54 protein-coding genes (2 of these 54 only partly in view) are annotated in these 55,092 nt (G+C 66.7%); 25 read left to right on the top strand and 29 right to left on the bottom strand.

Annotation, left to right across the window (positions count from 1 at the left end; translation table 11 throughout):
* Positions 1-974: the 5' portion of a biotin synthase BioB gene (bioB, locus tag LE197_RS31600; RefSeq protein WP_004346507.1), read on the bottom strand. Its footprint begins 85 nt before the window's first position; the window shows 974 of its 1,059 coding nt (coding positions 1-974); it begins with the start codon at positions 972-974; its stop codon lies off the left edge, out of view.
* Between the two features lie 565 nt (positions 975-1,539).
* Here bioB and LE197_RS31595 point away from each other — a divergent pair.
* The 3 genes from LE197_RS31595 (at position 1,540) to LE197_RS31585 (ending at position 4,343) form a co-directional block, all read left to right on the top strand.
* Entirely contained in the window at positions 1,540-2,241 is a 702-nt protein-coding gene (locus tag LE197_RS31595) for a molecular chaperone (RefSeq protein WP_003118852.1), read from the top strand.
* Between the two features lie 15 nt (positions 2,242-2,256).
* Complete coding sequence (locus LE197_RS31590) at positions 2,257-3,264, top strand: fimbrial protein (RefSeq protein ID WP_003118851.1); 1,008 nt, start codon at positions 2,257-2,259, stop codon at positions 3,262-3,264.
* 77 nt (positions 3,265-3,341) lie between these two features.
* Positions 3,342-4,343, top strand: coding sequence for a fimbrial protein (locus LE197_RS31585; protein ID WP_003113251.1), 1,002 nt, complete (start codon positions 3,342-3,344; stop codon positions 4,341-4,343).
* 46 nt (positions 4,344-4,389) lie between these two features.
* Here the strand turns inward: LE197_RS31585 and LE197_RS31580 are convergent, their stop codons facing one another.
* The 5 genes from LE197_RS31580 to LE197_RS31560 form a co-directional block, all read right to left on the bottom strand.
* On the bottom strand, positions 4,390-5,367 hold the full coding sequence (locus LE197_RS31580) for a biotin-dependent carboxyltransferase family protein (RefSeq protein ID WP_003142717.1): 978 nt from the start codon (positions 5,365-5,367) through the stop codon (positions 4,390-4,392).
* A complete protein-coding gene (locus tag LE197_RS31575) occupies positions 5,357-6,235 on the bottom strand; it encodes a 5-oxoprolinase subunit B family protein (protein WP_003103323.1) in 879 nt (292 codons plus the stop codon). The genes LE197_RS31580 and LE197_RS31575 overlap by 11 nt, the downstream gene beginning before the upstream one ends.
* A gap of 1 nt (position 6,236) precedes the next feature.
* Positions 6,237-7,613, bottom strand: coding sequence for an acetyl-CoA carboxylase biotin carboxylase subunit (locus LE197_RS31570; RefSeq protein WP_003113254.1), 1,377 nt, complete (start codon positions 7,611-7,613; stop codon positions 6,237-6,239).
* Between the two features lie 10 nt (positions 7,614-7,623).
* Positions 7,624-7,872 (bottom strand): acetyl-CoA carboxylase, encoded by a 249-nt coding sequence (locus tag LE197_RS31565; protein ID WP_003084813.1) that lies wholly within the window; start codon positions 7,870-7,872, stop codon positions 7,624-7,626.
* Between the two features lie 76 nt (positions 7,873-7,948).
* Positions 7,949-8,707, bottom strand: a complete 759-nt coding sequence (locus LE197_RS31560) for a 5-oxoprolinase subunit PxpA (RefSeq protein WP_003103315.1) — start codon at positions 8,705-8,707, stop codon at positions 7,949-7,951.
* 117 nt (positions 8,708-8,824) lie between these two features.
* Here LE197_RS31560 and LE197_RS31555 point away from each other — a divergent pair, with 117 nt between their 5' ends.
* The 7 genes from LE197_RS31555 (at position 8,825) to rarD (ending at position 14,285) form a co-directional block, all read left to right on the top strand.
* Positions 8,825-9,751: a LysR family transcriptional regulator gene (locus LE197_RS31555; protein WP_003118849.1), complete on the top strand. Its 927-nt coding sequence runs from the start codon at positions 8,825-8,827 to the stop codon at positions 9,749-9,751.
* Between the two features lie 53 nt (positions 9,752-9,804).
* Entirely contained in the window at positions 9,805-10,098 is a 294-nt protein-coding gene (locus LE197_RS31550) for a hypothetical protein (RefSeq protein WP_003113255.1), read from the top strand.
* A gap of 138 nt (positions 10,099-10,236) precedes the next feature.
* Entirely contained in the window at positions 10,237-10,962 is a 726-nt protein-coding gene (locus LE197_RS31545; protein WP_003103309.1) for a ComF family protein, read from the top strand.
* Positions 10,963-11,003: 41 nt separating this feature from the next.
* On the top strand, positions 11,004-11,324 hold the full coding sequence (locus LE197_RS31540; RefSeq protein ID WP_003103307.1) for a YfiM family lipoprotein: 321 nt from the start codon (positions 11,004-11,006) through the stop codon (positions 11,322-11,324).
* 67 nt (positions 11,325-11,391) lie between these two features.
* Complete coding sequence (locus LE197_RS31535; protein ID WP_003084796.1) at positions 11,392-12,150, top strand: TOBE domain-containing protein; 759 nt, start codon at positions 11,392-11,394, stop codon at positions 12,148-12,150.
* A 61-nt stretch (positions 12,151-12,211) separates the two neighbouring features.
* A complete protein-coding gene (locus tag LE197_RS31530) occupies positions 12,212-13,186 on the top strand; it encodes a serine/threonine protein kinase (RefSeq protein WP_003084794.1) in 975 nt (324 codons plus the stop codon).
* Between the two features lie 202 nt (positions 13,187-13,388).
* The gene (gene rarD / locus LE197_RS31525) at positions 13,389-14,285 is read left to right on the top strand and encodes an EamA family transporter RarD (protein WP_003103301.1); all 897 of its coding nucleotides are present in this window, start codon (positions 13,389-13,391) and stop codon (positions 14,283-14,285) included.
* Between the two features lie 689 nt (positions 14,286-14,974).
* Here the strand turns inward: rarD and LE197_RS31520 are convergent.
* Both LE197_RS31520 and LE197_RS31515 read right to left on the bottom strand, forming a co-directional pair.
* Positions 14,975-15,490: a glycine cleavage system protein R gene (locus tag LE197_RS31520; RefSeq protein ID WP_003084789.1), complete on the bottom strand. Its 516-nt coding sequence runs from the start codon at positions 15,488-15,490 to the stop codon at positions 14,975-14,977.
* A 31-nt stretch (positions 15,491-15,521) separates the two neighbouring features.
* Positions 15,522-15,965, bottom strand: coding sequence for a GNAT family N-acetyltransferase (locus tag LE197_RS31515; RefSeq protein WP_003105215.1), 444 nt, complete (start codon positions 15,963-15,965; stop codon positions 15,522-15,524).
* 306 nt (positions 15,966-16,271) lie between these two features.
* Here LE197_RS31515 and LE197_RS31510 point away from each other — a divergent pair, with 306 nt between their 5' ends.
* Positions 16,272-18,449 (top strand): malate synthase G, encoded by a 2,178-nt coding sequence (locus LE197_RS31510; protein WP_003105217.1) that lies wholly within the window; start codon positions 16,272-16,274, stop codon positions 18,447-18,449.
* Positions 18,450-18,496: 47 nt separating this feature from the next.
* Here LE197_RS31510 and LE197_RS31505 read toward each other — a convergent pair whose 3' ends face one another.
* Both LE197_RS31505 and pcaD read right to left on the bottom strand, forming a co-directional pair.
* Positions 18,497-18,940, bottom strand: a complete 444-nt coding sequence (locus LE197_RS31505) for a hypothetical protein (RefSeq protein ID WP_003105223.1) — start codon at positions 18,938-18,940, stop codon at positions 18,497-18,499.
* 42 nt (positions 18,941-18,982) lie between these two features.
* The gene (pcaD, locus tag LE197_RS31500; protein ID WP_003105224.1) at positions 18,983-19,780 is read right to left on the bottom strand and encodes a 3-oxoadipate enol-lactonase; all 798 of its coding nucleotides are present in this window, start codon (positions 19,778-19,780) and stop codon (positions 18,983-18,985) included.
* Positions 19,781-19,883: 103 nt separating this feature from the next.
* Here pcaD and LE197_RS31495 point away from each other — a divergent pair, with 103 nt between their 5' ends.
* The gene (locus LE197_RS31495) at positions 19,884-20,834 is read left to right on the top strand and encodes a LysR family transcriptional regulator (protein WP_003160882.1); all 951 of its coding nucleotides are present in this window, start codon (positions 19,884-19,886) and stop codon (positions 20,832-20,834) included.
* A gap of 78 nt (positions 20,835-20,912) precedes the next feature.
* Here the strand turns inward: LE197_RS31495 and LE197_RS31490 are convergent, their stop codons facing one another.
* Positions 20,913-21,389 (bottom strand): GNAT family N-acetyltransferase, encoded by a 477-nt coding sequence (locus tag LE197_RS31490; protein WP_003084777.1) that lies wholly within the window; start codon positions 21,387-21,389, stop codon positions 20,913-20,915.
* A gap of 87 nt (positions 21,390-21,476) precedes the next feature.
* On the opposite strand from LE197_RS31490, the gene LE197_RS31485 reads away from it, so the two are divergent.
* Positions 21,477-22,403 (top strand): LysR substrate-binding domain-containing protein, encoded by a 927-nt coding sequence (locus LE197_RS31485; RefSeq protein WP_016263905.1) that lies wholly within the window; start codon positions 21,477-21,479, stop codon positions 22,401-22,403.
* A gap of 347 nt (positions 22,404-22,750) precedes the next feature.
* A complete protein-coding gene (locus tag LE197_RS31480; protein ID WP_003084774.1) occupies positions 22,751-24,478 on the top strand; it encodes an NCS1 family nucleobase:cation symporter-1 in 1,728 nt (575 codons plus the stop codon).
* A gap of 33 nt (positions 24,479-24,511) precedes the next feature.
* Here LE197_RS31480 and LE197_RS31475 read toward each other — a convergent pair whose 3' ends face one another.
* From LE197_RS31475 to LE197_RS31465, 3 genes are all read right to left on the bottom strand, one after another.
* Positions 24,512-25,081 (bottom strand): TetR/AcrR family transcriptional regulator, encoded by a 570-nt coding sequence (locus LE197_RS31475; protein ID WP_025270834.1) that lies wholly within the window; start codon positions 25,079-25,081, stop codon positions 24,512-24,514.
* 49 nt (positions 25,082-25,130) lie between these two features.
* Complete coding sequence (locus LE197_RS31470; protein ID WP_003118845.1) at positions 25,131-25,535, bottom strand: PaaI family thioesterase; 405 nt, start codon at positions 25,533-25,535, stop codon at positions 25,131-25,133.
* Between the two features lie 139 nt (positions 25,536-25,674).
* Positions 25,675-26,424 carry a glutathione S-transferase family protein gene (locus LE197_RS31465; protein WP_003121781.1) on the bottom strand — a complete coding sequence of 250 codons (750 nt, stop codon included), beginning with the start codon at positions 26,422-26,424 and terminating at the stop codon, positions 25,675-25,677.
* A gap of 168 nt (positions 26,425-26,592) precedes the next feature.
* On the opposite strand from LE197_RS31465, the gene LE197_RS31460 reads away from it, so the two are divergent.
* The 3 genes from LE197_RS31460 (at position 26,593) to LE197_RS31450 (ending at position 30,597) form a co-directional block, all read left to right on the top strand.
* Positions 26,593-27,111 carry an RNA polymerase sigma factor gene (locus LE197_RS31460; protein ID WP_003084762.1) on the top strand — a complete coding sequence of 173 codons (519 nt, stop codon included), beginning with the start codon at positions 26,593-26,595 and terminating at the stop codon, positions 27,109-27,111.
* Positions 27,108-28,079 (top strand): FecR domain-containing protein, encoded by a 972-nt coding sequence (locus LE197_RS31455; RefSeq protein ID WP_023097153.1) that lies wholly within the window; start codon positions 27,108-27,110, stop codon positions 28,077-28,079. The genes LE197_RS31460 and LE197_RS31455 overlap by 4 nt, the downstream gene beginning before the upstream one ends.
* A 103-nt stretch (positions 28,080-28,182) precedes the next feature.
* Positions 28,183-30,597, top strand: a complete 2,415-nt coding sequence (locus tag LE197_RS31450) for a TonB-dependent siderophore receptor (RefSeq protein ID WP_003142701.1) — start codon at positions 28,183-28,185, stop codon at positions 30,595-30,597.
* 172 nt (positions 30,598-30,769) lie between these two features.
* Here LE197_RS31450 and LE197_RS31445 read toward each other — a convergent pair whose 3' ends face one another.
* Positions 30,770-31,627, bottom strand: coding sequence for a PP2C family serine/threonine-protein phosphatase (locus LE197_RS31445; RefSeq protein ID WP_003099950.1), 858 nt, complete (start codon positions 31,625-31,627; stop codon positions 30,770-30,772).
* Positions 31,628-31,712: 85 nt separating this feature from the next.
* Between LE197_RS31445 and LE197_RS31440 the strand changes: the two genes are divergently transcribed.
* On the top strand, positions 31,713-32,663 hold the full coding sequence (locus LE197_RS31440; protein WP_003099948.1) for a hypothetical protein: 951 nt from the start codon (positions 31,713-31,715) through the stop codon (positions 32,661-32,663).
* An 18-nt stretch (positions 32,664-32,681) separates the two neighbouring features.
* Positions 32,682-33,302: a glutathione S-transferase gene (locus LE197_RS31435; RefSeq protein WP_003113265.1), complete on the top strand. Its 621-nt coding sequence runs from the start codon at positions 32,682-32,684 to the stop codon at positions 33,300-33,302.
* Here the strand turns inward: LE197_RS31435 and LE197_RS31430 are convergent.
* The 6 genes from LE197_RS31430 to LE197_RS31405 form a co-directional block, all read right to left on the bottom strand.
* Positions 33,265-33,450, bottom strand: a complete 186-nt coding sequence (locus tag LE197_RS31430) for a hypothetical protein (RefSeq protein WP_003084739.1) — start codon at positions 33,448-33,450, stop codon at positions 33,265-33,267. The two genes, LE197_RS31435 and LE197_RS31430, sit on opposite strands and share 38 nt — an antisense overlap.
* Positions 33,447-33,749 carry a hypothetical protein gene (locus LE197_RS31425; protein WP_003084737.1) on the bottom strand — a complete coding sequence of 101 codons (303 nt, stop codon included), beginning with the start codon at positions 33,747-33,749 and terminating at the stop codon, positions 33,447-33,449. Before LE197_RS31425 ends, LE197_RS31430 begins: the two co-directional genes overlap by 4 nt.
* Positions 33,750-33,798: 49 nt before the next feature.
* A complete protein-coding gene (gene creD, locus LE197_RS31420) occupies positions 33,799-35,157 on the bottom strand; it encodes a cell envelope integrity protein CreD (RefSeq protein ID WP_023109575.1) in 1,359 nt (452 codons plus the stop codon).
* Between the two features lie 101 nt (positions 35,158-35,258).
* Positions 35,259-36,683: a two-component system sensor histidine kinase CreC gene (creC, locus tag LE197_RS31415; RefSeq protein WP_003084735.1), complete on the bottom strand. Its 1,425-nt coding sequence runs from the start codon at positions 36,681-36,683 to the stop codon at positions 35,259-35,261.
* Positions 36,683-37,372: a two-component system response regulator CreB gene (creB, locus tag LE197_RS31410; RefSeq protein ID WP_003084734.1), complete on the bottom strand. Its 690-nt coding sequence runs from the start codon at positions 37,370-37,372 to the stop codon at positions 36,683-36,685. The genes creC and creB overlap by 1 nt, the downstream gene beginning before the upstream one ends.
* An 84-nt stretch (positions 37,373-37,456) precedes the next feature.
* Positions 37,457-37,966, bottom strand: coding sequence for an ATP-dependent zinc protease (locus tag LE197_RS31405; RefSeq protein WP_003084733.1), 510 nt, complete (start codon positions 37,964-37,966; stop codon positions 37,457-37,459).
* 142 nt (positions 37,967-38,108) lie between these two features.
* Here LE197_RS31405 and LE197_RS31400 point away from each other — a divergent pair, with 142 nt between their 5' ends.
* Entirely contained in the window at positions 38,109-38,996 is an 888-nt protein-coding gene (locus tag LE197_RS31400; protein ID WP_003113270.1) for an acyltransferase, read from the top strand.
* Positions 38,997-39,193: 197 nt separating this feature from the next.
* Here LE197_RS31400 and LE197_RS31395 read toward each other — a convergent pair whose 3' ends face one another.
* A complete protein-coding gene (locus LE197_RS31395; RefSeq protein ID WP_003084725.1) occupies positions 39,194-39,772 on the bottom strand; it encodes a DUF2780 domain-containing protein in 579 nt (192 codons plus the stop codon).
* 101 nt (positions 39,773-39,873) lie between these two features.
* Complete coding sequence (gene clpG / locus LE197_RS31390; RefSeq protein ID WP_003113271.1) at positions 39,874-42,672, bottom strand: AAA family protein disaggregase ClpG; 2,799 nt, start codon at positions 42,670-42,672, stop codon at positions 39,874-39,876.
* Positions 42,673-43,046: 374 nt separating this feature from the next.
* On the opposite strand from clpG, the gene mdtD reads away from it, so the two are divergent.
* Positions 43,047-44,480, top strand: a complete 1,434-nt coding sequence (gene mdtD / locus LE197_RS31385) for a multidrug transporter subunit MdtD (RefSeq protein WP_003084717.1) — start codon at positions 43,047-43,049, stop codon at positions 44,478-44,480.
* Position 44,481: 1 nt separating this feature from the next.
* Positions 44,482-44,856 (top strand): YkvA family protein, encoded by a 375-nt coding sequence (locus tag LE197_RS31380; protein WP_003099935.1) that lies wholly within the window; start codon positions 44,482-44,484, stop codon positions 44,854-44,856.
* On the opposite strand, the gene LE197_RS31375 is transcribed toward LE197_RS31380, so the two are convergent.
* Positions 44,850-45,374, bottom strand: coding sequence for an ATP-dependent zinc protease (locus LE197_RS31375; RefSeq protein WP_003113272.1), 525 nt, complete (start codon positions 45,372-45,374; stop codon positions 44,850-44,852). The genes LE197_RS31380 and LE197_RS31375 overlap by 7 nt on opposite strands.
* A gap of 150 nt (positions 45,375-45,524) precedes the next feature.
* The gene (locus LE197_RS31370; protein ID WP_003084710.1) at positions 45,525-45,734 is read right to left on the bottom strand and encodes a cold-shock protein; all 210 of its coding nucleotides are present in this window, start codon (positions 45,732-45,734) and stop codon (positions 45,525-45,527) included.
* A 347-nt stretch (positions 45,735-46,081) separates the two neighbouring features.
* On the opposite strand from LE197_RS31370, the gene dbpA reads away from it, so the two are divergent.
* Both dbpA and yccS read left to right on the top strand, forming a co-directional pair.
* A complete protein-coding gene (gene dbpA, locus LE197_RS31365) occupies positions 46,082-47,458 on the top strand; it encodes an ATP-dependent RNA helicase DbpA (RefSeq protein ID WP_003113273.1) in 1,377 nt (458 codons plus the stop codon).
* Between the two features lie 260 nt (positions 47,459-47,718).
* Complete coding sequence (yccS, locus tag LE197_RS31360; RefSeq protein WP_019371386.1) at positions 47,719-49,920, top strand: YccS family putative transporter; 2,202 nt, start codon at positions 47,719-47,721, stop codon at positions 49,918-49,920.
* Here yccS and LE197_RS31355 read toward each other — a convergent pair.
* The 3 genes from LE197_RS31355 to LE197_RS31345 all read right to left on the bottom strand — a co-directional run bounded on the left by LE197_RS31355 (position 49,917) and on the right by LE197_RS31345 (position 52,878).
* On the bottom strand, positions 49,917-50,648 hold the full coding sequence (locus tag LE197_RS31355) for a substrate-binding periplasmic protein (protein ID WP_003099929.1): 732 nt from the start codon (positions 50,646-50,648) through the stop codon (positions 49,917-49,919). The genes yccS and LE197_RS31355 overlap by 4 nt on opposite strands.
* A 107-nt stretch (positions 50,649-50,755) precedes the next feature.
* A complete protein-coding gene (locus tag LE197_RS31350; RefSeq protein ID WP_034039444.1) occupies positions 50,756-51,550 on the bottom strand; it encodes a slipin family protein in 795 nt (264 codons plus the stop codon).
* Positions 51,547-52,878: an NfeD family protein gene (locus LE197_RS31345; protein ID WP_042929852.1), complete on the bottom strand. Its 1,332-nt coding sequence runs from the start codon at positions 52,876-52,878 to the stop codon at positions 51,547-51,549. Before LE197_RS31345 ends, LE197_RS31350 begins: the two co-directional genes overlap by 4 nt.
* Before the next feature lie 379 nt (positions 52,879-53,257).
* Here LE197_RS31345 and LE197_RS31340 point away from each other — a divergent pair, with 379 nt between their 5' ends.
* A complete protein-coding gene (locus LE197_RS31340) occupies positions 53,258-54,880 on the top strand; it encodes an inorganic phosphate transporter (protein ID WP_015649752.1) in 1,623 nt (540 codons plus the stop codon).
* A gap of 42 nt (positions 54,881-54,922) precedes the next feature.
* Here the strand turns inward: LE197_RS31340 and LE197_RS31335 are convergent, their stop codons facing one another.
* Positions 54,923-55,092, bottom strand: the end of a protein-coding gene (locus LE197_RS31335) for an acyl-CoA thioesterase (RefSeq protein ID WP_003084686.1). 235 nt of this gene lie beyond the right edge of the window; 170 of the gene's 405 nt are visible here — the last part of the coding sequence; the start codon falls outside the window, past its right edge; its stop codon occupies positions 54,923-54,925.

Genomic DNA, 55,092 nt, shown 5'->3' with positions numbered 1-55,092 from the left:
GCGTGCTCTTCGCGCTCTTCCGGCTTGATGCCGAGACGGGCGAACAACTGCATGTCCTTTTCGGCCTGCGGGTTCTTCGTGGTCAGCAGCTTTTCGCCGTAGAAGATCGAGTTGGCCCCGGCCATGAAGGCCAGCGCCTGCATCTGCTCGTTCATCTGCTCGCGGCCGGCGGACAGGCGCACGTGGGACTTCGGCATCATGATCCGGGCCACCGCCAGGGTGCGGATGAAGTCGAAGGGATCGACGTCCTTCTCTTCCGCCAGGGGCGTGCCCTTGACCTTCACCAGCATGTTGATCGGCACCGACTCCGGGTGCTCCGGCAGGTTCGCCAGTTGGATCAGCAGGCCGGCGCGGTCGTCCACCGACTCGCCCATGCCGAGGATGCCGCCGGAGCAGATCTTCATCCCCGCCTCGCGCACGTAGGCCAGGGTCTGCAGGCGCTCGCTATAGGTGCGGGTGGTGATGATGTTGCCGTAGAACTCCGGCGAGGTATCCAGGTTGTGGTTGTAGTAGTCGAGGCCGGCGTCCGCCAGCGCCTGGGTCTGTTCCTGGGTCAAGCGACCGAGGGTCATGCAGGTCTCCAGGCCGAGCTTCTTCACGCCCTTGACCATCTCCAAGACGTAGGGCATGTCCTTGGCCGACGGGTGCTTCCAGGCAGCGCCCATGCAGAAGCGGGTCGAACCGATGGCCTTGGCCTCGGCCGCCGCCTCGAGGACCTTCTGCACCTCCAACAGCTTCTCCTTGTCCAGGCCGGTGTTGTAGTGGCCGGACTGCGGGCAGTACTTGCAGTCCTCGGGGCAGGCGCCGGTCTTGATCGACAGCAGCGTCGAGACCTGCACGCGGTTCGGGTCGAAGTGCGCGCGATGCACCGTCTGCGCCTGGAACAGCAGGTCGTTGAACGGTTGCTCGAACAGGGCACGGACTTCGGCGAGGGACCAGTCGTGACGGGTGGCGACGGAAGCGGTTGCACTCATGGGGAAGATTCCTTCGACGCTTGTATGGCGCCTTTTGTCGGGGAGCCCCGGCACGCCGGGGGTCAGGCTCAAGGGCATCATAAGTGGCTGTATGACGCTGTCAACCCAACCCAGGACACAGGGCTACATCTGATCAATATTTGATCACCCATATAGAAGCCAGCAGTCATCGACTGCTCCAATCGGCCTCGTCCTCTATGTGGCACTCGGCTCCCTAGAAGAAACGGCGCAACTACCTCGGAAAACTACAAGTAATGCTTAGGATATTTCCTACAAGAAATAGGAAATATCTTATTTATATATTCCCTGGCAGGTTTCTAACATGGAGAAACATTGAATCTCTTGCCACCCTAGCGGTGCGCAACGAAAACAAGTTATCCAGACTTGAACCATGAACGCAACCAACCACCCTAAATATAGCCATTCAAAGCGCAGCGGAAGTATAACGAAAAATATATTCGATCCTTCCGACCAACCACTTTCCAAAACACGATACGGGTTTCATTCGGGCACATTCAGGAATATGAATGGAAAGCGCCTCTTCCAGGTCCGAAGTTGGCTTCGGATGGTTCTTGCATCGATATTCGCCTGGCTGTGCATGTCCGCCCATGCCGATCTCTCGTTCGACGGCCAGAACCGTTTCGTGATGAAAGGCAAGCGCCTGCCGATCACGCTGGTCAACGAGGGCAAGGAGCCGGCCCTGGCGGAAATCTCCCTGGATTGGGGTACCGACGGCAAGGGGCAGGCGCTGCCCTTCGCCGTGTCCAGGCCGCTGCTCCGCCTGGGCGCCGGCCAGCGGGCCAAGGTGGAGGTGCTCTACCAGGGCCAGGGCCTGCCCACCGACCGCGAGACCTACCTGCTGTTGAGCGTGCTGGACGTGCCGCACGCGCCCAGTACTCCCGAGACCCTGCAGATCGCCCTACGCCATCGCTTCAAGCTGTTCTATCGGCCGCCCCTGGAAGCCACCGTCGAGCAGGCGAACGAGGGCGTGACGTGGACGCTCGGCACCAGCGGCAATCCGAAGGCACACAATCCTTCGCCCTACCACATCACCTTCAGCCAGTTGGAGTTCCTCGACGCATCGGAGCGGAGCTGCGGCGAAGCCATCGAACACCTGATGCTGGCGCCCTTCTCCAATCATCAGTTCGACATCGCCGCCTGCCATCCCGACAAAGTGCGTTACGCGATCGTCAGCGACGGAGGGAACCTCCACCCTTATCACGGCGCATTGAAATCAGGCGTAGAGACCAACGCCAAACACCCATGAGGCCCGGAATACACCATGAATGCAATTACCCGAACACTACTTGTGGGAATGCTGGTTGCGTTGGCGCAGAAAGGTTATGCGCTGACCTGCGAAAGAGCGGACAACAAGGCAACGATCGACTATGTCAACATCGACACGAGCATCGCCGTGCCTTCGGCTCTGCCCAAGGACACCGTGCTCTGGCGCTCTCCAACCTACGATTTCTCCGTCAGGTGTTACCAGGAGCGCGAAAACACCGGACCTGAGGACGTCTATTTCTATCTCAGTCCGGACGGCCAGGGCGCATTGGGCTCGGACCTGGAGGTGGGCATCAACCTGAACGGCGAGGACCTCCGTTGTTCCTCGCTCCCCGGCTGCCGGCAGAAGATAGGCATGCATTTCGATGGTTGCTGGACAGGAGGACGAGGGGGATGCGAAGGCATGGCTCAGACCAAGCAGGTCCGTTTCCAGATCTTCCTCTCCAAACTCGCCGCCCCCACTCCCGGCAAGGAAGGTCCCATCACGGGCGTAAACTCCTACGCACTGTTCCAGTTCGATGGAGTGGGAGGCATCAACAACCTGGGGGGCCGGAACCTACGTATGTATGCCCTTGGCATGAACAACCTCCGCTACGTCGCCTGCACCTCCACGCTAAGCATTTCTCCAAAGACCCTCAACTTCCAGATACTGCAATCGCAATTTGCCGCACAGAATCTGGTCATCAAAGAACTTCCCTTCAGCATCACCGCCAATAAGAGCTGCAACAGCGCCTATGGCCTGAACGCTATGTTCATTCCCGCCAGCAATACCACCCTGTCGAGCACGGATACGTTGCTGGCCAAGGACAATCCAACAGTGGGCATCAGGCTCCTCAATGAGGATCGCAGCGTCATCAGTATCGGTAAGGAGTTCGAGTTCATTCCCTACGCCCCAACCCAGACGACGGTGACGAAGAACTTTCTCGCCCAACTGAGGTGGATGACGAGCAGACCCATTCTAGGCCCGTTCAACGCCACCGCCGCGATAGAGGTCTATTACAAGTGACCGCTAGGCCGCACCTGCAACAGGCGCGGCATGCTCTGCAAAAACAAGAATCGATTAACAACCTGCAGAAGAACCCCATGAATGCCTTCATCCGTTACATGCTTGTCGCAATGCTGCTCGTCCTGTCGCAGAAAAGCTTCGCCTTGATGTGCTGGAAATCGGACAACAAGCAAACCGAAGATTATGTCTACATCGATACGAGCATCGCTGTTCCATCGGTCCTCCCCAAGGACACCGTACTCTGGCGGTCTCCGAACTACTCCATATCGATCACTTGCTTCCAGGATCGCGACTGGGGGCCAGAGCAGGTCTATTTCTACCTGAGTCCAACCGGTCAGGGCGCGCTGGGTTCGGACCTGGAGGTGGGCATCAACCTGAACGGCGAAGACCTGCGCTGCTCGACACTCGACAAGTGCCGAAAGGAGATCGGCATGCACTTCGATGGTTGCTGGACGGGACGAGGTTGCGAAGGCAGGGCGAAGAAGATGACCGTCAACTTCAACTTCTTTCTCTCCAAGCGGGCAGGTCCCAGTACCGGTAAGGAAGGTCCTATCACAGGGGTAAACGCCTACCCGATTTTCCAGTTCGATGGCGAGAGCGCTATCAATAACATAGGGGGGTACAACTTCCGCATGACCCTCCACGGCTTGAATAACCTTCGCTACGTCGCCTGCGCGTCCACAATCAGCCTTTCTCCGAAAACCGTCGACTTCCAAAGCCTGCAGGCCTATTTCGCCAGCCGGGACCAGATCCTCAAGGAACTTCCGTTCAGCGTCACCGCCAATAAGAACTGCAGCAGCGCCTATGGCCTGAACGCGATGTTCCTCCCCTCCGGCAGCACCTCCCTGTGGGGTTCGGACACTCTTTTGGATAACAACAACAAGTCCGTGGGAATCCGACTTCTCAAGCAGGAAGACCGCAGCATCATCGATATCGGCAAGGAGTTCGTACTGGTGCCCAATAGCCAGAACCAATTGGTGGTCATAAGAAACTTCCTCGCCCAGGTGAGGTGGATGACGGGCACTCCAACGCCAGGCCCCTTCAACGCCACCGCCGCGATAGAGGTCTACTACAAGTGACCGCCCGGGGCCGCTTCGCAGACCGAAGCGGACCGGTATCGACGACTCAGCGCAGGAAGAAGTGCTGGAGTCGTTGCACTTGCCAGTTGTAACGGCGACGCGCCTCGAGACCTTCCTCCAGGCTGACGGCGACGAAACGCGCCTTCTGGTTCGGTTGCATCTGCGCCAGCCGGTTCAGGTCGGGGCTGATCACCGTGCCCAGCGTGGCATATCCCCCACCGGACACCGCATCGCGATGCAGGACGATGGGTTCGAGCCCGCCCGGTACCTGGATCGAGCCGATGGGATAGCAGGCGTCGACGATGTTGGACGGGTCCGAGCCTGCGCCGAATGGCTGTTCGCGCGGCTCGAACCGGAGCGCCGTGCCGCCCTTGAAGCGGTAGCCGGTGCGGTCCGCCTCCGAGCCGACGGTCCAGGTCTCGGCGAAGAAACGCTCGACCGCGCCGGGGGTCAGGCGATGGACGTAGAGTCCGGGAACCACCCGCAAGCTCACCTCGCCGCCGACCTCCACCTGCAGCGAACGCGGCAGCGCCAAGCCCTCCACGGCAGAGGGCGAGGCAGGCCCCAGGGGCAGCAGGTCGCCCTCCGCCAGCCGTCGTCCCTGCAAGCCACCGATCGCCCCCAGACCGTAGGTCGAACGACTGCCCAGCACCTCGGGTACCGCGATGCCGCCGTCGATGGCGAGATAGCCACGGGCGCCGGCACGGATGAAATCGAACCCCAGGACCTGGCCGGCGCGAACCCGGAAGGAAGTATCCAGCGGCATCTCCGCGCCCTCCAGGCGAGGCGTCATGCGCGCCCCGCACACGGCCACCAGGGCGTCGCGCTGGAACTCCAGCTGCGGCCCCAGCAGCGCGCACTCCAGCACGGCGGCGGTCGGTGCGTTGCCCACCAGCAGGTTGGCAGCGCGCAGGGCATACTGGTCGAGCGCGCCGGACGGCGGGATGCCCAGGTGATAGTGGCCTTCGCGGCCGGCGTCCTGCACCGAGGTGGCGAGGCCGGGCTTGAGCACCTTAATCGACATACAGCACCTCCTGCAGATGTTGCGTGCAGCCTCGCGGATCGGCGAGGAACGCGTCGAGATCGAAACTCACCGGGCGGATGCGCAGGTCGAATGTGCCCGCTTCGACTTCGGCCGCCATGCGCTCGTATTCGGTCCGCTCGATGGGGCGGAACTGGACGATGTCGCCAGCGCGGAAGAACACCATCGATTCCTCGAGATAGGGCAGGCCCTGGCGGGGATCGAAGATCGGCGCCGGAGTCACGCCGAACATCTGATAGCCGCCGGCACCGCGCACCGAATAGATGCAGCCGAAGCAACCGCCGTGGCCGAGGGTCAGCTTCGGCGTGTCGATGCGCGGACGCAGGTACTTGGGCACCTGCAACTGCCGTTCGCGCTCGACCATCTGGTACATGAACGGCAGGCCGGCGACGAAACCGACCATCGAGACGAACCACGGCGTGCCGCTGTGCGCCTGGATGAACGCCTGCACGTCGGCGTAGCCGTTGATCCGCGCGGCGTACTCGAGGTCGGTGGAGTCCGGGTCCTGGTGCCGGTCGCGGAAGCGCATCAGGGTCTCGTGGGTCCAGGGATCGTTGTACAACACCGGCACTTCGACGATACGCGTCTCGATGCTGCGCGCGGCGACCGCCTCGACCTCCAGGCCGCGTACGGTCTCCAGCAGCGCCTGCGGGGCCAGCCGGTCGGGGTCGAAGCGGACCTGGAACGAGGCGTTGGCCAGGCATACGTCGAGCACCCCGGGCAATTGCAGGGTCTCGATGGCGCGGGTGATCGCCATGCCGCGGAAGAAGGCTTCCAGCGACATGGACTCGGCGACCTCGGCGAACAGGTGCTCGTCTCCGCCGAAGCTGTAGCGGATGTTGGCATGCATCTCAAACCTCCTGCGCGGCGGCGGTCCGCTCGGCGAGCCAGGTTTCCAGGGTAGCGGTATCGAACTGCGCGGCCTGTACCCGCGCATCGGCGAGCAGCCAGCGGTGCAGCGGCAGGGTAGTGGCCATGCCGGCCAGCACGGTGCGCTCCAGCGCCTGGCGCGCGCGGGCGAACGCTTCGTCGCGGTCGCGACCATGGACGATCAGCTTGGCCAGCAACGAATCGTAGTACGGCGGCACCCGGTAGCCGGGATACAGGTGGCTGTCCACTCGCACGCCCTCGCCCTGCGGCCATTCCAGGCGCTCCACGGTGCCGGGGCTGGGGAAGAAATTGCGCGCCGGGTCTTCGGCGTTGATCCGCATCTCCAGCGCCGCGCCGTTCAGGCGAATGTCCTCCTGGCGCCAGGGCAGCGCCTCGCCGGCGGCGATGCGCAGCATGGCCTGGACCAGGTCGATGCCGGTGACCATCTCGCTGACCGGATGCTCGACCTGGATACGGGTGTTCATCTCGATGAAGAAGAACTCGCCGCTGTGCGCGTCGAACAGGTATTCCAGGGTGCCCGCGCCACGATAGCCGAGACTCTGCGCCAGGCGCACCGCGCTCTCGCAGAGGGCCTGGCGCTGCGCGCCGTCCAGCGCCGCCGAAGGTGCCTCCTCGAAGACCTTCTGGCGCCGCCGCTGCAGCGAGCATTCGCGTTCGAACAGATGCACCGCGCGCTCGCCATCGCCGAGGATCTGCACTTCGATGTGCCGTGCCTGGCGGATGAAGCGCTCCAGGTACACCGCCGGCGAACCGAAGGCGGCCTGCGCCTCGCGCTGGGCGATGGGGAATTCCCGACGCAGTTCGTCGGCGTCGTGGGCGATACGGATGCCACGCCCGCCGCCGCCGGCGGAGGCCTTGACCAGCAGCGGATAGCCGACCTCTTCGGCGCAAGCCAGCGCCGCGTCGAGGTCGCCCAGCTCGCCGGGCGAGCCCGGCACCACCGGCACCCCGGCGGCCATCGCGGTACGCCGCGCCTCGGCCTTGTCGCCCATGCGGCGGATGGTCTGCGCCTCCGGACCGACGAAGACCAGGCCGGCCGCCTGCACCGCTTCGGCGAAGGCGGGGTTCTCGGAGAGGAAACCGTAGCCGGGATGGATCGAGTCGGCACCGGTTTCCCGCGCCGCCATGAGAATCGCCTCGATATCCAGGTAGCTCCGGTCGGCCCGCGCAGGGCCGATCAGGCGTACCTCATCGGCCAGCCGCGCGGCCAGCGAATCGCGATCCGCCTCGCTGCACACCGCTACCGTGGGAATGCCCAGTGCCTGCGCGGCGCGGATGATGCGCACGGCGATCTCGCCGCGATTGGCCACCAGCAGCTTGTTCAGTCGCTTGTGCATGGCATCCTCCTCAGGTAGCGCTGGCGATCACCGCCAGCACCTGGCCCGGCTCGATGGCCTCGCCATCTTCCACGTGGAACGCCTGGAGTATGCCGGCCTGCCCGGCCTGCACTTCGGAAAACTGCTTCATCACCTCGATCAGCCCGATCACGCTGCCGGCCTCGACCGCCTGCCCGACCTCCGCGTAGGGCGGCGCGTCGGGGCTGGCCTTGCGATAGAAGGTGCCGGGCAAGGGGGACTGCACGTTATGTTCGGCCATGACGAATCCTCATTATTCGAACGTTGTAGGAAATGGCAGAAAAGCTTATCGCGAGGCTCGCCGAGGCGAGCGGCGCTCAACGCGGCGCCTTGATGCGGATGCCGGCGCCCTCCAGGCGCGCACGGGTGCTGGCGACCAGCTCCAGGGCACCGGGGGTATCGCTGTGGATGCACACCGAGTCGAAGGCGATGTCGAGGTCCTCGCCCTCGACGGTGCGCACCTTGCCCTCGCGGCAGGCGCGCAGGACCTTGTCGGCGACCTGCTGCGGATCGAGGGCGGCGACCCGCCGGGTGAAGACGATGGAGCCGCTGCGGTCGTAGTCGCGGTCGGCGTAGAACTCGCGCACCAGCGGCTGGCCCAGTTCCCGGCCGATGCGCCAGGTGGCCGAACCGGGCATGCAATAGAGCAGCAGTTCCGGTTCCAGGCGTTGCAGGGTCTCGACGAACAGGCGCGCGGCGACCTCGTCCCGCGCCAGGTGCATGTAGAGCGCGCCGTGGGGCTTGACGTGTTGCAGCGACAGGCCCTGCAGCCGGGCGAATTCGCGCAGTGCGCCAAGCTGGTAGAGCATGTCGTTGACCAGCTCGATGGCCGGCGCGGCGATGTGCCGACGCCCGAAGCCGACCAGGTCGCGGAAGCCCGGATGGGCGCCGATGGCCACGCCATGCTCGGCGGCCATCTCCACGGTGCGGCGCATGCTGCTCGGGTCGCCGGCATGGAAACCGGTGGCGATGTTGGCGCTGCTGATCAGCGGCATGATCGCCGCGTCCACGCCATCGCCGATGGTCCATGGGCCGAAGCCTTCGCCCATGTCGGAATTGAGGTCGACTTCAGTCATTGCCCGCAGGCCTCATCTGTCTTGTTGTTGGATGGAGCCACGGTAAAAGCCGGAAAAGGTATTGGGTAGATTTATTATTCGATAGACTGGTTTCTGAAAAACAGATACCTCCTCCGGATGCTCCCCATGGCCCTGACCCTCCGCCAGGTTCGCTACTTCATCGCCACCGCCGAGTTCGGCCAGATATCCCAGGCCGCCATCCACCTGAACATCTCGCAGTCGGCGGTGACCAGCGCGATCCAGGAACTGGAGGGCATGCTCGGCGTCGCCCTGTTCACCCGCACGGCCCAGGGCATGAACCTGACCGACAGCGGCCGGCACTTCCTCAACCACGCCTATTCGATCCAGCGCAGCGTCGACGACGCGCTCAACAGCCCGCAACCGGACACCCGGGTCGAAGGCACCCTGAAGGTCGCCGCCAGCTATACCGTGATGGGCTATTTCCTCCCCCACCACCTGCAACGCCTGGCGCAGTGGTACCCGGAACTGGAGCTGCAACTGTTCGAGGACGAGCGCGCCAGCATCGAGCGCGGCCTCCTCGACGGTCGCTACGACATCGCCGTGCTGCTCACCGGCAATCTCACCGAGCCCGGGATCGCCGCCGAAACCCTGTTCAACTCCGAGCGCCGGTTGTGGCTGCCCAGCCGCCATCCGCTGGGCGAGAAGGCCGACCTGGGCCTTGCCGACGTGGCCGGCGAGCCCTACATCATGCTCACCGTCGACGAGGCCGGGCAGAGCGCGCTGCGCTACTGGCAACAGAGCGGCCACCGGCCACAGGTGATCCTCCATACCAGTTCGGTGGAAGCGGTGCGCAGCATGGTCGCCAACGGCTCCGGCGTGGCCATCCTCTCCGACCTGGTGTACCGGCCCTGGTCGCTGGAAGGCAAACGCATCGAGACGCTATCGCTGGTCGACCCGGTGCCGTCGATGAGCGTCGGCCTGGCCTGGCGCCGCGACACCGAAGCGAGCGCCGGGATGCGCGCGTTCCGCGAATACTTCCGCCAGTCGTTCCTCGCTCCGCAGCAAAGCAGCAGCCGGCGCTGAACCCGGCGGCTAATCTCTGATCCAACGCTGGGAACACTCAGGACAGGACACTCATGGGTACAGAAGGCTTTTTCGACGGACTGGGCGAGATGCTGGGCAGGGCGATCCGCTTCGTGGTGGACCTGCTCTCCGGCCTGCTGGGCGGCATCTGGGACGCCATGGACGACTTCCTCCACGGCCTGGCCAGGGCCATCGGCATGGACGCATCGCTGTTCAGCTTCGTCTTCCTGGTGCTCGGCCTGTTGCTGCTCTACAGCGGTATACGCGCCTTCATGCGCCGCTCGATAGTCGGCGGGGTGATCTGGACGGTGCTCGGCCTGATCGTCATGAGCTGGCTCATCCACTGATCCACGCGTCGGCCGTTTCCGCAAGGAGCGAAGGAAGGTTTCGGTTATCCACAGGCGAGTTCCGAACCCGCTGGCAACGGCTGGTCGGCGGCGCGCGCCTGCGGTTGCATGGTGCGACATCCGCCAGGAAGTCCCGCCATGTCGTTCCCGCTTCGTCCTCTCACTCGCTGGCTTTTGCCGCCGCCGGCCTGCCTGCTCTGCGCCGCCCGCAGCGACCAGCCGCCCCGCCCACTGTGCCGCGCCTGTGCCGCCGACCTGCCCTGGTCGCGCCAGCAGTGCCGGCGCTGCGCCCTGCCCCTGCCGCTGGACGGCCAGGTGTGCGGCGAGTGCCTGCGCCGCCCGCCGGCCTATGAACAGGCGATCGCGCCCTGGCGCTACGCCTTTCCGCTCGACAGCCTGATCAACCGCTTCAAGCACCAGGCGGCCTGGCCGCTGGGGCGGCTGCTCGGCGAGTTGCTGGCGGAACACCTGCGGCAACGCTACGCCGAAGGCCTGCCGCGCCCGGCACGCCTGCTGCCGGTCCCGCTGGCGCCACGGCGCGAACGTCGTCGCGGCTTCAACCAGGCGCAACAGCTCGCCGAGCGACTGGCTGGCGAGCTGGACCTGCGCTGCGATCCGCACAGCCTGCGGCGAGTGCTGGATACTCCGGCCCAGCAGGGACTGGACGCGACGGTGCGGCGGCGCAACCTGCGCCACGCCTTCGCCCTGGCGCCCGCCAGCGATGTTCGCGGGCTGCACCTGGCACTGGTGGACGACGTGCTCACCACCGGGGCCACCGCCGAGCGCCTTTCCCGCCTGTTGCGCCGGGCGGGCGCCGCGCGGGTCGACGTCTACTGCCTGGCGCGCACGCCGAAGCCCGGCTGAGCTGGGCTAAACTGCCGCGCAACCGATACGGGAGAGGATCCATGCGCGCACTGCTGGTCGCGGCCTGCCTGTTGCTCGGCGGTTGCAGCCATTTCGCCGAAGACGACTGGCTGGGCGAAGACAAAGCCCTGCATTTCGCCAGTTCCGCGGCCCTTGCCGCGGCGGGCATGCAGATGGCCCACGACCGCGGCCTGCGCGGCGCTCGCCAGGCACGCTTCGGCCTGAGCTTCTCGCTCGCCTTCGGCGTCGGCAAGGAGTTCTACGACAGCCGTTCCGCCGGCAGCGGCTGGAGCTGGAAGGACCTCGCCTGGGACCTGGCCGGCGCCGCCGCCGGCTACGGTCTCTACCAGGCCGCCGAGTGACGCCCTTGCGTTTTGCCCATGGCTGTTGGAGCCTTCGCCGTATACGTCCGCTCATAGCGAAGCCTCCATGTCCGCACTCTCCACTCTCGCCCAGCACGTCACCCGTCGCCCGCAACGCATCGCCCTGCTCGCGCAGATCGCCGAACTGGGCTCCATCACCCGTGCGGCGAAGGCCGTGGGCATCAGCTACAAGGGCGCCTGGGACGCCATCGACGAACTGAACAACCTGGCCGAGCGTCCTCTGGTCGAGCGTAGCGTCGGCGGCAAGGGCGGCGGCGGCGCCCGGCTGACCGCCGAGGGCGAACGCCTGCTGGCTCTCTACCGGCGCCTGGAAGCCTTGCAAGCGCAGGTGTTGCAGGCCGCGGAAGACGCCGAGGACCTCAACCTGATCGGCCGCCTGATGCTCCGCACCAGCGCACGCAACCAATTGCACGGGCGGGTCCTGTCGATCCATGGCGAAGGCTTCCACGACCGCATCGCCATCGAGCTGCCAGGCCAGCAACGCATCGAGGCGCTGATCACCCGCGCCAGCACCGAGCAACTCGAACTCGGTCGCGGCCGCCCGGTACTGGCGCTGATCAAGGCCGGCTGGCTGGACGTCGGGCTGGAACCGCGCGAGGACCAGCCGAACCAGTTGCACGGCACCCTGGAGGAAATCCTCGCGGCCAAGGCCGGTCCCAGCGAGGTGCGCATCGCCCTGGGCAGCGGTCTTACCCTCTGCGCGCTGCTGTCCGGCGAACGCCTGGCCAGCCTGGGGCTGAAGAAGGGCCAGAAGGTGATCGCCTCCTTCGATCCAGCCCAGGTCCTGCTCGGCACGCCGCTGTGAACCTGCCGGCCCGCGCCGGCTTGCGTACACTAGGGGTCTTTCGAGCCTTGGATGCCCCGTCATGTCCCATCCCTTCGACCAACTGACCCCCGACCTCGTCCTGGATGCCGTGGAAAGCCTCGGCTATCTCAGCGACGCACGGGTGCTGGCGCTCAACAGCTACGAAAACCGCGTGTACCAGGTCGGCATCGAGGACGGCGAGCCGCTGATCGCCAAGTTCTACCGACCGGACCGCTGGAGCGACGCGGCGATCCGCGAGGAGCACGCCTTCTCCGCCGAGCTGGCGGAATGCGAGGTGCCGGTGGTGGCGCCGCTGTCGCGCGACGGCGAAAGCCTGTTCGCATTCTCCGGCTTCCGCTTCGCCCTGTTCCCGCGGCGCGGCGGGCGCGCGCCCGAGCCGGGCAATCTCGACCAGCTCTACCGCCTCGGCCAGTTGCTCGGCCGCCTGCACGCGGTCGGCGCCACGCGGCCGTTCGAGCACCGCGAGGCGCTCGCTGTGGATAACTTCGGCCACGCCTCGCTGGCCACCCTGCTGGAAGGCAATTTCATCCCCAGGAGCCTGCTGCCGGCCTACGAGTCGGTCGCCCGCGACCTGCTGAAACGCCTCGACGCCCTGTTCGCCGAGGTGCCCTACCAGCCGATCCGCCTGCACGGCGACTGCCATCCGGGCAACCTGCTGTGCCGCGACGAGGTCTACCACATGGTCGATCTCGACGACTGCCGCATGGGCCCGGCTCTCCAGGACCTGTGGATGATGCTCGCCGGCGAGCGCCACGAACGCCTGGCGCAGATTGCCGAACTGGTCGACGGCTACAACGAGTTCCACGACTTCGACCCGCGCCAGCTACCGCTGCTCGAAGGCCTGCGCAGCCTCCGCCTGATGCACTACAGCGCCTGGCTCGCGCGGCGCTGGGACGACCCGGCGTTCCCGCCGAGCTTCCCCTGGTTCGGCAGCGAACGTTACTGGGGCGAGCAGGTGCTGGTGCTGCGCGAACAACTGGCGGCGCTGGACGAGGAACCGCTGCGACTGTTCTGAGCCTCCTGCGGACGGGGCGAATGGCGCGCGGCGCTATCCGTCCCGCCGCGTGGCAGGCGAGGGAACGGCAAGTGTGCCGGTGCTTTTCCGCGGGAACTGTGCGCAGACAAGCTCGCCACCCCCCTACTAGAATTCACAGGACATCCGCGCGTGCATACCGTGCACGGCCATTCTTACCTGCCTGACGTTTCAAGGATTCTCCATGGCGACCGCCAACCTCCGTCGGGGCTATGTCCTCGGCCTGACGGCTTATGTGATCTGGGGACTGTTCCCGCTCTACTTCAAACTGCTCGAACGCATTCCCGCGGTGGAAATCATCGTCCAGCGCGCGGTCTGGTCGGCCCTGTTCGGCGCCGTCCTGCTGCTGTTCTGGAAGCACCCGGGCTGGTGGCGCGAGCTGCGCCAGAATCCGCAGCGCTTCGTCGTGCTGGCCGCCAGCGGACTGCTGATCGCCAGCAACTGGATGACCTATGTCTGGGCGGTGAACAACGGCCACATGCTGGAAGCCAGCCTGGGCTACTACATCAATCCGCTGATCAACGTGATGCTCGGCATGTTGCTGCTCAAGGAACGCCTGCGTCCCCTGCAATGGCTGGCGGTGGCCCTGGCTTCGCTGGGCGTGGCGCAGCAGGTCTGGCAACTCGGCAGCCTGCCCTGGGTGTCGCTGGTGCTGGCCCTGACCTTCGGCTTCTACGGCCTGATCCGCAAAAAGGCGCCGGTCGCCGCGCTGCCCGGACTGGTGGTGGAAACCTGGCTGCTGCTGCCGCTGGCGCTGGTCTGGTTGCTGTTTTTCGCCGACGGGCCGACCAGCGAAACGGCTTTCTGGAGCACCCCGGAAGCCCTGTGGGTGGTCGCCGCGGGCCCGGTGACGCTGGTTCCGCTGGTCTGCTTCAACGCTGCGGCAAGGCACCTGCCCTACGCCACCCTGGGCTTCCTGCAATACCTGGCGCCGACGCTGGTCCTGCTACAGGCGATCCTGCTGTTCGGCGAGCATCTGGACTCCAGCCGCCTGACCGCCTTCGCTTTCATCTGGCTCGCCCTGGCCGTCTACAGCTTCGACGCCTGGCGCAGCCTGCGCCGCCTTCCCCAGCCGGGCTGACGTTATCCCCAGGCTTGCGGAACTCCGCAAGCCTGGCGAAAAAACACGCACTCCTTCCTATCCCCCGCCAATACTGACGCTCAGCGATCCACCCCAGGCTTTTCCACAGGATCATGCACGCACTTTGTGCATATACCTGCCTTCTCCTCTCCGCAGGCACGTGGATAACTCTTCGGAAGAGGCCCTGCAAAGCGCCTGATCAGTCTTTGAGCATACCGCTGCATGCAAGGCTTACCAAGGGTTACAACGATATACACAAGGCTTATCCACAAATCTGCCCAAGGCTTTTGTGAGCAACTGTGGATGAACCGGAAAAGCCATCGATCAAAAAACGTACGGATACCTGTAATACCGATGAATAAAGGCCTGCATGGATTTTTCCCCGGCTTACCCACAGACTGCTCCACGTTATTTGTGCACAGGGGCAACGATAGCGGCGAAGGTTAATCCACAAGCAAAAGCGCAAGAGAGGCTGCTCAGAAAACGACCAAACCCTTGTATCGCCTACGGATAAAGGCCTGCAAGCTTATCCACACAGAATACCCACAGGCTGGTCCACCTGGTTTGGGAATAACCGCAACGCAGCTGGTCAAAAAACGCGCTACGACCTCCAAGCCTCGCGGCGCCTGGGCTTCAGGGTTTCACCCAAGGCTTTTCCACAGGCCCGTCCCCGGCTTTCCTGAACAACTTCAGGACGCGTCCAGCACCAATTCCACCATCAGGTCGTCGGCCAGGTCTTCCAGTCGCTCGCGCAGGGTGTCCAGCGACAGGGTCAGCGGCACCGCCAGCAGCGCATCGGCATGGAACAGCGGTTCGCTGCTCATCGGCGCCGGGCGCACTTCGGTGGACAGGCTCTCCAGGTTCACCCCGTGCTCGGCCAGCAGCCGGGTGATGTCACGCACGATACCGGGGCGGTCGTTGCCCACCAGGTCGAGGTGGATAGGCTTCCAGTTGCATACCGGCTCGATCCCGCTTTCCGCCAGGAGCACGCGGATACCGTGGCTGGACAGGCCCTGTAGCCCTTCCACCAGTTCGTCGTAGCCTTCCGCCGGCACGGCCACCCGCAGTATCCCGGCGAACTGCCCGGCCATCCGCGACATGCGGCTTTCCAGCCAGTTGCCGCCGTGGGAGGCGATGCATTGGGCGATGCGCTCGACCAGGCCGGGATGGTCGGTGGCGATCACGGTCAGGACCAGGTGATCCATGAGCTTGCCTCCTGCTGGGACGAATGGGAGTTCAGAGCTGCAGCCAGTAAGTGTAGAACTGTTCGTCACGGACATAGCCGAGGCGCTCGTAGAGCGACTGCCCGGCGTGGTTGGTCTTCGCCGTCTCCAGTTGCAGGCCGCAGGCGCCCATGCTTTCGGCGAAACCCCGGGCCTGGTTCATCAGGGCCTCGCCGACACCCCGGCGACGCGCCTCCGGGCGGACGTAGAGATCGCTGAGCAGCCACGAAGGTCGTAGCGCCAGGGAGGCGAACAGCGGATAGAGTTGGACGAAGCCCAGCGCCCGCGCCTCGGCATCCCTGGCCAGGAACAGGGTCGAATCGCCCTGGCGCAGGCGCTCGGCGAGGAATGCGCGGACCTGCTCTTCCGGCGCCGGCACTTCGTAGAAGTCGAGGTAGGCGGAAAACAGCGGAACCAGGTCGGCGAGATCGGCGAGGGATGCGGCATGGACGGGCATGGCGAGGCTCCTGGGGCGATTCCGGGAGTATAGGCAAGGCGCTCGCAGCGCAGTGAAACATCCTGCGACGCCGCGCCGCAGTTGGGCTCGCGATAAATCGTGTACTGTTTTTAGATTTATCTGGAACAAAGTACAGTTTTTTTGCGAACATTGAGCCTGGCCAACGTGACCGTGAAGCGTCATCCAGTCGTAACGCGACGCGTAACCACTGATTTTTCCCGCGGCATCATGTAGTATGCCGCGGCTCGGACTACAAGGCCGTGCGGCCCGGGTCCAGAGCTGGTCTAGAGCAGAGTGAGGCAAACAATGACTGAACGCGTTCAAGTCGGTGGCCTGCAGGTCGCCAAAGTCCTGTTCGACTTCGTGAACAACGAAGCCATCCCCGGAACCGGCGTCTCTGCCGACACGTTCTGGACCGGTGCGGAGGCCGTGATCAACGACCTGGCGCCGAAGAATAAAGCCCTGCTCGCCAAGCGCGACGAACTCCAGGCCAAGATCGACGGCTGGCACCAGGCTCGCGCCGGCCAGGCCCACGACGCCGCTGCCTACAAGGCCTTCCTCGAGGAAATCGGCTACCTGCTGCCCGAGGCGGAAGACTTCCAGGCCGGCACCCAGAACGTCGACGACGAGATCGCCCGCATGGCCGGCCCGCAGCTGGTGGTGCCGGTGATGAATGCGCGCTTCGCCCTCAACGCCTCCAACGCCCGCTGGGGCTCGCTGTACGACGCACTCTACGGCACCGACGTGATCAGCGAAGAAGGCGGCGCCGAGAAAGGCAAGGGCTACAACAAGGTTCGCGGCGACAAGGTCATCGCCTTCGCTCGCGCCTTCCTCGACGAGGCCGCGCCGCTGGAGTCCGGCTCCCATGTCGACGCCACTTCCTACAGCGTGAAGAACGGCGCGCTGGTCGTCGCGCTGAAGAACGGCAGCGAAACCGGCCTGAAGAATGCTGGCCAGTTCCTTGCCTTCCAGGGCGACGCCGCCAAGCCGCAAGCGGTACTGCTCAAGCACAACGGCCTGCACTTCGAAATCCAGATCGACCCGAGCAGCCCGGTCGGCCAGACCGATGCCGCAGGCGTGAAGGACGTGCTGATGGAAGCCGCCCTCACCACCATCATGGACTGCGAGGACTCGGTCGCCGCGGTCGACGCCGACGACAAGGTAGTGATCTACCGCAACTGGCTGGGCCTGATGAAAGGCGACCTGGCCGAGGAAGTCAGCAAGGGCGGCAGCACCTTCACCCGCACCATGAACCCGGACCGCGTCTACACCAGGGCCGACGGTTCCGAACTGACCCTGCACGGCCGCTCGCTGCTGTTCGTGCGCAACGTCGGCCACCTGATGACCAACGATGCGATCCTCGACAAGGACGGCAACGAAGTGCCGGAAGGCATCCAGGACGGTCTGTTCACCAGCCTGATCGCCATTCATGACCTGAACGGCAACACCAGCCGCAAGAACAGCCGCACCGGCAGCGTGTATATCGTCAAGCCGAAGATGCACGGTCCGGAAGAAGCCGCCTTCACCAACGAGCTGTTCGGCCGCGTCGAGGACGTCCTCGGCCTGCCGCGCAACACCCTGAAGGTCGGCATCATGGACGAGGAGCGCCGCACCACCGTGAACCTGAAGGCCTGCATCAAGGCGGCCAAGGATCGCGTGGTGTTCATCAACACCGGCTTCCTCGACCGCACCGGCGACGAGATCCACACCTCCATGGAAGCCGGCGCCGTGGTGCGCAAGGGCGCCATGAAGTCGGAGAAGTGGATCGGCGCCTACGAGAACAACAACGTCGACGTCGGCCTGGCCACCGGCCTGCAAGGCAAGGCGCAGATCGGCAAGGGCATGTGGGCCATGCCCGACCTGATGGCCGCCATGCTCGAGCAGAAGATCGGCCATCCGCTGGCCGGCGCCAACACCGCCTGGGTCCCGTCGCCGACCGCCGCGACCCTGCACGCCCTGCATTACCACAAGGTCGACGTGTTCGCCCGCCAGGCCGAGCTGGCCAAGCGCACCCCGGCCTCGGTGGACGACATCCTGACCATTCCGCTGGCGCCGAACACCAACTGGACCGCGGAAGAGATCAAGAACGAGGTGGACAACAACGCCCAGGGCATCCTCGGCTATGTCGTCCGCTGGATCGACCAGGGCGTCGGCTGCTCCAAGGTGCCGGACATCAACGACGTCGGTCTGATGGAAGACCGCGCCACCCTGCGCATCTCCAGCCAACTGCTGGCCAACTGGCTGCGTCACGGCGTGATCAGCCAGGAGCAGGTGGTCGAGAGCCTCAAGCGCATGGCCGTGGTGGTCGACCGGCAGAACGCCAGCGACCCGTCCTACCGGCCGATGGCGCCGAACTTCGACGACAACGTCGCGTTCCAGGCCGCCCTGGAGCTGGTGGTGGAAGGCACCCGGCAGCCGAACGGCTATACCGAGCCGGTCCTGCATCGCCGCCGCCGTGAGTTCAAGGCGAAGAACGGGCTGTAGGCCGTTCGCCGCAGCGCAACGAAAAGCCGCCCCGAGGGGCGGCTTTTTCATTTCTTCGGGTAGCCATGCACACGCTCCCAACAGTCGTCGCGCAGCTCCTCGGCGTGGCTACGGATGCTGTCCCAACCGTTCTGCCGCAGCGCCTCCCGGGCCTCTCGACGTACCGCCTGCCATCCGGGGTGGGCATAGATGTCGAAGTCGAAGCAGCCCAGCGCTTCCTCGGGCAGCTCGTTGCACAGCGCCCAGACACGCCTCAAGGCATCGCGAAAACTCCCGGCCTGGTGACCCGGACAGCCTTCGAGCCACTCGTGCAACGGCACGACCTTCTCCGACCAGGTAGAGCAGCCCGGGCAACTGCCGATGGTCTCTCTCTGCATGGCACCGTCAAGGGCCAGGAAATCGAGCGCCAGGAACGCCTCTGCGCTGAGCAGGACCCATCGATGCTCATCCTGCCCGTACCACGTCCAGATGAAACTGCCCGGCTCGTTCATGTCGGCTCCTGCGCCGAGGGAAAAGGCGCGACGATAGCCTAATCAGTCTGCGCCGAGAAAGCTCAGCACCGCGCCTTCGAACGCCTGCGGGAACTCGACGTTCGACAGGTGCACCGCCGGCAGCGTAACCAGCCTGGCCCCGGCAATCGACGCGGCGATCAGCTCGCCGTGGCTGGCGGCGGTGACCGTGTCGTACGCCCCTGCGATCACCAGGGTCGGCCGCTCGATCCGCGCCAGTTGCGCGCGCAGGTCGGTATCGCGCACCGCCGCGAAGGAGCCGGCCAGGCCGTGCCGGTTGGTGGCCATGAGCATCGCCCGGAAGCGCTCGACGACGGGCTCGGCGCGCTCCAGCAGCGCCGGCGGAAACCAGTTGCCGAGGAAACCCGCGGCGGTCTCGCTCATGTCCTCGGCCTGCAGCACCGCGGCGATGCGCTCGTCCCACTGCGCCGCCGGGCCGAGCCAGGCCGAGGTGTTGGCCAGCACCAGCCGCTCGATCCGCTGCGGCGCATGCAGCGCCAGCCACTGGCCGACGATCCCGCCCAGGGACAGGCCGAGGAAATGCGCGCGCCGTACCTCCAGCGCGTCGAGCAGCTCCAGTACGTCCTCGCCCAGCCGGGCCAGGGTGTAGGGCCCCGGCGGCACGCTGGAAGCGCCATGGCCGCGGGCGTCGTAGCGCAGGACGCGGAAGTGCCGGGTCAGTGCCGGGAGTTGCGCATCCCACATGTGCAGGGTGGTGCCGATGGAGTTGGAGAGCGCCAGCAGCGGTTTCTCTGCCGCACCATCCAGGCGATAGGCGAGGCTGGCGCCGTCGCTGGTAGCGAGAAAAGACAGGTTGCCCATGGGAGCCTCCGGGGTCAGGGTGATTGCCATGCACGCCAGGCTAGTTGCGACGGTCCCTGGGAAAAACTACAAAGAATGGAACGACTCTGTCAGGGAAGCTGACATGCACGACTTCACCCTCCACGACCTCCAATGCTTCGACGCGGTGGTCGACGCCGGCGGCTTCCAGGCCGCCGCACAGCGCCTGCACCGCTCCCATCCGGCGGTGTTCGCCGCCGTTGCCCGGCTGGAGCGCCAGCTCGGCCTGGTGCTGCTGGAACGGGGCGGCTACCGGGTCGGCCTGACCGCCGCCGGTCGCTCCTTCCACCAGCGTGCCCAGGCCCTGCTCTACGAACTGGAAGGGCTGCGTGGCCACGCCGCGCACCTGGCCCAGGGCGAGGAAAGCGAGCTGCGCGTGGTACTGGGCGACCTCTGCCCGCCGCGCCCGGCCCTGGCGCTGCTCGCAGGGTTCTTCGGCAGCCAGCCGCAGACCCGCCTGCAATTGCTGTTCGAAACCGTCAGCGGCCCGCTGGAGCGCCTGCTGGACGGCGAGGCCGACCTGATCCTGCATCGCGTGGACAAGTCCGACCCACGCCTGGAATGGCTCGACCTGTGCAGGGTCGGGCTGGTCCCGGTCATCGCGCCGGGCCTGCTCGGCGATCCTCCGCCGCGACCGGTGCGCCCGGAACAACTGCGCCCCTTCGCCCAGTGCGTGATGCGCGACAGCGCCCGCCATTCTCCGCCGACGGACTATTTCATGCTCGCCGGCGCGCGACAGTGCAGCGTGCCGGACCAGCGAACGAAGAAAGAGGTGATCCTCCAGGGCCTCGGCTGGGGGCACCTGCCGGACTTCCTGGTCGACGAGGAACTGGCCGACGGCCGCCTGCTCGCTCTGGCCGGGCCGCATCTGCCAGGACGCAGCGAAGAGGTGGTGGCGGCGCGCCGGCGCGATCGCGCGCAGGGCCCGGTAGCGGAACGCCTGTGGGCGTTCCTGCGGGACAACGCTACAGCGCTACGGGAGAGCGGCATGGATACCGGTGGCGATGACTCGGCAGGCGCCAGGCGTCCTCGGTGAAAAACTGGCGGATATCGCCAGGCGCTATTCGCCCTACCCCCACGCACTCCCCCGGCATCAACGCCGGCTTGCCGCCAGCTACTCCGCCATCTTGCGCAACGCCTCGCCATCCAGCCGGTAGCGCACCCACTCGTCCTGCGGCAGCGCGCCGATGGAGCGGTAGAAGTCGATGGCCGGCTGGTTCCAGTCCAGCACGCTCCACTCCAGGCGTCCGCAGTCGTTGGCCACGGCCTCGCGGGCCAGCTCGCGGAGCAGCCGGCGACCGGCGCCGACGCCACGGTACTCAGGGGTGACGTAGAGGTCTTCGAGGTAGATGCCGTTGCGCCCCAGCCAGGTCGAGTAGCTGTAGAAATACACCGCATAGCCGATCGGCCGGCCTTCGCTCAGGCACATCAGCGCGCGGGTCGGCGAGCCTTCGGCGAACAGGCTGCGGCGGATGCCTTCGACATCGGTGACCACCTCATGGCGGGCGCGCTCGTAGTCGGCCAGTTCGATGATGAAGGCAAGGATCTGTTCGGCGTCGGCCGGTACGGCGGGACGGATTTCGAGAGTCATGGGCAACCTTCCGGTGGGGGATCCGGCCATCCTAGTGCGACTGCTAAGATGCATGAAGTGCATTCTTCTCATCGGCAACTGAATAACATGCATCCCCTGCTGCGCCGCCTCGATCTCAACCTCCTGCTTGTCTTCGACGCCCTGTATCGCCACCGCAACGTCGGCACCGCAGCCAGCGAACTGGCGATCAGCGCCTCGGCCTTCAGCCATGCGCTGGGGCGCCTACGCCAGGGGCTGGACGACGAGCTGTTCCTGCGCCAGGGCAACCGCATGCAGCCGACCCAGCGTGCCGAGCACCTGGCCGCTGCGGTGGCCGCCGCTCTGCGCGCCCTCGGCGAGGGGCTGGAAGAGTGGCGGCCGTTCGTACCGGGACAGAGCCAGCGCACCTTCGTCCTCGCCGCCACCGACTACACCGCCTTCGCCCTGCTTCCGCCGCTGATGAACCGCCTGCAGCACAGCGCGCCCGGAGTGCGCCTGCGCCTGGTCAACGCGGAACGCAAGTTGTCGGTGGAGGCCCTGGCCAGCGGGCGGATCGATTTCGCCCTCGGCTACGACGAGGAACACGAGCGCCTGCCCGAAGGCATCCAGGCCCATGACTGGTTCGCCGACCGCTACGTGGTGGTAGCGCGGCGCGACCACCCACGCCTCGCCGGGGCGCCGACGCTGGAGGGCTACCTGGCCGAACGGCATGCGGTGGTGACGCCGTGGAACGAGGACAGTGGGGTGATCGACCGGCTGCTGGCCCGCTCCGGCCTGCGTCGCGAAGTGGCGGTGCAACTGCCGACGGTGCTGGCGGCGCTGTTCCTGGCAGGCTCCACCGATTTCCTGCTCACCGCTCCGCGACATGCCGCACAGGCACTGGCGGAAGCCGCCGGCCTCGCCCTGTATCCCGCGCCGTTCGACATTCCGCCCTACGTGCTGCGGCTCTACAGCCACGTCCAGCATGTCGGGCGTGACGCCCATGCGTGGATGATCGGGCAGTTGAAGGGCCTGGATATTTCCCGGACGGGCTGAGCTTCGCGCCGCGCACCGTCGACGGGCGCGGCGGTAACACTGGGCACAATTATTGTGCACAATTTTCCCAATACGCTCTCCTGGCGCCACGCTTTTTTCCCCTCTCCCTCGTCCGTCCGCATAAGCCCATGAATCGGTTCGAAATTCTTACCTGATCGAGGCGACAGCTTTTTCCCAAGCGGTTTCAGGGGCTTGCCGGTGAAAGGCCGGTTTCCGCAGAACACGGAAAAGTCGGTCGAGGATCGGTTGGCACATAACTGGCTTAAATCTTCGAAATTATTGTATACAAAAACAACAGACGAACCCGACCTCGCGCCGAGTTCTTCCGACTGCCGGAGGAGACCGCCATGTCCAGCACCCCGAAGCCGCCCGCCTCGCCCCGCGAGTTTTCTCCCTCGCTGCTCGACCTCGGCACCCTGGAAAGCCTCGACAGCCTGCCGCGCGCCGGTCAGCGGAGCGCGGAGTTCTCCGCCTCACTGCTCGACCTGGGCACTCCGGCCAGTCTCGACTGCCTGCCACGCGCCGGGCTGCGCGCAGCGGAGTTCTCGGCGGCGCGCCTGGACCTGGGCACTCCCGCCAGTCTCGATTGCCTGCCCCGCGCCAGCCATCACGCCGGCCCCGAACTGCCGCCGCTGAGCCCGCGCCTGTACAGCGCCGATCTCGCCCCGACCAAGGCCGAAGGGCGCCGCTGGGGACGCTACAGCCTGTTCGCGCTGTGGACCAACGATGTGCACAACATCGCCAACTACTCCTTCGCCATCGGCCTCTTCGCCCTCGGCATGAGCGGTGCGCAGATCCTCGCCGCGCTGGCCCTGGGCGCGCTGATGGTCTACGGGCTGATGAACCTGTCCGGCTACATGGGCCAGAAGACCGGGCTGCCCTACCCGGTGATGTGCCGCATCGCCTTCGGCATCCACGGCGCGCAACTCCCCGCGCTGATCCGCGCGGTGATCGCCATCGCCTGGTTCGGCATCCAGACCTATCTCGCCTCCATCGTCCTGCGCGTGCTGCTGACGGCGATCTGGCCGGGGCTGGCCGCCTACGACCAGGACGCCATCCTCGGCCTGTCGAGCCTGGGCTGGGCGACCTTCGTCGCCATCTGGTGCGTGCAACTGCTGATCTTCGCCTACGGCATGGAGATGGTGCGTCGCTACGAATCCTTCGCCGGACCGGTGATCCTGCTCACCGTCGCCGCCCTCGCCGCCTGGATGTACCTGCGCGCCGGCGCCTCCATCGCCTGGTCAAGCGGCGAACCCATGAGCGGTTCGCAGATGTGGTTGAAGATCTTCGGCGGCGCGGCGTTCTGGGTGACCCTGTACGGCACCATGATCCTGAACTTCTGCGACTTCGCCCGCGGCTGCCCGGACCGGCGCACCATCAGCGTCGGCAACTTCTGGGGGCTACCGGTGAACATCCTGCTGTTCGGCCTGTTCGCGGTGGTCCTCGCCGGCGCCCAGTTCAGGATCGACGGCCAGCTCATCCAGAGCCCCACCGACATCGTCGCCGCGATCCCCGACACCCTCTTCCTGGTGCTGGCCAGCCTGGCGCTGCTGATCGTCACCGTGGCGGTGAACATCATGGCCAACTTCGTCGCCCCGGCCTACGTACTCACCAACCTGGCGCCGAACCTGCTGAACTTCCGCCGCGCCGGGCTGATCAGCGCGACCATCGCAGTGCTGATCCTGCCCTGGCACCTGTACAACAGCCCCGGGGTGATCCTCTACTTCCTCGGCGGCCTCGGCGCGCTGCTCGGCCCGCTGTACGGGATCATCATGGTCGACTACTACCTGGTGCGGAAAGGCCGGGTGAACCTGCCGGAGCTGTACACCGAAAGCCGCGCCGGCGCCTATCACTACGCGCGAGGGGTGAACCCGCGGGCCATCGCCGCGTTCGTCCCGGCGGCGATCATCTCCACCCTGCTGGCATTGTTGCCGGCATTCGCCGAGCTATCGCCGTTCTCCTGGTTCTTCGGCGCCGGCCTGGCCGGCCTGATCCACTACGCCCTGGCCAAGCGCCGCACGGCCTACCGCGAAGTTTCCGGCGAAGCGATCGCGGTGGACAGCGTGCAGCACTGACGGATACCTGGCCGGCCTGGGCGCGACACCCGCCTAGGCCGGCAGTAGCGCCTGCAATTCTTCCTCGATCGCATCCAGCGCCTGGAACGACCGCTCGACGCGGGCCACCGCGACCGCCCCCTCCAGCGCCGCGAGGATCAGCCAGGCGCGCGAGGCGGCGAGCTTTTCCGCCAGTCCGTCGGCGCGCAACGCACGCTCGATGCTGGCGTGCCAGGCGCGGAGCGCCCGGCGGCATTCAGCGTACACCGGGGCCAGCTCGGCGTCGATGCTCAGGCTGGTGGAAAGCACCGGGCAGGCCTCTTCGAAACGCGAATGCTCCAGCCAGCCACGCAGGGTCGCGGTGAACTGGCGGAGGACGTTGCGCGCATGGGGGGCCTGGGTCCCGGCGCGGTCGAGGAAGGACGCCACCTCGTCGGCGACGAAGCCGATCGCGGCGCTGGCGATCTGCGGCTTGCCCTCGGGGAAATAGTGATAGAGCGAGCCTTTCGGCGCCTCGGCGCGAGCGATGATGTCGCTCAGCCCGGTGCCGAAATACCCGCGGCTGGCCAGCAGCGAGGCGGTGGCATGGACGATCCGTTCGGCGGCATTGGACTTCTTCGGCAAACCTGACTCCCCAACTCACGGCAGACGACCGGGCAAGCATGCCCGAGCCTCAGGGCAGATGAAACACGCCGCTGGCGCTGGCCACCAGGCGCTCGCCGCTGTGCAGCCGGGCCGAGGCGAAGGCCATGCGCTGGCCGAGCTTGTCGACCCGGGTATGCACCTCCAGCCAGTCGCCGACCCGCGCGACCCCGCAGAAGTCCAGGCGCAGGCCGACGGTGACCATCGGCTGCGGCGGTTCGCGGGAGAACGCCATGGCGTAGCCGAGGCCAACGTCGGCCAGGGTCGAGAGCAGGCCGCCGTGGGCGGTGCCACCGTGGTTGCAGTGCTTTTCGTCGATGCGCAGCGCCACCACCAACTGGCGCTGGGCGTCCTGCCGGCAGAAGAAAGGACCGAGCAGGTCGAGCAACGGACTGCTGCGGAACAGCGGCTGGAACCCTTCGGGGACGTTCATCACGGTGCGGCCTCCGTTTTATATAGACTGGTCTATATAAAATATGCCCGAACGCTGGATCCACCAGCGCCGCGAAGGTCTTATCGAGGCGCTGAATGGCGCTTCATCAGGACGGCGCCCTGGGCGCCGCCCGCACTCCCTCTCAGCGGCTCATCGGACCGCGCACCGGCCGCTCGCGGGCGTGGCTGGTCGCGCTGAGCGGCGCGCCGGCCTCGCGCAGCGCCTGGCGCTGTTCGGCGACCGGGGTCTGCGCGGTGGCCTTCTCGAAACGCGCCAGATGCTGGAAGGCCGGCAGGGCGAAAGCGTCAGCCAACAGGCGCGCCAGGCGCGGCCAGCGCTCGCCGTCGACCTGGTAGCGCGCCAACTGGGCATTGCGGAACAGGCAGGCGACGGCGACATCGGCGATGGACAGCTCGCCGCACAGCCAGCCGCTCGGCGGGATCCGCCCTTCCAGGTAATTGCAGATCGACGGCAGGTCTTCGTCGTAGGTGCGTTGCAGGATCGCCTGGTCGGGTTCGCGCTGCCAGATGCCGCGGTTGATCACCAACTGGTGGAACAACTGCCAGATGATCACCTGGCCCAGCCGCGAATCGGCGTACTCCTCCAGCCAGCGGGCCTGGGCGCGCTGGCCGATGTCGGCGGGATACAGGCTCGGCTGCGGGTAGCGCTCCTCCAGGTACTGGCAGATCACGCTGGAATCGTTGAGGACGAAGTCACCGTCCACCAGCACCGGTATCTGGCGCAACGGACTGAGGCGCTCGAAGGCCTCGTCGCCGAAGAACGGCACGATGGGGTCGATGCGGTAGGCGATGCCTTTCAGTTCCAGCAGCACCAGCACCTTGCGCACATAGGGGGACAGATAGGAACCGATGATCAGCAAAGGTTCGGCCACGGCGAGACTCCTGTTCTTGTTATGGGAACACCGATCCTCCGGCAAACCAGCGGGACGACTCAAGTGGCTTCCCGACGGACGCCAATTGCAGGGATAGTCGCACTTTGCGATCATTTGCGAATAATTCTCGTTTTTCCATTCAATCCCGTTTCGGGATGGGGAGCGGTCGTGTCGGCGGGTGACGTCAGCAACAGCGAATTCGTGGGTAGCCTGTACCGGGACCACCGCGGCTGGCTGCTTGCCTGGCTGAACCGCAACCTCGGCTGCCGCCAGCGCGCCGAAGACCTCAGCCAGGACACCTTCGTTCGCCTCCTCGGCCGCCCGGAGCTGCCCGGCCTGCGCGAACCGCGCGCGTTCCTGGCGAAGGTGGCGCGCGGTCTGATGATCGACCACTTCCGCCGCGCCGCCCTTGAACAGGCCTATCTCGCCGAACTGGCGCTGGTTCCGGAAGCGGAGCAGCCTTCGGCCGAAGAGCAGTACCTGATTCTCGAGGACCTCCGCGAGATCGATCGCCTGCTTGGCACGCTGTCGCTGAAGGCGCGTAGCGCGTTTCTCTATAGCCGCCTGGACGGCATGCCCCACGCGGAGATCGCCGAGCGTCTCGGAGTCTCGGTGCCGCGCGTGCGCCAATACCTGGCCCAGGGTCTGCGCCAGTGCTACATCGCCCTCTACGGAGAGCCCCGGTGAGCGCCGACGATCGTCATTCGCCGGTACGCGCGCGGGTGCTCGACGAAGCCATCGCCTGGCAATTGCTGCTCGACTCCGGCGAAGCCCATCCCGACGATCACCGCGCCTTCCACCGCTGGTACGCGGCGCATCCCGAACACGAACGCGCCTGGGAACAGCTCGGCGGCCTCGACCGGCACCTGGCGAGAGCCGTCAACGGGCCGGCACGCAACGCCCTGCTGTCCGGCAACGCACGCTTCAAGCGCCGCCTGCGCCGGCTCGGCGGCAGCGCCCTGGGGCTAGTGCTGGCGCTAGGCGTCGGGCTCGGCGTGGCCAACCGCTACGTCCCGGTCCGCTACCTGCTGGCCGATGCCTACAGCGCCACCGGCGAGCAGCGCGAGCTGACCCTCCCGGATGCCACTCATGTGCGCCTGAACAGCCGCAGCGCCATCGACGTCCGCTTCGACGGCGAACGCCGCCAGGTCGTGCTACTGGCCGGCGAGATCCTGGTGGAAACCGCCCATGGCGACCCGCGCCCCTTCGTGGTCAGCAGCGCCGATGGCGACATGCGCGCCCTCGGCACGCGCTTCCTGGTGCGCCGCGAGGAACCCGGCACGCGCCTCACCGTGTTGCAGTCGGCGGTGGCCGCGCGCGCGGAAACGCTCAGCGAAGAGCGTGTGATCAAGGAAGGCCAGCAGGTGCTGATCCTGCCGCAAGGCCTGCAGGCCAGCGAAGCGGCCCCGGCCCTGGCCGGCGCCTGGGCACAAGGCATGCTGGTGGTGGAGAACGCCCGGCTGGCCGACCTGGTGGCGGAACTGGGGCGCTATTCGCCGGCGCTGCTGCAGGTCGACCCGAGCATCGCCGACCTGCGCGTCACCGGCAGTTTCCCGCTGAAGGACACCCGCCTCGCCCTTCAGGCTTTGGAGCCGAGCCTGCCGGTGCGCAGCGTGAGGCACAACGCCTGGTGGTTCGAAGTGGTGCCACGCTGAACCGAACGGGCCGGCGAAAAATTTTTCCCGCCGGCCCTATCACTTTTTCCGACTCGTCCGGCAAGGAGGCATTGAGACTCGTTTCCATCCAGGAGCCCCGCACATGCCTCGCCCGACGTTCCGTCCCGGCCTGCTCGCCCTAGCCATCGCCCTCGCCGTTCCCGCACCGTTCCTCCACGCCGCCCCGGCCGAACAGGCCAGCGTGCGCGACTACCGCATCGCCGCCGGGCCGCTGGCAGGCACCCTGAACCGCATCGCGGCCCAGGCCGGCCTGGTCCTCACCCTGGATCCGGCGCTCGCCGAAGGACGCAGCGCCCACGCCGTGCAAGGTCGCTTCGACGCGCCCGGCGCATTGCGCGAAGCGCTCAAGGGCAGCGGCCTGGAACTGGTGGAAAATGCCGGCGGCACCTACAGCCTACGCAAGGTGCCGGAAGACACCCTGTCGCTGCAGGCGATGACGGTCAGCGGCGCCGAGGAAGACCCACTGGGGCCGACCAGCGGCTACGTGGCCAAGCGCAGCATGACCGGCACCAAGACCGATACGCCGATCCTCGAGACCCCGCGTTCGATCTCGGTGGCGACCCGCCAGCAGATGACCGACCGCGCCGTGCACAACCTCGACGACGCGGTGCGCTACATGCCCGGCGTCGTCGCCAGCAGTTTCGGCAGCGACTCCCGTTCCGACTGGTTGAAGGTGCGCGGCTTCAAGCCGACCCAGTTCCTCGATGGATTGCCGATGGCGACAGGCTCATACAACAACCCGAAGCTGGAGACCTGGAATCTGGAGCGCCTCGCCCTGCTCCGCGGCCCGGCCTCCTCGGTCTACGGCCAGACCCCGCCCGGCGGCATGCTCGACATGGTCAGCCTGCGCCCGCAGGGCATCGCCAGCCATGAACTGAAGGCCGAGATCGGCAACTACAACCACAAGCAGGTCAGCTTCGACAGCACCGGCCCGATCGACGACGAGGGGCGCTTTCTCTATCGCCTCTCCGGCGTGGTGCGCGACAGCAACACCCAGGTCGACCATATCGACGACAAGCGCTACAACATCGCCCCGAGCCTGACCTGGAACATCGACGACGATACCCGGCTGACCTTCCTCAGCCAATTCAACCGCGACGATACAGCCGCCACCAGCCAATTCTTGCCGTTACGCGGGACCAAATACGATGCTCCATTCGGAAAGATTTCCCATCACAAAAACCTCGGCGATCCGGACTGGGACTTCTACGACCGCACCTACTATTGGTTGGGCTACTCCTTCGAACGGCGCATCAACGATGTCTGGCAGTTCCGCCAGAACCTGCGCTACCTGCGCAACGACCTGTCGTTCCAGACGCTTACGCCAACCAGCAGTATCGATGCGGCCAGCGCCGACGGCACCTTACAGCGCATGACGACCTCGGTGGACGAGGACATCAGTCAGTTCGTGGTAGATAACAATTTCCAGGCTGACTTCGAGACCGGTGCGCTGCGCCATACTCTCCTGCTGGGTATCGATCACAACCGCACCCGCACCGACTACACCTCGATCTACAACTTCACCGGTGTGCCGCCGACCAACGTCAACAACCCGATCTATGGTCAGCCAATTCCCAAGCCATCGCGCTCTAGTGCGTTCTATGACTACCGACAGAAGACTTATCAGACCGGGCTCTACGTCCAGGATCAGATCGCCCTCGACAACTGGCGCCTGACCCTCGGCGGCCGCGAGGACTGGGTACATGCCGGCGCCACGTTCTACAATCAGAACGATGCCACCAACACCAGCCGCGACAAGAAATTCAGCGGTAACGCAGCTCTGAGCTACATCTTCGACAACGGCCTGGCGCCCTACCTTTCCTATGCGGAGTCATTCCAGCCAAGCACCGGCGCCGACGATATAGGCTCCAACAAGATGTTCAAACCCACCGAAGGCAAACAATGGGAACTGGGCGTCAAGTATCAACCCGTAGGCTCCGATTCGCTGTTCACCGCAGCCGTCTACGACCTACGCCAGGAGAACGTGAGGGTCACCGACAACGTCAATGGGACACCCACTACCTCGCAGGCTGGCGAGGTTAAGGTCACCGGCTTGGAGCTGGAAGCCACCAGCAACGTCACAGACAATCTGAAAGTGATCGGCTCCTATAGCTACGCCGACACCGAAGTGAAAAAAGGCCAGTACGCAGGCAACCGCCTGCAACAGGCGCCGCGCAACCAGGCCTCGCTATGGGCCGACTACACCTGGCACGAGGGTACGCTGAACGGTTTCAGCGTGGGTGCCGGCGCCCGCTACGTAGGCTCGACCTACGGCGACCAGGCCAACACCTACGACGGCTACGCCGGCTCGTACACCCTGTACGACGCCGCCGTGCGCTACGACCTGGGCCAATTGAACGGCAGCCTGAAAGGCGTCAGCGTGGCGGTCAATGCCAACAATCTGTTCAACAAGGACTACCTGGCGTCCTGCGACGGCTACTACTGCTACTACGGCGACCAGCGCAGCGTGGTGGGCAGCGTCAGCTACAAGTGGTGAGCGACGCGTCACAGGTGCGTAACGGCGGATAACCGCTTCGCGGTTATTCGCCCTACCGCAGAACGTACCTTCCGGGCACCGGATGCCCTCCTCCCGCCTGAGGGAGAGGGCCGGGATATCGGCAGCCGGCGCAATGGGGAGGACCTGCATTCCGGGCGCCGGAGATCATCGTTCACCCCGCGATCCGACCCCACAGCGCGCTGGCGTCGTCGTGGATCTTGAAACGCGGGAAAGCCAGGGCCTGGTCGTCGCCCTGTTCGATCTCGCGCAACTCGTCGAGCATGGCGCTCACTCCGACGTCCTCGAGGCGCCGCAGCAACTGTTCGTCGGTATAGCGGCGGAAAGGCTCGACCAGCCGGTCGAAGCCGTCGGTCATCAGCACGAAGGAACGCAACGCGGCGAGCGGCAAGGTCTCGCGCTGCACCTGGCCGAGCCAGCGGTCGCTGATGTCCAGCGCCCAGTAGCCCTCGGGCTTGTTCATCAGCAGGCGGTTCTGCCGCACGCGCGGGCGGCTGGCCTTGAACAGTTCGGCGTGATCCCACTGCGGATGTTCCTCGCGCATCCGGCAGAAATGCGCCAGGGATTGCCGATCCAGTTCGTGTAGGGCCGAATCGCCGAAGCTGCGTACCTGGCCGTCGGCGCCTTCGACGAGGATCCGGCTGTCGCCGATGTTGAGCAGTTCGATTTCTCCGCCGCGAATCCGCAGCAGGCTCAGGCAGGCCGCCGGCATGTCTTCGAGGTCGTGCCAGTCGCGGCCGCTCTGGGCGCGGAAGTCGCCCTGGATATCGTTGAGCAGGCGCCGCAGCAGGGTCTCGCTGGATTGCTCGGGCTCGACTTCCAGCAGCAACCGCAGGTGCCGGTCCACCGCCTGGGCCAGCCAGCGCGCGTCGCTTTCCACGCCCAGCACGCTGCGACCGATGCTGGTGGCACCGTCGATCACCCAGGCGGCCTGCGCCGTGCAGCCCAGCGCATCGTCGTTCACCGCGCCCCCCGCGCGGCATTCCGCCCCGAGTATTTCCACTGTGGCCATTCGCAGTTCCTCCTATGCTCAATGCGCTGCCAGAATAGCAAGACAGAGCCTTTCCACGTTCCGCTCGTCGTTCCGGGAGAACCGTATGCGTCACCTGCCCTACCCGCTGCTGGGCCTGTTCCTGGCCCTGTCGTCGACCGGCGCCGCCCTGGCCGGCGAACAGTACTACCCGCTGGACAAGGGCTCCGCGCCCTACGCGGTCGCGCCCAGTGCACAGGGTGCGGTCTGGTACGGCGCGGACGGCGGGCATTCGCTGGGGCGCCTCGACCCGACCAGTGGCGAGAGCGTGCAGGTGCCGCTCGGCGAAGGCGCGCGGCCGCGAGCCATCGTCAGCGACGAGAGCGGCAACGCCTGGGTGCTCGACAGCGGCCTCAACGCCATCCTTCGCATCGGCGGCGAGCGCCTGGGCAGCGAACGTTTCCCGCTACCGGCCAAGGCCGCGCCGGCCGGGCTCGAGTCCGCGGTATTCGACGACGACGGGCGCCTCTGGTTCACCGGCAGCCGCGGCTTCCACGGTCGCCTCGACCCAGCCAGGCGCCTGGTGGAGGTCTGGCCCTCGCCCCAGGGCAAGGCGGCGAACGGCATCTGCGTCACCCCGGACGGCGAGGTCTGGTACGCGCAGGACGACGCGCTGGTGCATGTCGATCCGCTCGACGGCAGCGCCGAGCGGTTGCCCGCGCCTGAAGGCACGAAGGCCTTGCGCGGGATCGGCGCCGACTCCATCGGCAGGCTCTGGGCCAGCGACAGCGGTGGCGCCCGGCTGTACCGCTACGATCCCAGCGATGCCTCGTGGCAGAGCTGGCCGCTGCCGGACAGCCAGGCCCGCCCGGACAGCCTGCGGGTCGACGCCATGGACCGTGTCTGGCTGCACGACGCCGCCAGCGGGGCGCTCTTGCGTTTCGACAGTGAGCAGGCGACATTCCGCGTCCTGCCCAGCGACCGGCCGGCGCCCGGCAACGCCCTGCTCGGCGGTCGCCCCGGAGAAACCTGGAGCGCCGAGCCTGCCGCCGATCGTCTGCGCGTCGTCCGCGACTGATCCTTCCAAGGAGCCCGCATGAGCGCTACCCATACGCTGTTCTACGCCGCCGCCTCGCCCTTCGTGCGCAAGGTCCTGGTCCTGCTCCACGAAACCGGCCAACGCGAGCGCGTGGCGCTCGAGGAAGTCACGCCGACGCCGGTCGCGCCCATCCGGCAGCTCAACGCCAGCAACCCGGCCGGCAAGATTCCCGCCCTGCGCCTGCCGGACGGCCAGGTGCTGCACGACAGCCGGGTGATCTGCGACTACTTCGACCAGCAGCACGTCGGCGAACCGCTGATCCCCCGCGAAGGCAGCGCCCGCTGGCGACGCCTGACCATCGCCTCGCTGGCGGACGCCGTCCTCGACGCCGCGGTGCTGTCCCGCTACGAAACCTTCGTCCGCCCCGAGGAGAAGCGCTGGGACACCTGGCTCGAAGCACAGCGGGAAAAGATCGGGCGGTCCCTGGCGTGGCTGGAGGGCGACTGCATCGCCGAACTGCAGGCGCGCTTCGACATCGCCGCCATCGGCGTCGCCTGCGCCCTGGGCTATCTCGACCTGCGCCAGCCGGAGTGGGACTGGCGCGGCCGCTACCCACGACTCGCCGCCTGGTTCGCCGAAGTCAGCCAGCGCCCGTCGATGCAGGCCACCCGCGCCTGACCCCGAGGCCCGCCGACGCCTGCTGCCGCCGCAGACGTTCGGCGCGTTGCAGCCAGGCCGCCGAGGGGCCGGGGAACAGCAGGCCGATCCGCGCCGCCAGGCGCTCGCCGTCGCGACGGTCGTCGCGCAGGCCGACATAGCCGTTCATTTCCAGCACACCAGGCGGAACAGCAGCAGGCCCAGCAACAGCGCGCTCTGTCCGAGCCCCATGCAAAGCTCCAGGAAGGAGCGCACGTGCGGATTGCCGGCGGCGCCCTCGATGCCGCTGAGGCCTTCCCAGAATCCGTCCGGCATCAGCACCAGCATGGCGTGGGCCAGGGGCTTGCCGCTGGCGATCCAGTACTCGATCAGGCCGAACTTGCCGAAGAACAGCAGGAAGATCAGGATCACGCCGCTGACCAGCAGGCCGAGGGCGGCACAGAGGGTGAACTCGAAGAACAGGCGCATGCTTTTCCTCCTTGGAAATCGGCGGCGGCCGGCGCCGCCGCCCTCGTCGTCAGGCCTTGGCGGGTACGGCCGGGAGGTCCTTGCGGCCGACCCCGTACCAGTCCAGGCGGCGGGTCAGCACCATCACCGCGGCAAGTACCGCGAACAGCAGCAGCGAGCCCATCAGCAAGGCGTAGTCCTCCGCGCTCAGCAAGCCGTAGAGCAGGCCGTACAGCCCTGCCAGGCCGACGCTGAAGCCCAGCCCTCGGGCCACGCTGCGCAGGACGAAGCACAGGTAGAAGCCGATCAGGCCGACACAGGCTCCGGCGGAGACCAGGTAGGCCAGCTCGAAGCCGACGTGCTCGGCCAGCGACAGCAGCAGCAGGTAGAAGAACGCCAGCGCCAGGCCGACCAGCGCGTACTGGACCGGGTGTACCGCCAGGCGTTTGAGCACCTCGAAGAGGAAGAAGCCGGCGAAGGTCAGGGTGATGAACAGCAGCGCGTACTTGATCGCGCGGTCGGCCTTCAGGTACTGGTCCACCGGATCGACCAGGCCGACGCCGAAGGCGCGCGCCTGGAAACCGTCGCAGCGCTGCTCCTCCACGCAACTGCGCAGCGCCTCTTCCATGTTGGTGGCGAAGAAGCTGGTCTGCCAGCGCGCGGTGAAGCCCTGGGCGGTGATCTCCCGCTCGCTGGGCAGGAACTCGCCGCCGAAGCTCGGGTGCGGCCAGTCGGCCTTCAGGATGACCTGGCTGTCGCGGCCCACCGGCACGATGTCCAGCCGCTCGCTGCCGAGCAACGACAGGTCGAAGGCGTACTCCAGGCGCTGCGCCTGGCGCCCGTCGACGCCTTGCAGCGGTGCGTGCACACCGCTGCCGAGCAGGCCGACCCGGCTACCCGGCTCGAAGTCGACGCTGGCACCGTTGAGGGACAGGCGCAGGGCATTCTCGATGCCGCGGATGTCGCTGATGCCCATCGCCAGGAACGGCGTTTCGAACTGGTAGTCCTCCAGGTCTTCTTCGATGCCATAGTGCGCAGGCACCTGGAAGTAGCCGGCGACCTTGTTGTCGACGTGGTACAGGCGCGCCTGGTAGATGCCACGGTAGCGCAGCTCGGTGCGCATCTGCCCGTCGAGGGCGAAGCGGTCGGGCAGGAAGTACAGCTCGCCACGCTGCTCGCGCTCCTGCAACACGCGCTTCTCGGTCTTCTCCTCGGTGACCCACTCGCGCACCGTCCTGCGGTACGGCACCACCAGCAGCGGGCCGGTGAGGCGCTGGCTGTAGCTGGAGCTGCGGGCGATATCCTGCAGCACGCCGTCACGAACCTCCTGGCGATCGCGGATCAGGCCGTCGATCATCAACAGGGGAATCAGCAATAGCAGGATGAGTAGGGCGATGGCGCCGAGCTTGTAGGCCAGCGTGCGGTTCATGGGGGACTCTCCGTCGGGGTGATGGCGGAAAGTCTGCGGCGCCGCGATGGCGGGCTTCGGGTCGCCGTGTGGAGAGTCGATGGAGTTTCCGTGGAGACGCCTCAGCCGCGCGGCAGCCAGAGCAGCGCCTCGACGCCGTCGTCGCGGTTGCCGACCTGCAACCGGCCGCCATGCAGTTGCGCCACCTCGGCGACGAAGTTCAGTCCCAGCCCGGTGCTCTTGCGCCCGCTGGCCGGGCGCGGCAGCGAGTAGAAGCGTTCGGTGAGGCGCGCCAGGGCGTAGTCGGGAATCGCCGGCCCCTGGTTGAACAGGCGCAAGGCGATACCCTCGCCGTCGGCCTCGGCGAGCAGGCGAAGGATGCCGCCGGGCGGGGTGAAGTCGAGGGCGTTGTCGAGCAGGTTGGCCAGCGCCTGGCGCAGCAGGAACTGCTCGCCGCGAACCTCGCAGGGACCTTCCAGGCGGTTCTCCACCCGCAATCGCTGGCGCTGGATACGCGCCGCCTGGCCTTCCAGCAGGGACGCGGCGATCTCCCGCAGGTCGACCTTGCCGACCTCCTCCAGGCCTTGCCGCTGCTCCACCTGGGCCAGGCTCAGCAGGCGCTCGATCAGTTGTTGCAGGCGCTCGCTCTCGCCGGCGATGTTGCCGACGAAGCGCGCCCGCTGTTCGGCCGGCATCTCGCCGTCGAGCAACTCGGCGGCGCCACGGATCGCCGCCAGCGGGCTCTTCAATTCGTGGGTCAGGGTATGCACGTAGCGCTCGACGTAGTCCTTGCCCTCCAATTGCGTGCGCATGCGCTCCACCGCGTCGGCCAGTTGCGCCATCTCGCCGCCGCGATAGCGCGGCAGCTCGGCGCGGCGCCCCTCGCTGACCGCCTGGGCGTACTGGGTGAGGCGCCGCAGCGCGCCGCTGAGCCACCAGGAGAGCAGGCCGCCGACCAGCAGCCCGAGGGCGATCAGCCCGGCACCGAGCCAGGCCAGACGCCGCTGCGAGCGGTCGATGTAGGGTTGCAGGCTGCTGTTCGGCTTGGCCACCGAAACCACCCCGATGATCTTCCCGGCATCCTTGATCGGCGCCGCCACGTACATCACCGAGGAATCCGGGTCGTCCGGGTCTTCGCGGCTGGAGCGCGCGCCGTACTGGCCCCGGAGAGTCAGGTAGACGTCGTTCCAGCGCGAATAGTCCTGGCCGACGGCCACCCCGGCGGAGTCCAGCAGCACCTTGCCGCTGGCGTCGGTGACGTAGATGCGGTGGTTCACCGCCTCCTTGCGCAAGCCCCAGATATCCGCCTGCGGCACCCGCTTGCCGTAGTCCTCGAGCATCTCCGGCAGGTCGCTCTGTGCCAGGGTGCCGTTCTTCACGTCCTGGCGGAGGATCTCGGCGAGCAGGTTGGCGGTGTCCACCAGGGTTTCCTCGGTGGACTGGCGCACGCCGGGGCGCACTTCGTCCATCACCGTGCTCAGCACGAAGTAGCCGGTGAGACCGACGAACAGGAAGTAGACCAGGAAGATCCGAACGCCGAGCGGCATCAGGCGTGGTCCGGGCTGTAGCTGTAGCCCAGGCCGCGATGGGTCTGGATCGCTTCGCCGCGTTCGTTCACCTGGCGCAGCTTGGCGCGCAGGCTCTTGATGTGGCTGTCGATGTTGCGCTCGTAGCCGGCCTCGCTGGCGACGCCGAGGGCGTCGAGCAACTGCTCGCGGCTGAATACCCGCTCGGGCTGCCCGAGCAGCGTCTGCAACAGGCGGAACTCGTGGCGGGTGAGGTTGAGCGGGGTGTCGCGGTAGTGGATCCGCACGCGCTCCTCGTCGACCTGGAACGGCCCGCTCGGCGCGGCCCCTTCCAGCGCCGCCGGGCGCGGCGCCATGCGCTTGAGGATGGCCTTGACCCGAGCCGCCACCTCGCGCGGGCTGAACGGCTTGACCACGTAGTCGTCGGCGCCGATCTCCAGGCCGACCACGCGGTCGATCTCGGCATCGCGCGCGGTGAGGAAGATCACCGGCACCTCGGAGAACCGCCGCAGGCGCTTGCAGGCCTCGAAACCGCTGATGTCCGGCAGACCGACGTCGAGGATCAGCAGATCCGCCGGCTGGCGCTCCTGCAACGCCAGCGCCTCGCCGGCGAGGGTCACCCAGGTGGTGGCGAAGCCTTCGGCCTGCAGGGCGTAGAGCAGGGTGTCGGCAATCGCGGCTTCATCTTCGACGATCAGGATATGCGGCATGGCGTGACGGCGGCTGACGGGAATGCCGGAACGGTGCCGCAAGCCGGCGCGCGCGTCAATCGCGCCGCCGGTGGCGTAGGACGCTTACTTGCAGGTGGGCTTGTCGGCGACGAAGCGCTCGGAGGGATCGACCGCGACGTGGAATTTGCGCAAGCCCTTGGTGCCCATCAGGAACGGATAGTTGAAGGCGCTGCGGTCGGTGAGGTTGACCTCGATGGTCTTCATCGCTCCGCCCAGGCAGACCTGCAGGTCGATCACCGGGCGTTCGCTCAGGCGGTCCTCATCCTCGTCCTCGCCGTTGCGGTTGTCGGCGCGGTTCTTGATCTTGCCGATGCGCGCCAGCTTGTGCTCGAACACCGAGCCATCGGCCTCCTTGGTGGCCAGCCGGAAGCGCACCCACTCCTCGCCGTCGCGCTGGAACAACTCGATGTCCTTGGCCGACAGCGAGGAGGTGTAGGCGCCGGTGTCCATCTTCGCCTGCAGGGTGCGGTCCAGCTCCGGCAGGGAGACCCATTCGTAGCGGCCGTAGAGGTTGGGTTCGGCGGCGAGGACCGGCAGGGCGAACAGCGAGAGCAAGGCAAGGGCACGCTTCACGCGGGCATCTCCTGAAGTGATACGAGGTCCACATAGGACTAGCACGGCGCGGTTTCGTTCGCCACGCCGGCGGCTTGGGCGGCGCGGCGCGGATGCGTATGATGGGCCGCGTCGACCCACACCCAGGACAGGGAAACCAACCATGCGGGAACTGTTGACCGGCCTGACCAGCAGCCTTCTGCTGCTTCTCAACACGCTGATCCTGATCGGCCCGATGATGCTGATCGCACTGCTCAAGCTGGTGCTCCCCGGCCAGCGCCTGAAAGACCTCTGCTCCAGGGGCGTGATGTGGATCGCCGAGACCTGGGCGGAGATCGACAAGTGGATCTTCGCCACCTGCACGCCGACGGTCTGGGACGTGCGCGGCGCCAGCGACCTGCGCCAGGACACCTCGTACCTGGTGGTGAGCAACCACCAGTCCTGGGTCGACATCCCCGCGTTGATCCAGGTGTTCAACCGGCGCACCCCGTACTTCAAGTTCTTCCTCAAGAAGGAGCTGATCTGGGTGCCCTTCCTCGGCCTGGCCTGGTGGGCGCTGGAGTATCCGTTCATGAAGCGCTATTCCAAGGCCTTCCTGGAGAAGCACCCGGAACTCAAGGGCAAGGACCTGGAGATCACCAAGGCCGCCTGCGAGAAGTTCAAGCGCATCCCGGTGACCGTGGTGAACTACCTGGAAGGCACGCGTTTCAGTGAGCAGAAGAAGGCCCGGCAACAGTCGCCCTATCGCCACCTGCTCAAGCCCAAGGCCGGCGGGGTGGCCTTCGTCCTCGCCGCGCTGGGCGAGCAACTGGACGCCCTGCTCGACGTCACCGTGGTCTACCCGAGCGACAAGGTGCCGGGATTCTGGGACCTGCTCTGCGGACGGGTGCCGAAGGTGATCGTCGACATCCAGACCCGCCCGATCGATCCCGCCCTGTGGCAGGGCGACTACGAGAACGACCCGGTGTTCCGCCAGTACGTGCAGGAATGGGTCTCGCGCATGTGGGAAGAAAAGGACGAACGCATCGCCCGCTTGCGGCAACTGCGCTGAAGTACCGGCCGAAACACACCCATCTCGTAGGGCGAATAACCGCAACGCGGTTATCCGCCGTTTCCACGGAGCGGCGGCGGATAACGCCGAGGGCGTTATTCGCCCTACCGGTGCAGGCAACGAATATCCGGGCGCCGCACCCACTTCGTAGGGCGAATAACCGCAGCGCGGTTATCCGCCGATCCGCTGGCGGCAGATCAGAGCAGCGACGAGCCGCCCGCCTTGCTCACTCCCCAGAGATTGCTCAGGCTGCCCAGCAGCTCGCTGTTGGCGCCCTGCTTGCCGAAGTAGTCGACCAGCACCTGGGCGAACTTCTCGGTCATCCCGCTATCCATGCCCAGGGTGCCGAAGGCCTTGTTCACGTCGCCCATGCTGTCCGCATTGCCGAGCAGCGAACCGAGGCCCTTGCTGTCGCCGCCGCTCTTGCCGAGCACGTTGCCGAGCCCGCCGAGACCGGCCAGGGCGTTGTTGCCGGCCAGCTTGTCGAGGCCGGGGATGGTCTTAACCAGTTGCGAATAATCGTTGCCGGCCAACTGGTTCTTGGCCAGGCCGAGCAGGGCGCCGGTACCGCCGACCGCCTGCTCCTGGCTGACCCCGAGCTGGCCGGTGAGTGCGCCGAGCAGACCGCTGGTCTGCGGGGTGGTGGCTACCTGGGCGGAGTCGCCCTGGGACGCCCCGGCGACCGCCTTGGCGGCATCCCCGAGATTGAAGGCGAACGCGGAGGCGGCGCTGAGCAGCAGGGCCGCGGCCAGGGTAGCGTGAGTGGTGACGCGCATCGGCAATTCCTCATGAGATATCGAACGCCCCGGCCGCATTCGCAGGCCGGGGTGAGATTTCGACCGGCCGGCCGGTGCCTTGTTCCCCAACCTTGGTCGGGTCACTTGGCCTTCGGCTTGTCGGCCTTGCCCTTGGCGGCGGCGCCTTTCTTCGCCGCCGGCTTCCTCGCCGCCGTCGCGCGGCCCCTGGGCGTCTCGCCGGCACCGGACTTCTTGCGTGCCGCCGGATTCGGCGCGGCGCCCTTGCGGTAGCCGACGCCGTCCTTGGCGTCGTAGAAGAAGGTGACCGTCTCGCCCTCCTTCACCTCGCCCTTGAGCATCGCCGTGGCCAGGCGCGTCTCCAGTTGCTGGCGGATCTGCCGCTTCAGTTCGCGGGCGCCGAACTCCGGCTGGTAGGCCTCTTCGGCGAGGTGGCCGACCAGGCTGTCGTCGATGTGCAGGTAGATGTCCTGGGCGTGCGCGGCGCGCTTCACCCGCTCCAGTTGCAGGCGCACGATGTCCTCGATCTGCGCCTTGCTCAACGATTCGAAGACGATCACCTCGTCGAGGCGGTTGAGGAATTCCGGGCGGAAATGCCCGCGCAGGGTAGTCATCAGTTCGCGCTTGAGCTTCTCCGGCGGCTGGGCGAACTCGCCGGCCTGGGCGTTCTTCATGATCAGCTCGGAGCCGAGGTTGCTGGTGGCGATGATGATGGTGTTGGTGAAGTCCACCACGCGCCCCTTGCCGTCGGTCAGGCGGCCGTCGTCGAACACCTGCAGGAGGATGTTGTTGACGTCGGCGTGGGCCTTCTCGATCTCGTCGAGCAGGATCACGCTGTACGGCCGCCGGCGCACCCGCTCGGTGAGCTGGCCGCCCTCGTCGTAGCCGACGTAGCCCGGCGGCGCACCGATCAGCCGGGACACCGCGTGGCGCTCCATGTATTCGCTCATGTCGATGCGGATCATCGCGTCTTCGTCGCCGAACACCACCTCGGCCAAGGCCTTGGCCAGCTCGGTCTTGCCCACCCCGGTCGGGCCGAGGAACAGGAAGGTGGCGATCGGCCGGCTGCCCTGGCGCAGCCCGGCGCGGGCCAGGCGCACGGCGTCGCTGACCGCGGTGATCGCTTCCTGCTGGCCGATCACCCGCTGGTGCAGGCGCTCTTCCATCTGCAGGAGCTTCTCGCGCTCCTCGGCGGTCAGTTCGGTGACCGGGATGCCGGTGAGCTTGGAGATGATCTCGGCGATGTCCTCGACCCGCACCTCCTCGGTCTTCGACCCCTGGGTCTGCTGCCAGCGCTCGGTGATCTGCTCGAGGTGTTCCTTGCGTTCCTGGATGCGTTTCTCGAAGACCTTCGCCTCGTCGTACCACTTGCGGCTGGCGGCGTAGTCCTGCTCGCGCTTGAGCTGCGCCAGCTCGGCCTCCAGTTCCTGGATCTCGGCCGGCCGCGAGGTGCTGGCGATGCGCACGCGGGCGGCGGCCTGGTCGATCAGGTCGATGGCCTTGTCCGGCAGGAAACGGTTGCCGATGTAGCGGTCGGACAGCTCGGCGGCGGCGACGAAGGCCTCGTCGCGGATGGTCACCTTGTGGTGGCCTTCGAGCTTGTCGCGCAGGCCACGGAGGATGGAGATGGTCTGCTCCACCGTCGGCTCGGGGACGAACACCGGCTGGAAGCGCCGCTCCAGCGCGGCGTCCTTCTCGATGTACTTCTGGTACTCGTTGAGGGTGGTGGCGCCGATCAGGTTCATCTCGCCACGCGCCATCGCCGGCTTCAGCACGTTGGCCACGTCCAGCCCGCCTTCGCCGCCGCCCTGGCCGGCACCGACGATGGTGTGCACCTCGTCGATGAACAGGATGATCTCGCTCTGCGCCGCCTGCAGTTCGTCCATCACCTGCTTGAGGCGTTCCTCGAACTCGCCGCGGTACTTGGCGCCGGCGACCATGGCGTTGATGTTCAGTTCGACCAGGCGCTTGTCGCGCAGCACCTCCGGCACCTCGCCCTGGACCATGCGCTGGGCCAGGCCTTCGACGATGGCGGTCTTGCCGACGCCGGGCTCGCCGATCAGCACCGGGTTGTTCTTCTTGCGCCGGGCGAGAACCTCGATGGTGGTCTCGACTTCCTTCGAGCGGCCGATCACCGGATCGAGCTTGCCTTCGCGGGCCAGCCGGGTCAGGTCGCGGCTGAACTTGTCCAGTTGCGGAGTGTTGCTCGGGCCGTCCACGCGGCCGTCCTCGGCGCCCTTGCCGACCACCTTGACCGCTTTCTGCCGTAGCGCCTGCTCGGTCAGGCCGTACTTCTTCAGGAGCGTCCCGGCGAAGCTGTCCGGCACCGCCGCCAGGCCGAGCAACAGGTGCTCGGGGCCGACATAGCTGTGGCCGAGTTCGCGGGACAGGGCGAAGGCATGCTGCAAGGCGCTCTTCACCCGCGGCGAGATGGTCATGTCCTCGCTCGCCTCGCCCTTGCTGGCGCCGCGCACGGCGTTGGCCTCGATGTACTGCTTGAGGTCGGCCGGCGACAGGCCGAACTGCTTGAGCACCGCCTGCACCACGTCGGCGTCGGCCAGGGCGTAGAGCAGGTGCTCGGTGTCCACTTCGCGCTTGCCGAATTCGGCGGCGACCTGCGCGGCGCGTTGCAGGTACTCGGTGGTCTGCTTGCTGAAGTATTCGGCGATGTCCACCGCCTCCGGCTCGCGGGCGCGCACCGGGGTGACCGGGCTCTGCTCGCCGAAGCCGGAGAAGATCTCGTCGAACGGGCTGCCGCCGCCGAACAGCGACTCCAGCGGCGAGCGCATGCGCTGCTGGCGCATCAACTGGCGGTAATGCAGTTCGCAGAGAGCGAGTTCGCGGCGCTGGCCGTTCTGTACCAGGCTGACGCGGGCGACGGCGGGACGTTCGTGGCAGATAGCGCAAAGTTCCTGGGCCATGGGAGGACTCCTGTTTCCACGGAAGGTGGGCTTCGGCGACGGCAGCGGCGACCGGGGTCGCCGAGCGCTGCGTGGAGAACATCGCGACAAGGCGGTGAAGCACGCGCCGTCGAGCATGCAACGCGGGACATGTCCGTGCGATGACGAAGCGCCGGCGTCGCATCCGCAGCCACTGACGGGGTGACTCTTGAGTACTAGCACAGCAGCCGGCGAGCGCCAGCGCTTCGGCTTGACCCAGGACAATGAAAGGCGACCGCTCTGGCCCGCGACTTCCGCCGCAATGCCCGCTGTTCGCCCCGATCCGGTCGTCGGCCGTCCCATCGCGGCGAGAACTTCTCTATGCTTGGGCCCTGTCCGCCCGAGGGAGCCCATCCATGAGCGAGCCGTTCCAGCTCACCCCCCGCATCGCCCGCCAACTGCCCTGGCTGGTCGCCGTCGCCTTCTTCATGCAAGCCCTCGACGGCACCATCCTCAACACCGCACTACCGAGCATGGCCAGTTCGCTGAACGAAAACCCGCTGCGCATGCAGGCGGTGGTGATCGCCTACCTGCTCACGGTGGCCCTGCTGATACCGGCCTCGGGGTGGATCGCCGACCGTTTCGGCACACGCCGGGTATTCCTCGGCGCGGTATTGCTGTTCAGCCTCGGCTCGTTGCTTTGCGCGCTGTCGCCGAGCCTCGAACTGCTGGTCGGCGCGCGCATCGTACAGGGCGTCGGCGGCGCGCTGATGATGCCGGTGGGACGGCTGGTGATCCTGCGCGTCTACCCGCGCCAGGACCTGGTGCGGGTGCTCAGCTTCGTCACCATTCCCGGCCTGCTCGGCCCGCTGGCGGGACCGACGCTGGGCGGCTGGCTGGTGGAGTACGCCTCCTGGCACTGGATCTTCCTGATCAACCTGCCGGTCGGCCTGCTCGGCTGCCTGGTGGCGATGAAGCTGATGCCGGACCTGCGCAGCCCGGTGCCGAGCCGTTTCGACAGCATCGGCTTCCTGCTCTTCGGCGGCTCCATGGTGCTGATCTCCATCGCCCTGGAAGGGCTCGGCGAGCTGCACCTGTCGCACCTGCGCGTGGTCCTGCTGCTGATCGGCGGACTGGTCCTGCTCACCGCCTACTGGCTGCGCGCGCTACGCATCGACAAGCCGCTGTTCCCGCCGAGCCTGTTCAAGGCGCGGACCTTCGCCGTCGGCATCCTCGGCAACCTGTTCGCCCGCCTGGGCAGCGGCGCCCTGCCCTTCCTCACCCCGCTGCTGCTGCAGGTGGGACTGGGCTACCCGCCTTCCACCGCGGGCATGACCATGATCCCGCTGGCGCTGTTCGCGATGGTCGCCAAGCCGATGGCCAAGCCACTGCTGGACTTCTTCGGCTATCGCAAGCTGCTGGTCGGCAACACCCTGATCCTCGGCTGCCTGATCGCCGGCTTCGGCCTGGTCGACCAGGACACCCCCTACGTCTGGCTGCTGCTGCACCTGAGCCTGCTCGGCGCGGTGAACTCCCTGCAATTCACGGCGATGAACACCCTCACCCTGATCGACCTGCAGGACAGCAACGCCAGCAGCGGCAACAGCCTGATGTCGGTGGTCGTGCAGTTGTCGATCAGCCTCGGCGTGGCTTGCGCGGCGGCGTTGCTGGGCGGTTTCCAGACCGACCTGGATACGGGGCAGGACACCGTACTCGGCGCCTTCCACGCCACCTATGTCAGCGTCGGCCTGATGTCGATGCTGGCCGCGGCGATCTTCTTCCAGCTCGGCAGCGAGGACGGTCGCACCAGCCCGCGCCGGGTCGATCCGGAAAAGGACCCGGACCTCTAGGATGGCCTGGATCGCTACGCTCAAGCGCTGGGCTCGCGAGCTGAAGACCGAGGTCATCGCCCTCTGGCTGTGCAGCCGCCATCCGCACATGCCCTGGCTGGCCCGACTGGTGGCTCTGCTGGTGGTGGCCTATGCGCTGAGTCCGATCGACCTGATCCCGGACTTCATACCGCTGCTCGGCTACCTCGACGACCTGTTGCTGGTGCCGCTGGGGATCTGGCTGGCGATCCGCCTCACCCCACCCACGCTGCTCGCCGAGTGCCGCGCGCGGGCTCGCGAGGTCGAGACGCACCCGCGCAACCTGTGGATGGCTGCGCTGATCGTGCTGTTCTGGGTGGCGCTGGGCGCTGGACTGCTGCGCTGGTTCTTCTACTGAGCGGCGAGCGCGCTGCAGGTAGGTTTGCGGGTAAAGGTTCGGGACACGTCGACCGCGCCGAGGTGTTCGAGCGTGCGGCGACCGAGCAGCACCGGATAGTTCATGTTGCCGCGGTCGCGCAGGGAGAACTGCTCGCGCAGCAGCTTGGCGCCCAGGCAGATGTCCATCGCCACCACCGGACGGCTGTCGCTGCCGCCGGCGCCGCGTACCTTGATCAGCCGCAGCACCTTGCGCTCGAAGGTCACGCTGACCGGCGCCTTGCTGTCGGCGGTGGGCAGCACGACATCGAAGCGCACCCAGCGCTCGCCGTCCTTCTTGTAGCGATGGATATTCCTCGCGTCCAGCGACGAGGTCAGCGCGCCGGTATCCAGCTTGGCCTTGGCCTGCATGCGCTCGGGCATCAGCCAGGACTGCTCGATCCAGCCCCAGTGCTCGGTGGCGGCATGGCAGGACGCGGAAGAGAACGACAGCGACAACAGCGCGGCGAAGGCCAGACGACGGGATTGCACAGGCTTCATCGAAACGACTCCGAACGGGACCGGGCCACTCTGGGCGGGAACTCGTCAAGACAGGGTGAACGGCAGGCGAAGACAGTGTGACGGTTTTCTCCGGGCAATAAAAAACCCGGATGCTTCCATCCGGGTTCTTCGGGCTGGGGCCCAGGGATCTTAGTTGATCACCTGAACGCGCTCGGCCTGCATGCCTTTCTGGCCTTGTACGACTTCGAAGCTGACCTTCTGGCCTTCGGCCAGGGTCTTGAAGCCGTTACCTTCGATGGCACGGAAGTGAACGAAAACGTCCGGGCCGCTTTCCGGGGTAATGAAGCCGTAGCCTTTGGTTTCGTTGAACCACTTAACGGTGCCGTTCTGACGGGACATTGCAAGTTCTCCTTGGAACTATGGGTATTGATTTAGCCACGAAATCGTAGCCGGTAACTGAGTTGCAAGGAGTTACAAGGAGTCGAGCAGGACGGGCTGGAATTTCCGACCGCATCAGGTCACGATCGACGGCGACCCATGCAAACACAGTGTCAGCACTCTACGACAAAAAACTGAGGAAAGCGAACCTGTATAAAAATACAGAAACGCGCTTTTTTCGTTTTTCGGACGAACGGTACTGGCCAAAGATACATTGCCTGTCGCTGCTGCTCCGGCGGCGATCGCACGCGGCAAGCCGCCGCAGGCTGCTAGACTAGCCGCTCGTATCGCCTGCCGAGCCCTGCCCCGTGACCTCCACCGCTTTCTCCTCGCTGCCGCTTTCCGCGGACCTCCTGGCCAATCTCGACTCCCTCGGTTACCGGGAGATGACGCCGATCCAGGCGCAGAGCCTGCCGCTGATCCTCCAGGGCCACGACCTGATCGCCCAGGCCAAGACCGGCAGCGGCAAGACCGCGGCCTTCGGCCTCGCCCTGCTCAGCCCGCTGAACCCGCGCTACTTCGGCTGCCAGGCGCTGGTGCTGTGCCCGACCCGCGAACTGGCCGACCAGGTCGCCAAGGAGATCCGCCGGCTGGCCCGCGCCGCCGACAACATCAAGGTCCTGACCCTCTGCGGCGGCGTCCCCTACGGCCCGCAGGTGGCTTCGCTGGAGCACGGCGCGCACGTGGTGGTCGGCACCCCGGGGCGCATCCAGGAGCACCTGCGCAAGGGCACCCTGGTCCTCGACGGGCTCAATACCCTGGTCCTCGACGAAGCCGACCGGATGCTCGACATGGGCTTCTACGACAGCATCGCCGAGATCATCGGCCAGCTCCCCGAGCGCCGGCAGACCCTGCTGTTCTCCGCCACCTACCCGGACGGCATCGAGAAGCTGGCGAAGACCTTCATGCGCGATCCGCGACAGGTGAGGGTCGAGTCGCTGCACGCCGACAGCCAGATCGAGCAGCGCTTCTTCGAGATCGATCCGAAACAGCGCATGGACGCCGTGGTACGCCTGCTCCAGCATTTCCGGCCACAGTCCTGCGTGGCCTTCTGCCAGACCCGCCAGCAGTGCCAGGAGCTGGCCGACGCACTGAAGGCGCAGCGGATTTCCGCCCTGGCCCTGCACGGCGACCTGGAGCAGCGCGAGCGCGACCAGGTCCTGACGGTGTTCGCCAACCGCAGTTGCAACGTACTGGTGGCCACCGACGTGGCCGCCCGCGGGCTGGACATCGCCGCCCTGGAAACGGTGATCAACGTCGAGCTGGCGCGTGACCCGGAGGTCCACATCCATCGCATCGGACGCAGCGGTCGCGCCGGCGAGAAAGGCCTGGCCCTGTCGCTGGTGGCGCCGGCCGAGGCCAGCCGCGCGCAGGCCATCGAGGACCTGCAGAAGCAGCCGCTGGCCTGGTACGCCCTCGGCCAGTTGAAGGCCAGCCCGGAGCCATTGCTGCCGCCGATGAGCACCCTGTGCATCGCCGGCGGACGCAAGGACAAGGTGCGCCCCGGCGACCTGCTCGGTGCCCTCACCGGCGACGCCGGGCTGCCCGGCAGCGCGGTGGGCAAGATCGCCATCTTCGACTTCCAGGCCTTCGTCGCCATCGAGCGCGGCCTCGCCCACCAGGCCCTCAAGCGCCTGAGCGAAGGCAAGATCAAGGGGCGCTCGTTCAAGGTCCGCCTGCTGTAGCGCGCCGCCGCTTCGCTCGCCGGGCCCGCTCCGGCGCGCGATATCGCCGCCGGGTAACGTCCGGCGCGGCGACGACGTCTTAGCGTTCGCAGGCACGAAGCCTGCATCCGCCAGATGCCCGGCTCGACCGAGTTGCCCACGGCAGCGTTTCCTGCGACTGCGGCGGGCAGCGGACTTCCAGTCGCGCGAAATCGGCCGATTGAATTAGCCGGACAGGCCACATAGGCTGAACCACGGACCATCGGATAGCACTCCGCCCCATGCCGCCCTCTTCGTTGACACACACGCTCCGCCGCCTCTGGGCCCTCGACAAGTTCGCCTACAGCCTGCGGGTGTTCATCGCCCTGGCCGGCGCCCTGCTGCTGTGCTGGTGGCAGGACCGCATCGAGCTGCTGATCCCGCTGTTCCTCGGGATCATCGCCAGCGCCCTGGCGGAGACCGACGACAACTGGCTCGGCCGCCTGCAAGCGCTGCTGGTGACCCTGCTGTGCTTCAGCGTCGCCGCCTTCGCCGTCGAGTTGCTGTTCCCCTATCCCTGGCTGTTCGTTTCCGGGATGGCGCTGTCGGCGTTCGGCATGATCCTCCTCGGCGCCCTCGGCGAGCGCTATGCGGCGATCGCCTCGGCGACCCTGATCCTCTCGATCTACACCATGATCGGCGTGGACCAGCGCGGCGGCGAGGTCGCCGATGTCTGGCACGAACCGCTGCTGCTGGTGGCCGGGGCGGCCTGGTACGGGCTGCTCTCGGTACTGTGGAACGCGCTGTTCTCCAACCAGCCGGTGCAGCAGAGTCTTTCCCGCCTGTATTTCGAGCTGGGCGAATACCTGAGGATCAAGTCGAGCCTGTTCGAACCGTTGCGCCAGCTCGACGTGGAGGGCCAGCGCCTCGCCCTGGCACGGCAGAACGGCAAGGTGGTGGTGGCGCTGAACCAGGCCAAGGAGACCATTCTCAACCGTCTCGGCCATGGCCGGCCGGGCCCCAAGGTGAGCCGCTACCTGAAGCTCTATTTCATCGCCCAGGACGTCCACGAGCGCGCCAGTTCCTCGCACTACCCGTACAACCGGCTGGCCGAGGCGTTCTTCCACAGCGACGTGCTGTTCCGCTGCCAGCGCCTGCTCAACCAGCAGGGCAAGGCCTGCCAGGCCCTGGCGCGGGCTATCCGCCTGCGCCAGCCGTTCGACTACGCCGACCGCGAGCTGGCCCTGGAGGACCTCCAGGCCTCGCTCGAACACCTGCGCCAGCAGAGCAACCCGGCCTGGAAGGGCCTGCTGCGCTCGCTCGGCGCCCTGGCCGCCAACCTCACCACGCTGGACCGCAAGCTGGCCGGGGCGAGCAACCCGGACGCCATCGCCGACGAACAGGACAGCGCCCTGCTCGACCGCTCGCCGCGCAGCCTGAAGGACGCCTTCGAGCGCCTGCGCCAGCAGCTCACCCCGACCTCGCTGCTGTTCCGCCACGGCCTGCGCATGTCCCTGGCGCTGACCGCCGGCTACGGCGTGCTGCACTGGATCCATCCGACCCAGGGCTACTGGATACTGCTCACCACGGTGTTCGTCTGCCAGCCCAACTATGGCGCGACCCGCCTGCGCCTGGTGCAGCGGATCCTCGGTACGGTGGTCGGCCTGGTGGTCGGCTGGGCGCTGATCGACCTGTTCCCCAGCCCGCTGGTGCAGTCGCTGTTCGCGGTCGCCGCCGGGGTCGCCTTCTTCGCCACCCGCAGCAGTCGCTATACCCTGGCGACGGCGGCGATCACCCTGCTGGTGCTGTTCTGCTTCAACCAGGTCGGCGATGGCTACGGGCTGATCCTGCCCCGCCTGTTCGATACCTTGCTGGGCAGCCTGATCGCCGGCCTCGCGGTGTTCCTGGTGCTGCCCGACTGGCAGGGCCGCCGGCTCAACCGCATGCTCGCCAACACCCTCGCCTGCAACAGCCGCTACCTGCGGCAGATCATGCAGCAGTACGCCACCGGCAAGCGCGACGACCTCGACTACCGCACCGCCCGGCGCAACGCGCACAACGCCGACGCGGCGCTCTCGACCACCCTGTCGAACATGCTCCTGGAACCCGGCCATTTCAGGAAGGACGCCGAGATCGGCTTCCGCTTCCTGGTCCTCTCGCACACCCTGCTCAGCTATCTATCCGGTCTCGGCGCGCACCGCGAAAGCCTGCCCGAGGACGCCAGCGACGGCCTCCTGGAGCGCGCCGCCGAGCGGCTCTCCGCCAGCCTCGAGGAAATCGCCGCGAGCCTGGAACAGAAACGCCCGGTCGCCATCTACAGCGAAGAGGAGGAAGCGCTGGCCAAGGAACTGGAGCAGATGCCCGAGGACATGGACGACAGCCATCGCCTGGTACAGACCCAACTGGCGCACATCTGCCGCCAGCTCGCCCCGCTGCGCACCCTGGCCGCGCACTTGCTGAAGAAGGAACTGGCCGGCGCGCAGCCACTGCCAGGCCAGCCCTAGCGCGCGCCGTAGCGCTCCAGCAGGCGCTGGTAGCTGCCGTCGTCGCGCATGCCGCGGATGGCCAGGTCGAAGCCGTCGACGATCTCGTCATGCCGGGGATTCCTCAGGCTCACCAGCAGGTGCAGGCCGTTCTCGCCAAGCGGGATGGGCAGTACCTCCAGCTTGTCGCGCAAATCGGCCAGTTCGCCCTTGAAGGCGACCCCCAGCGCCAGCTCGTCCTCCACCGCCAGGTCGACCCGTCCCGCCTCGAGCATCCGCGCGGCGTTGGCGAAGCTGGTCACGTTGACCTTCTGCAGACGGCTGTCACGGTCGAATTCGGGCGCGTAGGCATAGTCGCGCACGACCGCGATGCGGTAGGGACGCAGGTCGCTCAGGCGGGAAAACTCGATACCCCGCCCCTTGCGTTGCAGCAGGCGGATGCGGTTGCTCAGGTAGGCGCGGGAAAACTGCCCGTAGAGGCTGCGGGCGGGCTCGTACCAGGCGCTCAGGGCGATGTCGTAGTCGCCGCTGCGCACGCCGTACAGGGCACGCGACCAGGGTACCTGCTGGAAACTCGAGTCGAAGCCGGCGCGCTTGAGCGCGGTGGTCACCAGTTCCACCGCCAGGCCGTTGCCAGGCAGGCGCGAATCGACGAAAGGCGGCCAGGAGTCGCCGACCAGGCGCAGGTTGGCGGCAGGCAGCGCGCAAGGGAGGAGCAATGTCAGCAGCAGGAGTGCGCATCGCAGCATGAAGGAGCGTCCCGGGAGTGGATCGCCACAGCATAGCCATCCCGACCCCGGGCACGCATGTCCCCGTGTCGCGGCTCGATGATATTTCCATCACAAACCGCACGCGTTCACCTCTCCTCTTCCTCTCCGGCGGCCTTTTCGTTCCGCGGCGCGGCACCTGCGTACTTGCCGCCGAAGAGTTCGATCGGCATCGGGAAGACGATGGTCGAACTCTTGTCGCCGGCGATCGCGCCGAGGGTCTGCATGTAGCGCAACTGCATGGCGCCACTCTGCCGGCCGAGCATCTTCGCCGCCTGCATGAGTTTCTCCGAGGCTTGCAGCTCGCCCTCGGCATGGATCACCTTGGCCCTGCGCTCACGCTCCGCCTCGGCCTGCCGGGCGATGGCGCGAACCATCGATTCGTTGAGATCGACGTGCTTGATTTCCACATTCGCCACCTTGATGCCCCAGGCGTCGGTCTGCGCATCGAGCACTTGCTGGATATCCAGGTTCAGGCGCTCGCGCTCGGCGAGCATCTCGTCCAGCTCGTGCTTGCCCAGCACCGCGCGCAGGGTGGTCTGGGCCAACTGGCTGGTGGCGGCCAGGTAGTTCTCCACCTGGATGATCGCCTTCTGCGGATCGAGCACGCGGAAGTACACCACCGCGTTGACCTTCACCGAAACGTTGTCGCGGGAAATCACATCCTGCGGCGGCACGTCGAGGACGATGGTGCGCAGGTCGATGCGCACCATCTGCTGGATCGCCGGGATCACCAGCACCAGCCCCGGCCCCTTGACCTTCCAGAACCGCCCGAGCTGGAACACCACGCCGCGCTCGTACTCGCGGAGGATGCGCAGCGCGCTGAACAGCAGCAGCGCGAGGAACACCAGCAACATCGCCAAACCATAGGAAATACCCATCATCCACCTCCTTCATCGGCCAGCGCGACTTCCAGGAGCAGGCCCTTGCGCGCCAGCACCCAGACCGGCTGGCCCACCGCCAGCGGCCGCGCGGCGAGCACCCGCCAGCGCTCGCCCTGGAGCTGCACCCAGCCTGCGCAGGGTTGTTCGGAATCCACCGCCGCCACCGTCGCCAGGCTGCCGACCAATCCGGCGGTGCCACTTACCACCGCTTGCCGGCGAGTACGCAGGGCCATGCCCAGCAGACCGACGATCAGCGCGGCGCTGAGCAACGCCAGGGCCACCACCAGGCCGGGCGGAATGCCGTAGCCGGGCACCTCGGTATCGATCAGGATCAGCGCGCCGACCACGAACGAGACGATTCCACCGATGCCGAGCACGCCGAAGCTGGCGACGAACGCCTCGCCCACCATGAACGCCAGGCCCAGCGCGATCAGCGCCAGCCCGGCGTAGTTGACCGGCAGCATCTGCAGGGCGTACAGGCCGAGCAGCAGGCAGATGCCGCCGAGCACGCCGGGCAGCGCCATGCCGGGATTGGCCAGTTCGAAGATCAGCCCGTAGATGCCGATCATCATCAGGATCAGCGCCACGCTGGGATCGGTGAGCACCGCCAGCAACCGCGCGCGCCAGTCCGGTGCCTGGCGCTCGACCGTGGCGCCGGCGGTAGCCAGGGTCAGCGCGCGCTCGCCGACGCGCAGGCTGCGGCCGTCGAGCTGGCGCAGCAGGTCGGGCAGGTCGCGGGCCTGCAGGTCGATCACCTTCTGCGCCGCCGCCTCGTGCGCCGCCAGGCTGACCGCCTCGCGCACCGCGCGCTCGGCCCATTCGACGTTGCGCCCGCGCAACTGCGCGAGGCCACGGATATAGGCGGCGGCGTCGTTGACCTGCTTGCGCACCATGGGTTCGGCGTCCCGCGCCGGGGGCTTCTCTGCGGGCTTGTCCGGCGTCCCCAGGCGCACCGGGGTGGCGGCGCCGAGGTTGGTGCCCGGCGCCATCGCCGCGATATGGCAGGCATACAGGATGTAGGTGCCGGCGCTCGCCGCCCGCGCCCCGCTGGGCGCGACGAAACCGGCGACCGGCACCTGGCTGGCGAGGATCGCCTTGACGATGCGCCGCATCGATGCGTCCAGGCCGCCGGGCGTGTCCAGTTCCAGCACCACCAGTTGCGCGCCGTCCTCGGCGGCACGCTCGATGCCGCGCACCAGGTAATCGGCGCTGGCCGGGCCGATCGCACCATCCACCGAGAGCACCCGTACCGGTCCGGAGGCCGCGAGACAGGCCGGGCCGGCGAAGCACAGCAACAGCGCCAGCGCGAGCCGGCACAGCATCCGCATATCGACCTCCCCGACCGCCCGGCCGGGCCACCCCGGGACGAAGGCGCTCGTCCCGCGCACCGGGCCGGCAAGCGACCGGCCCCGCCGCGCACTTCTCAGTCTAGTCCAGTGGCTCTCGCCTTCCCCGCGCGTGTCCGGATCGGCAAATCCCTCAACATGCCAACTTTTTAGCGACGAAATGATGGCACTCGCCACAGGAATTCATTAATCTTCGCGGCCGCAGCGGGCAGGCCGCCTGGCGCCCGACCCCATCCGGCTTCCGGCGGCCTCCCGCGGCCCTTGTCCTTTCTTCGCCAGACGAAGCCGGTATGCGAAAGACATAACTTGTCACAAACGCCTGCCCATCATGTGCCGGTCATCCCCAGCGCGGACCCGCACCATGACCTCCGATGTCCTTCCCGCCGACGCCGTCGCCAGTGCCGCCGGCAACGCGCACAAGCCCCATCTCGAGCAGCGTCCCGGCCGCCTCACCGCCTTCGTATTCTTCGCCGTGCTCGCCACCGGACTGCTGTTCAGCGCCTACAGCCTGATGCAGGACGTCGATGACGTCGGTTCCGCGATCACCACCTGGACGCCCTTCCTGCTGCTCGGCGTGGCCCTGCTGATCGCCCTCGGCTTCGAGTTCGTCAACGGCTTCCACGACACTGCCAACGCGGTGGCCACGGTGATCTACACCCACTCGCTGCCGCCGCACTTCGCGGTGGTCTGGTCGGGTTGCTTCAACTTTCTCGGCGTATTGCTCTCCAGCGGCGCGGTGGCCTTCGGCATCATCGCCCTGCTGCCGGTGGAACTGATCCTGCAGGTCGGTTCCTCGGCCGGCTTCGCCATGGTCTTCGCCCTGCTGATCGCCGCCATCCTGTGGAACCTCGGGACCTGGTGGCTGGGCCTGCCGGCGTCGTCCTCGCACACCCTGATCGGCTCGATCATCGGCGTCGGCGTGGCCAACGCGCTGATGCACGGGCGCGACGGCACCAGCGGGGTGGACTGGGGCCAGGCAACCAAGGTCGGCTATTCCCTGCTGCTCTCGCCGCTGATCGGCTTCGCCTGCGCCGCCCTGTTGCTCCTGGCGCTGCGCCTGCTGGTGAAGAACCGCGCGCTGTACAAGGCGCCGAAGGGCAAGGCGCCGCCGCCCTGGTGGATCCGCGGCCTGCTGATCCTGACCTGTACCGGGGTGTCCTTCGCCCACGGCTCCAACGACGGGCAGAAAGGCATGGGCCTGATCATGCTGATCCTGGTCGGCACCCTGCCGATGGCCTACGCCCTGAACCGCACCATGCCGGCGGACCAGGCAGTGCAGTTCGCCGCCGTCGCCGAGGTCACCCAGCAAGCGCTGGTGAAGAGCGCGCCGCAACCGGCGCCGGCCGATCCGCGCCAGGTACTCTCCGACTACGTGCGCAGCAAGCAGGCATCGCCTGAGCTGATCCCGGCGCTGGCCGCCCTGACCGGCTCGATCGGCCAGGAAGTGAAAGGCTATGGCGCGTTCTCGCGGGTACCGGCGCAAGCCATGGGCAACGTGCGCAACGACATGTACCTGACCTCCGAGGCGATCCGCCTGATGGACAAGGACGACGTCGGCCGCTTCGACGCCGACACCCGCGGCAAGTTGCAGGCGTTCAAGCGGAAGATCGACGACGCCACCAAGTTCATCCCGCTATGGGTGAAGATCGCCGTGGCCATCGCCCTCGGCCTGGGCACCATGGTCGGCTGGAAACGCATCGTGGTGACGGTCGGCGAGAAGATCGGCAAGACCCACCTGACCTACGCCCAGGGCGCCTCGGCGGAAACCGTGGCGATGCTGACCATTGGCGCGGCGGACCTGTATGGCTTGCCGGTATCCACCACCCATGTACTGTCTTCCGGGGTGGCCGGGACCATGGCGGCGAACGGTTCGGGACTACAGTGGAAGACCATCCGCAACCTGCTGATGGCCTGGGTGCTGACGCTGCCGGCGGCGATCCTGCTCTCGGCCTCGCTCTACTGGCTGCTCACCCGGCTGTTCTGAAACACGGCGGCCGGCACGGGTGCCGGCCGCTCGTCGCGCCGATCAGGGCAGGACTTCGTCTTCCTTGAACTGGTCCTTGATGTAGGTGATCTCGGTCTTGCCGTGGGGCGCCGGCAGGCCGTCCGGGCCGAGGTTGACGAAGACCATCTTGTCGATGGTGAGGATGCTCTTGCGGGTGATCTTGTTGCGCACGTGGCAGGTCATGGTCAGCG

The sequence above is a fragment of the Pseudomonas sp. PS1(2021) genome (assembly GCF_020405165.1).
In the GTDB taxonomy this organism is placed as follows: domain Bacteria; phylum Pseudomonadota; class Gammaproteobacteria; order Pseudomonadales; family Pseudomonadaceae; genus Pseudomonas; species Pseudomonas aeruginosa.
Note: the sequence above shows the minus strand (reverse complement) of the source record. Positions and strands in the feature narration are given on the sequence as shown.

What these genes read in the sequence shown, in the direction of transcription:
- LE197_RS31595 (WP_003118852.1), top strand. Translation starts at nt 1,540, where the DNA reads ATGGTTCTTGCATCGATATTCGCCTGGCTGTGCATGTCCGCCCATGCC.
- LE197_RS31590 (WP_003118851.1), top strand. Translation starts at nt 2,257, where the DNA reads ATGAATGCAATTACCCGAACACTACTTGTGGGAATGCTGGTTGCGTTG.
- LE197_RS31585 (WP_003113251.1), top strand. Translation starts at nt 3,342, where the DNA reads ATGAATGCCTTCATCCGTTACATGCTTGTCGCAATGCTGCTCGTCCTG.
- LE197_RS31580 (WP_003142717.1), bottom strand. Translation starts at nt 5,367, where the DNA reads ATGTCGATTAAGGTGCTCAAGCCCGGCCTCGCCACCTCGGTGCAGGAC.
- LE197_RS31575 (WP_003103323.1), bottom strand. Translation starts at nt 6,235, where the DNA reads ATGCATGCCAACATCCGCTACAGCTTCGGCGGAGACGAGCACCTGTTC.
- LE197_RS31570 (WP_003113254.1), bottom strand. Translation starts at nt 7,613, where the DNA reads ATGCACAAGCGACTGAACAAGCTGCTGGTGGCCAATCGCGGCGAGATC.
- LE197_RS31565 (WP_003084813.1), bottom strand. Translation starts at nt 7,872, where the DNA reads ATGGCCGAACATAACGTGCAGTCCCCCTTGCCCGGCACCTTCTATCGC.
- LE197_RS31560 (WP_003103315.1), bottom strand. Translation starts at nt 8,707, where the DNA reads ATGACTGAAGTCGACCTCAATTCCGACATGGGCGAAGGCTTCGGCCCA.
- LE197_RS31555 (WP_003118849.1), top strand. Translation starts at nt 8,825, where the DNA reads ATGCTCCCCATGGCCCTGACCCTCCGCCAGGTTCGCTACTTCATCGCC.
- LE197_RS31550 (WP_003113255.1), top strand. Translation starts at nt 9,805, where the DNA reads ATGGGTACAGAAGGCTTTTTCGACGGACTGGGCGAGATGCTGGGCAGG.
- LE197_RS31545 (WP_003103309.1), top strand. Translation starts at nt 10,237, where the DNA reads ATGTCGTTCCCGCTTCGTCCTCTCACTCGCTGGCTTTTGCCGCCGCCG.
- LE197_RS31540 (WP_003103307.1), top strand. Translation starts at nt 11,004, where the DNA reads ATGCGCGCACTGCTGGTCGCGGCCTGCCTGTTGCTCGGCGGTTGCAGC.
- LE197_RS31535 (WP_003084796.1), top strand. Translation starts at nt 11,392, where the DNA reads ATGTCCGCACTCTCCACTCTCGCCCAGCACGTCACCCGTCGCCCGCAA.
- LE197_RS31530 (WP_003084794.1), top strand. Translation starts at nt 12,212, where the DNA reads ATGTCCCATCCCTTCGACCAACTGACCCCCGACCTCGTCCTGGATGCC.
- rarD (WP_003103301.1), top strand. Translation starts at nt 13,389, where the DNA reads ATGGCGACCGCCAACCTCCGTCGGGGCTATGTCCTCGGCCTGACGGCT.
- LE197_RS31520 (WP_003084789.1), bottom strand. Translation starts at nt 15,490, where the DNA reads ATGGATCACCTGGTCCTGACCGTGATCGCCACCGACCATCCCGGCCTG.
- LE197_RS31515 (WP_003105215.1), bottom strand. Translation starts at nt 15,965, where the DNA reads ATGCCCGTCCATGCCGCATCCCTCGCCGATCTCGCCGACCTGGTTCCG.
- LE197_RS31510 (WP_003105217.1), top strand. Translation starts at nt 16,272, where the DNA reads ATGACTGAACGCGTTCAAGTCGGTGGCCTGCAGGTCGCCAAAGTCCTG.
- LE197_RS31505 (WP_003105223.1), bottom strand. Translation starts at nt 18,940, where the DNA reads ATGAACGAGCCGGGCAGTTTCATCTGGACGTGGTACGGGCAGGATGAG.
- pcaD (WP_003105224.1), bottom strand. Translation starts at nt 19,780, where the DNA reads ATGGGCAACCTGTCTTTTCTCGCTACCAGCGACGGCGCCAGCCTCGCC.
- LE197_RS31495 (WP_003160882.1), top strand. Translation starts at nt 19,884, where the DNA reads ATGCACGACTTCACCCTCCACGACCTCCAATGCTTCGACGCGGTGGTC.
- LE197_RS31490 (WP_003084777.1), bottom strand. Translation starts at nt 21,389, where the DNA reads ATGACTCTCGAAATCCGTCCCGCCGTACCGGCCGACGCCGAACAGATC.
- LE197_RS31485 (WP_016263905.1), top strand. Translation starts at nt 21,477, where the DNA reads ATGCATCCCCTGCTGCGCCGCCTCGATCTCAACCTCCTGCTTGTCTTC.
- LE197_RS31480 (WP_003084774.1), top strand. Translation starts at nt 22,751, where the DNA reads ATGTCCAGCACCCCGAAGCCGCCCGCCTCGCCCCGCGAGTTTTCTCCC.
- LE197_RS31450 (WP_003142701.1), top strand. Translation starts at nt 28,183, where the DNA reads ATGCCTCGCCCGACGTTCCGTCCCGGCCTGCTCGCCCTAGCCATCGCC.
- LE197_RS31445 (WP_003099950.1), bottom strand. Translation starts at nt 31,627, where the DNA reads ATGGCCACAGTGGAAATACTCGGGGCGGAATGCCGCGCGGGGGGCGCG.
- LE197_RS31440 (WP_003099948.1), top strand. Translation starts at nt 31,713, where the DNA reads ATGCGTCACCTGCCCTACCCGCTGCTGGGCCTGTTCCTGGCCCTGTCG.
- LE197_RS31435 (WP_003113265.1), top strand. Translation starts at nt 32,682, where the DNA reads ATGAGCGCTACCCATACGCTGTTCTACGCCGCCGCCTCGCCCTTCGTG.
- LE197_RS31430 (WP_003084739.1), bottom strand. Translation starts at nt 33,450, where the DNA reads ATGAACGGCTATGTCGGCCTGCGCGACGACCGTCGCGACGGCGAGCGC.
- LE197_RS31425 (WP_003084737.1), bottom strand. Translation starts at nt 33,749, where the DNA reads ATGCGCCTGTTCTTCGAGTTCACCCTCTGTGCCGCCCTCGGCCTGCTG.
- creD (WP_023109575.1), bottom strand. Translation starts at nt 35,157, where the DNA reads ATGAACCGCACGCTGGCCTACAAGCTCGGCGCCATCGCCCTACTCATC.
- creC (WP_003084735.1), bottom strand. Translation starts at nt 36,683, where the DNA reads ATGCCGCTCGGCGTTCGGATCTTCCTGGTCTACTTCCTGTTCGTCGGT.
- creB (WP_003084734.1), bottom strand. Translation starts at nt 37,372, where the DNA reads ATGCCGCATATCCTGATCGTCGAAGATGAAGCCGCGATTGCCGACACC.
- LE197_RS31400 (WP_003113270.1), top strand. Translation starts at nt 38,109, where the DNA reads ATGCGGGAACTGTTGACCGGCCTGACCAGCAGCCTTCTGCTGCTTCTC.
- LE197_RS31395 (WP_003084725.1), bottom strand. Translation starts at nt 39,772, where the DNA reads ATGCGCGTCACCACTCACGCTACCCTGGCCGCGGCCCTGCTGCTCAGC.
- clpG (WP_003113271.1), bottom strand. Translation starts at nt 42,672, where the DNA reads ATGGCCCAGGAACTTTGCGCTATCTGCCACGAACGTCCCGCCGTCGCC.
- mdtD (WP_003084717.1), top strand. Translation starts at nt 43,047, where the DNA reads ATGAGCGAGCCGTTCCAGCTCACCCCCCGCATCGCCCGCCAACTGCCC.
- LE197_RS31380 (WP_003099935.1), top strand. Translation starts at nt 44,482, where the DNA reads ATGGCCTGGATCGCTACGCTCAAGCGCTGGGCTCGCGAGCTGAAGACC.
- LE197_RS31375 (WP_003113272.1), bottom strand. Translation starts at nt 45,374, where the DNA reads ATGAAGCCTGTGCAATCCCGTCGTCTGGCCTTCGCCGCGCTGTTGTCG.
- LE197_RS31370 (WP_003084710.1), bottom strand. Translation starts at nt 45,734, where the DNA reads ATGTCCCGTCAGAACGGCACCGTTAAGTGGTTCAACGAAACCAAAGGC.
- yccS (WP_019371386.1), top strand. Translation starts at nt 47,719, where the DNA reads ATGCCGCCCTCTTCGTTGACACACACGCTCCGCCGCCTCTGGGCCCTC.
- LE197_RS31355 (WP_003099929.1), bottom strand. Translation starts at nt 50,648, where the DNA reads ATGCTGCGATGCGCACTCCTGCTGCTGACATTGCTCCTCCCTTGCGCG.
- LE197_RS31350 (WP_034039444.1), bottom strand. Translation starts at nt 51,550, where the DNA reads ATGATGGGTATTTCCTATGGTTTGGCGATGTTGCTGGTGTTCCTCGCG.
- LE197_RS31345 (WP_042929852.1), bottom strand. Translation starts at nt 52,878, where the DNA reads ATGCGGATGCTGTGCCGGCTCGCGCTGGCGCTGTTGCTGTGCTTCGCC.
- LE197_RS31340 (WP_015649752.1), top strand. Translation starts at nt 53,258, where the DNA reads ATGACCTCCGATGTCCTTCCCGCCGACGCCGTCGCCAGTGCCGCCGGC.